The sequence below is a fragment of the Faecalibacterium sp. Marseille-Q3530 genome (genome assembly GCF_017377625.1).
Taxonomy (GTDB): Bacteria; Bacillota; Clostridia; order Oscillospirales; family Ruminococcaceae; genus Faecalibacterium; species Faecalibacterium prausnitzii_E.
Map to the genome: position 1 here is coordinate 57,672 of NZ_JAFREH010000007.1, position 55,376 is coordinate 113,047.

51 protein-coding genes, 1 tRNA gene, 2 pseudogenes and 1 riboswitch (2 of these 55 cut by a window edge) are annotated in these 55,376 nt (G+C 60.5%); of the genes and pseudogenes, 34 read left to right on the forward strand and 20 right to left on the reverse strand.

Features of this window, described 5'->3' with window-relative positions; translation table 11 throughout:
• On the reverse strand, positions 1–1,097 hold the 5' portion of the coding sequence (locus J3350_RS07620) for an aminotransferase class I/II-fold pyridoxal phosphate-dependent enzyme (protein ID WP_097793187.1). The gene continues 370 nt to the left of window position 1, outside the view; 1,097 of the gene's 1,467 nt are visible here — the first part of the coding sequence; it begins with the start codon at positions 1,095–1,097; its stop codon lies beyond the left edge, outside the window.
• A gap of 663 nt (positions 1,098–1,760) precedes the next feature.
• Between J3350_RS07620 and J3350_RS07625 the strand changes: the two genes are divergently transcribed.
• The 4 genes from J3350_RS07625 (at position 1,761) to J3350_RS07640 (ending at position 7,052) form a co-directional block, all read left to right on the forward strand.
• Complete coding sequence (locus J3350_RS07625) at positions 1,761–2,480, forward strand: LytTR family DNA-binding domain-containing protein (protein WP_207686218.1); 720 nt, start codon at positions 1,761–1,763, stop codon at positions 2,478–2,480.
• Positions 2,481–2,495: 15 nt separating this feature from the next.
• Positions 2,496–3,809: a sensor histidine kinase gene (locus J3350_RS07630; protein ID WP_207686219.1), complete on the forward strand. Its 1,314-nt coding sequence runs from the start codon at positions 2,496–2,498 to the stop codon at positions 3,807–3,809.
• 42 nt (positions 3,810–3,851) lie between these two features.
• A complete protein-coding gene (locus J3350_RS07635) occupies positions 3,852–5,897 on the forward strand; it encodes a hypothetical protein (RefSeq protein WP_242700184.1) in 2,046 nt (681 codons plus the stop codon).
• Positions 5,898–6,167: 270 nt separating this feature from the next.
• Entirely contained in the window at positions 6,168–7,052 is an 885-nt protein-coding gene (locus tag J3350_RS07640; RefSeq protein ID WP_207686220.1) for a hypothetical protein, read from the forward strand.
• Between the two features lie 80 nt (positions 7,053–7,132).
• Here J3350_RS07640 and J3350_RS07645 read toward each other — a convergent pair whose 3' ends face one another.
• Positions 7,133–7,789, reverse strand: coding sequence for a Crp/Fnr family transcriptional regulator (locus J3350_RS07645; protein WP_207686221.1), 657 nt, complete (start codon positions 7,787–7,789; stop codon positions 7,133–7,135).
• A gap of 86 nt (positions 7,790–7,875) precedes the next feature.
• Between J3350_RS07645 and J3350_RS07650 the strand changes: the two genes are divergently transcribed.
• Positions 7,876–8,586: an ATP-binding protein gene (locus tag J3350_RS07650; protein ID WP_207686222.1), complete on the forward strand. Its 711-nt coding sequence runs from the start codon at positions 7,876–7,878 to the stop codon at positions 8,584–8,586.
• A gap of 49 nt (positions 8,587–8,635) precedes the next feature.
• Here J3350_RS07650 and J3350_RS07655 read toward each other — a convergent pair whose 3' ends face one another.
• The 3 genes from J3350_RS07655 to J3350_RS07665 all read right to left on the reverse strand — a co-directional run bounded on the left by J3350_RS07655 (position 8,636) and on the right by J3350_RS07665 (position 10,447).
• Complete coding sequence (locus J3350_RS07655) at positions 8,636–9,472, reverse strand: hypothetical protein (protein ID WP_207686223.1); 837 nt, start codon at positions 9,470–9,472, stop codon at positions 8,636–8,638.
• Positions 9,473–9,485: 13 nt separating this feature from the next.
• On the reverse strand, positions 9,486–10,169 hold the full coding sequence (locus tag J3350_RS07660; protein ID WP_207686224.1) for a gamma-glutamyl-gamma-aminobutyrate hydrolase family protein: 684 nt from the start codon (positions 10,167–10,169) through the stop codon (positions 9,486–9,488).
• Between the two features lie 186 nt (positions 10,170–10,355).
• Positions 10,356–10,447: transfer RNA gene (locus J3350_RS07665), tRNA-Ser, on the reverse strand.
• A 264-nt stretch (positions 10,448–10,711) separates the two neighbouring features.
• Here J3350_RS07665 and J3350_RS07670 point away from each other — a divergent pair.
• Positions 10,712–11,731 carry an alpha-hydroxy-acid oxidizing protein gene (locus J3350_RS07670; RefSeq protein WP_118552660.1) on the forward strand — a complete coding sequence of 340 codons (1,020 nt, stop codon included), beginning with the start codon at positions 10,712–10,714 and terminating at the stop codon, positions 11,729–11,731.
• A gap of 294 nt (positions 11,732–12,025) precedes the next feature.
• Here J3350_RS07670 and J3350_RS07675 read toward each other — a convergent pair whose 3' ends face one another.
• Together J3350_RS07675 and J3350_RS07680 are read right to left on the reverse strand one after the other, a co-directional pair.
• Positions 12,026–12,934, reverse strand: a complete 909-nt coding sequence (locus J3350_RS07675; RefSeq protein WP_207686225.1) for a restriction endonuclease — start codon at positions 12,932–12,934, stop codon at positions 12,026–12,028.
• Positions 12,935–12,958: 24 nt separating this feature from the next.
• Positions 12,959–13,909: an RluA family pseudouridine synthase gene (locus J3350_RS07680; protein ID WP_097793198.1), complete on the reverse strand. Its 951-nt coding sequence runs from the start codon at positions 13,907–13,909 to the stop codon at positions 12,959–12,961.
• A 158-nt stretch (positions 13,910–14,067) separates the two neighbouring features.
• Between J3350_RS07680 and J3350_RS07685 the strand changes: the two genes are divergently transcribed.
• The 5 genes and pseudogenes from J3350_RS07685 to J3350_RS13945 all read left to right on the forward strand — a co-directional run.
• On the forward strand, positions 14,068–14,799 hold the full coding sequence (locus J3350_RS07685) for a hypothetical protein (RefSeq protein ID WP_242700185.1): 732 nt from the start codon (positions 14,068–14,070) through the stop codon (positions 14,797–14,799).
• A gap of 497 nt (positions 14,800–15,296) precedes the next feature.
• The gene (alaS, locus tag J3350_RS07690; protein ID WP_097793199.1) at positions 15,297–17,957 is read left to right on the forward strand and encodes an alanine--tRNA ligase; all 2,661 of its coding nucleotides are present in this window, start codon (positions 15,297–15,299) and stop codon (positions 17,955–17,957) included.
• Positions 17,958–18,042: 85 nt separating this feature from the next.
• A complete protein-coding gene (locus tag J3350_RS07695; protein ID WP_207686226.1) occupies positions 18,043–18,375 on the forward strand; it encodes a histidine triad nucleotide-binding protein in 333 nt (110 codons plus the stop codon).
• A gap of 40 nt (positions 18,376–18,415) precedes the next feature.
• Positions 18,416–18,955 (forward strand): phosphoribosyltransferase family protein, encoded by a 540-nt coding sequence (locus J3350_RS07700; protein WP_097793201.1) that lies wholly within the window; start codon positions 18,416–18,418, stop codon positions 18,953–18,955.
• Between the two features lie 627 nt (positions 18,956–19,582).
• Positions 19,583–20,458 (forward strand): annotated as a pseudogene (locus J3350_RS13945) (ComEC/Rec2 family competence protein); the annotation flags it as partial.
• A 545-nt stretch (positions 20,459–21,003) separates the two neighbouring features.
• On the opposite strand, the gene J3350_RS13950 reads toward J3350_RS13945, so the two are convergent.
• Positions 21,004–21,900: an MBL fold metallo-hydrolase gene (locus tag J3350_RS13950; protein ID WP_242700186.1), complete on the reverse strand. Its 897-nt coding sequence runs from the start codon at positions 21,898–21,900 to the stop codon at positions 21,004–21,006.
• A 181-nt stretch (positions 21,901–22,081) separates the two neighbouring features.
• Between J3350_RS13950 and J3350_RS07710 the strand changes: the two genes are divergently transcribed.
• Positions 22,082–23,038: a ketopantoate reductase family protein gene (locus J3350_RS07710; RefSeq protein ID WP_207686228.1), complete on the forward strand. Its 957-nt coding sequence runs from the start codon at positions 22,082–22,084 to the stop codon at positions 23,036–23,038.
• 52 nt (positions 23,039–23,090) lie between these two features.
• Here the strand turns inward: J3350_RS07710 and thiD are convergent, their stop codons facing one another.
• Positions 23,091–23,879 carry a bifunctional hydroxymethylpyrimidine kinase/phosphomethylpyrimidine kinase gene (thiD, locus tag J3350_RS07715; protein ID WP_207686229.1) on the reverse strand — a complete coding sequence of 263 codons (789 nt, stop codon included), beginning with the start codon at positions 23,877–23,879 and terminating at the stop codon, positions 23,091–23,093.
• 199 nt (positions 23,880–24,078) lie between these two features.
• Between thiD and J3350_RS07720 the strand changes: the two genes are divergently transcribed.
• From J3350_RS07720 to J3350_RS07740, 5 genes are all read left to right on the forward strand, one after another.
• Positions 24,079–24,642, forward strand: a complete 564-nt coding sequence (locus J3350_RS07720; RefSeq protein WP_097793206.1) for a chromate transporter — start codon at positions 24,079–24,081, stop codon at positions 24,640–24,642.
• A complete protein-coding gene (locus J3350_RS07725) occupies positions 24,639–25,211 on the forward strand; it encodes a chromate transporter (protein ID WP_207686230.1) in 573 nt (190 codons plus the stop codon). The genes J3350_RS07720 and J3350_RS07725 overlap by 4 nt, the downstream gene beginning before the upstream one ends.
• Positions 25,212–25,279: 68 nt before the next feature.
• Positions 25,280–25,645: a pentapeptide repeat-containing protein gene (locus tag J3350_RS14140; protein ID WP_370569284.1), complete on the forward strand. Its 366-nt coding sequence runs from the start codon at positions 25,280–25,282 to the stop codon at positions 25,643–25,645.
• A gap of 294 nt (positions 25,646–25,939) precedes the next feature.
• Positions 25,940–26,107 carry a hypothetical protein gene (locus tag J3350_RS07735; protein WP_207686231.1) on the forward strand — a complete coding sequence of 56 codons (168 nt, stop codon included), beginning with the start codon at positions 25,940–25,942 and terminating at the stop codon, positions 26,105–26,107.
• 151 nt (positions 26,108–26,258) lie between these two features.
• On the forward strand, positions 26,259–26,933 hold the full coding sequence (locus tag J3350_RS07740) for a ZIP family metal transporter (RefSeq protein ID WP_242700187.1): 675 nt from the start codon (positions 26,259–26,261) through the stop codon (positions 26,931–26,933).
• Between the two features lie 72 nt (positions 26,934–27,005).
• On the opposite strand, the gene J3350_RS07745 is transcribed toward J3350_RS07740, so the two are convergent.
• Positions 27,006–28,094 carry a mechanosensitive ion channel family protein gene (locus tag J3350_RS07745; protein ID WP_207686232.1) on the reverse strand — a complete coding sequence of 363 codons (1,089 nt, stop codon included), beginning with the start codon at positions 28,092–28,094 and terminating at the stop codon, positions 27,006–27,008.
• Positions 28,095–28,211: 117 nt separating this feature from the next.
• A riboswitch (FMN riboswitch) is annotated at positions 28,212–28,332 on the forward strand.
• Between the two features lie 145 nt (positions 28,333–28,477).
• On the opposite strand from J3350_RS07745, the gene J3350_RS07750 reads away from it, so the two are divergent.
• Positions 28,478–29,077 (forward strand): ECF transporter S component, encoded by a 600-nt coding sequence (locus J3350_RS07750; RefSeq protein ID WP_207686233.1) that lies wholly within the window; start codon positions 28,478–28,480, stop codon positions 29,075–29,077.
• Between the two features lie 140 nt (positions 29,078–29,217).
• Here the strand turns inward: J3350_RS07750 and J3350_RS07755 are convergent, their stop codons facing one another.
• A complete protein-coding gene (locus J3350_RS07755; RefSeq protein ID WP_207686234.1) occupies positions 29,218–30,636 on the reverse strand; it encodes an MATE family efflux transporter in 1,419 nt (472 codons plus the stop codon).
• A gap of 202 nt (positions 30,637–30,838) precedes the next feature.
• On the opposite strand from J3350_RS07755, the gene J3350_RS07760 reads away from it, so the two are divergent.
• A complete protein-coding gene (locus J3350_RS07760; RefSeq protein ID WP_118552649.1) occupies positions 30,839–31,783 on the forward strand; it encodes a phospho-N-acetylmuramoyl-pentapeptide-transferase in 945 nt (314 codons plus the stop codon).
• 302 nt (positions 31,784–32,085) lie between these two features.
• On the opposite strand, the gene J3350_RS07765 is transcribed toward J3350_RS07760, so the two are convergent.
• The 4 genes from J3350_RS07765 to J3350_RS07780 all read right to left on the reverse strand — a co-directional run bounded on the left by J3350_RS07765 (position 32,086) and on the right by J3350_RS07780 (position 35,634).
• Complete coding sequence (locus J3350_RS07765; RefSeq protein ID WP_118552648.1) at positions 32,086–33,429, reverse strand: MATE family efflux transporter; 1,344 nt, start codon at positions 33,427–33,429, stop codon at positions 32,086–32,088.
• Between the two features lie 156 nt (positions 33,430–33,585).
• Positions 33,586–34,434: a bifunctional 5,10-methylenetetrahydrofolate dehydrogenase/5,10-methenyltetrahydrofolate cyclohydrolase gene (locus J3350_RS07770; RefSeq protein WP_207686235.1), complete on the reverse strand. Its 849-nt coding sequence runs from the start codon at positions 34,432–34,434 to the stop codon at positions 33,586–33,588.
• 5 nt (positions 34,435–34,439) lie between these two features.
• Positions 34,440–35,072, reverse strand: coding sequence for a cyclodeaminase/cyclohydrolase family protein (locus tag J3350_RS07775; RefSeq protein ID WP_370569281.1), 633 nt, complete (start codon positions 35,070–35,072; stop codon positions 34,440–34,442).
• A complete protein-coding gene (locus J3350_RS07780) occupies positions 35,047–35,634 on the reverse strand; it encodes a 5-formyltetrahydrofolate cyclo-ligase (RefSeq protein ID WP_207686236.1) in 588 nt (195 codons plus the stop codon). Before J3350_RS07780 ends, J3350_RS07775 begins: the two co-directional genes overlap by 26 nt.
• 238 nt (positions 35,635–35,872) lie before the next feature.
• Between J3350_RS07780 and glyA the strand changes: the two genes are divergently transcribed.
• The 3 genes from glyA (at position 35,873) to J3350_RS07795 (ending at position 38,459) form a co-directional block, all read left to right on the forward strand.
• Complete coding sequence (glyA, locus tag J3350_RS07785; protein WP_207686237.1) at positions 35,873–37,126, forward strand: serine hydroxymethyltransferase; 1,254 nt, start codon at positions 35,873–35,875, stop codon at positions 37,124–37,126.
• A 224-nt stretch (positions 37,127–37,350) separates the two neighbouring features.
• Entirely contained in the window at positions 37,351–37,947 is a 597-nt protein-coding gene (locus J3350_RS07790) for a histidine phosphatase family protein (RefSeq protein ID WP_207686238.1), read from the forward strand.
• Entirely contained in the window at positions 37,944–38,459 is a 516-nt protein-coding gene (locus J3350_RS07795; protein WP_207686239.1) for a cob(I)yrinic acid a,c-diamide adenosyltransferase, read from the forward strand. Before J3350_RS07790 ends, J3350_RS07795 begins: the two co-directional genes overlap by 4 nt.
• 45 nt (positions 38,460–38,504) lie before the next feature.
• Here J3350_RS07795 and J3350_RS07800 read toward each other — a convergent pair whose 3' ends face one another.
• The 3 genes from J3350_RS07800 to J3350_RS07810 all read right to left on the reverse strand — a co-directional run bounded on the left by J3350_RS07800 (position 38,505) and on the right by J3350_RS07810 (position 42,107).
• On the reverse strand, positions 38,505–39,233 hold the full coding sequence (locus J3350_RS07800) for a hypothetical protein (RefSeq protein ID WP_207686240.1): 729 nt from the start codon (positions 39,231–39,233) through the stop codon (positions 38,505–38,507).
• 196 nt (positions 39,234–39,429) lie between these two features.
• Positions 39,430–41,187 (reverse strand): hypothetical protein, encoded by a 1,758-nt coding sequence (locus tag J3350_RS07805; protein ID WP_207686241.1) that lies wholly within the window; start codon positions 41,185–41,187, stop codon positions 39,430–39,432.
• Complete coding sequence (locus J3350_RS07810) at positions 41,187–42,107, reverse strand: AAA family ATPase (protein WP_207686242.1); 921 nt, start codon at positions 42,105–42,107, stop codon at positions 41,187–41,189. The genes J3350_RS07805 and J3350_RS07810 overlap by 1 nt, the downstream gene beginning before the upstream one ends.
• A gap of 176 nt (positions 42,108–42,283) precedes the next feature.
• On the opposite strand from J3350_RS07810, the gene J3350_RS07815 reads away from it, so the two are divergent.
• The 8 genes from J3350_RS07815 (at position 42,284) to J3350_RS07850 (ending at position 49,361) form a co-directional block, all read left to right on the forward strand.
• Positions 42,284–43,357, forward strand: a complete 1,074-nt coding sequence (locus J3350_RS07815) for a hypothetical protein (protein WP_207686243.1) — start codon at positions 42,284–42,286, stop codon at positions 43,355–43,357.
• A 150-nt stretch (positions 43,358–43,507) separates the two neighbouring features.
• Positions 43,508–43,984: an InlB B-repeat-containing protein gene (locus J3350_RS07820; protein WP_207686244.1), complete on the forward strand. Its 477-nt coding sequence runs from the start codon at positions 43,508–43,510 to the stop codon at positions 43,982–43,984.
• Between the two features lie 62 nt (positions 43,985–44,046).
• A complete protein-coding gene (locus tag J3350_RS07825) occupies positions 44,047–44,283 on the forward strand; it encodes a hypothetical protein (protein WP_207686245.1) in 237 nt (78 codons plus the stop codon).
• A gap of 182 nt (positions 44,284–44,465) precedes the next feature.
• On the forward strand, positions 44,466–45,455 hold the full coding sequence (locus tag J3350_RS07830) for a Na/Pi cotransporter family protein (RefSeq protein ID WP_207686246.1): 990 nt from the start codon (positions 44,466–44,468) through the stop codon (positions 45,453–45,455).
• Between the two features lie 133 nt (positions 45,456–45,588).
• Positions 45,589–46,140 (forward strand): ECF-type riboflavin transporter substrate-binding protein, encoded by a 552-nt coding sequence (locus J3350_RS07835; protein ID WP_207686247.1) that lies wholly within the window; start codon positions 45,589–45,591, stop codon positions 46,138–46,140.
• Between the two features lie 97 nt (positions 46,141–46,237).
• Positions 46,238–47,962 carry an ABC transporter ATP-binding protein gene (locus J3350_RS07840; protein ID WP_207686248.1) on the forward strand — a complete coding sequence of 575 codons (1,725 nt, stop codon included), beginning with the start codon at positions 46,238–46,240 and terminating at the stop codon, positions 47,960–47,962.
• Positions 47,952–48,782 (forward strand): energy-coupling factor transporter transmembrane protein EcfT, encoded by an 831-nt coding sequence (locus tag J3350_RS07845; RefSeq protein WP_207686249.1) that lies wholly within the window; start codon positions 47,952–47,954, stop codon positions 48,780–48,782. The genes J3350_RS07840 and J3350_RS07845 overlap by 11 nt, the downstream gene beginning before the upstream one ends.
• Before the next feature lie 108 nt (positions 48,783–48,890).
• Positions 48,891–49,361, forward strand: coding sequence for a GNAT family N-acetyltransferase (locus tag J3350_RS07850; protein ID WP_207686250.1), 471 nt, complete (start codon positions 48,891–48,893; stop codon positions 49,359–49,361).
• 64 nt (positions 49,362–49,425) lie between these two features.
• Here J3350_RS07850 and J3350_RS07855 read toward each other — a convergent pair whose 3' ends face one another.
• A complete protein-coding gene (locus tag J3350_RS07855) occupies positions 49,426–50,382 on the reverse strand; it encodes a pyruvate kinase (RefSeq protein ID WP_207686251.1) in 957 nt (318 codons plus the stop codon).
• Between the two features lie 275 nt (positions 50,383–50,657).
• Between J3350_RS07855 and J3350_RS07860 the strand changes: the two genes are divergently transcribed.
• Positions 50,658–51,110: a sigma-70 family RNA polymerase sigma factor gene (locus J3350_RS07860; protein ID WP_207686252.1), complete on the forward strand. Its 453-nt coding sequence runs from the start codon at positions 50,658–50,660 to the stop codon at positions 51,108–51,110.
• 447 nt (positions 51,111–51,557) lie between these two features.
• On the opposite strand, the pseudogene J3350_RS07865 reads toward J3350_RS07860, so the two are convergent.
• Positions 51,558–52,835: pseudogene (locus J3350_RS07865) on the reverse strand (recombinase family protein); the annotation flags it as partial.
• A 68-nt stretch (positions 52,836–52,903) separates the two neighbouring features.
• Here J3350_RS07865 and J3350_RS07870 point away from each other — a divergent pair.
• The 3 genes in view from J3350_RS07870 to J3350_RS07880 are tightly spaced (at most 4 nt apart) and all read left to right on the forward strand, a layout consistent with a single transcriptional unit that may run on beyond the window.
• Positions 52,904–53,770 (forward strand): DUF6017 domain-containing protein, encoded by an 867-nt coding sequence (locus tag J3350_RS07870; protein WP_207686253.1) that lies wholly within the window; start codon positions 52,904–52,906, stop codon positions 53,768–53,770.
• Between the two features lie 4 nt (positions 53,771–53,774).
• Positions 53,775–54,602 (forward strand): ParA family protein, encoded by an 828-nt coding sequence (locus J3350_RS07875; protein ID WP_207686266.1) that lies wholly within the window; start codon positions 53,775–53,777, stop codon positions 54,600–54,602.
• On the forward strand, positions 54,559–55,376 hold the 5' portion of the coding sequence (locus J3350_RS07880; RefSeq protein WP_207686254.1) for a ParB/RepB/Spo0J family partition protein. 112 nt of this gene lie beyond the right edge of the window; 818 of the gene's 930 nt are visible here — the first part of the coding sequence; the start codon lies at positions 54,559–54,561; the stop codon falls past the right edge of the window. The genes J3350_RS07875 and J3350_RS07880 overlap by 44 nt, the downstream gene beginning before the upstream one ends.

The following is a 55,376-nucleotide window of genomic DNA, read 5'->3' on the forward strand; positions in this document are numbered from 1 at the left end:
ATGTTGCCGATGTCGCCGAACTCGATCTGGATGTCGTATTCATCGCGGAGGATATCATAGACCTCGATGCCCGCCAGGCCGATGTCCAGCGTGTGGACGCTGAGCTTGGTGGTGTCGAAGTCGAAGACCGAGTTGCCGTTGCACAGCTCCTTGCCGAAGGCGTAGTAGCCGCCCACCGCGTTGATCTCCTCGCGGGCATACTCGGCGATGTCGGCCACCTGGTGGAAGACCTGCCGCCCCCGCTGGGCCAGATTGCGGCGGGAGATGTCCAGGCTGGACATCAGCAGATAGCTGCCGGAGGTGGTCTGGGTCAGGTTGATGATCTGCCGCACATAGCCGGGGTGGACGTTCGGCCCGATGAGCAGCAGGCTCGACTGGGTCAGGCTGCCGCCGCTCTTGTGCATCGAAACGGAGGCCATGTCGGCCCCTGCGGCCATGGCCGAGACCGGCAGCCCACCGCCAAAGTAGAAGTGGGTGCCGTGGGCTTCGTCTGCCAGGCAGAGCATCCCGGCGTCATGGGCCATCTTGACGATGGCGCGCAGGTCGCTGCAGATGCCGTAGTAGGTGGGGTTGTTCACCAGAACGGCCACGGCGTTGGGGTGCTCCCGGATGGCCTTTTCCACCTGCTCCCGCTTCATGCCCAGCGAGATGCCCAGGCGCTTGTCCACCTCCGGGTTCACGTAAACGGGCACAGCGCCGCAGAGCACCAGTGCGTTCAGCACGCTGCGGTGCACGTTGCGGGGCAGGATGATCTCATCGCCCCGCTTGCAGGCGGTCAGCACCATGCTCTGCACCGAGCTGGTGGTGCCGCCCACCATCAAAAAGGCGTGGGCCGCGCCAAAGGCGTCGGCGGCCAATTCTTCGGCCTCCCGGATGACCGATACCGGGTGGCAGAGGTTGTCCAGCGGTTTCATGCTGTTCACATCCACGCCCACGCACTGCTGGCCCAGAAAGGCGGTCAGCTCCGGGTTGCCCCGGCCGCGCTTGTGGCCCGGCACGTCAAAGGGCACCACACGCATCTGCCGGAACTGTTCCAGCGCTTCGTAGATGGGTGCCCGGCGCTGGTCCAGCCGGAACCGTGTACGGTTCTCACTCATGTTTTTTTTCCTCCGTCCCTGATCCCCTGACAAACAAAAAAGCGCAGGACCAACACCCAAAGGTGCAGACCTGCGCTTTGCAAAAAGCGTTTGAATGTGCGCACAAAGCCCCCGGCGGAGAGCCGGAGCCGGACGGTGTGCAGGATCCAAAAGACGGGATGAGGAGAGTCTATATAGCAATTACACTTTTACTACTCTTATTGACCGTTTCACAAGTCTGCGCAGCGGGTGCGCAATTTCATGGCTGTAAAGGAACCAACTTATAAAATTCGAGCTCTTAACTCAATCAATAATGGCGGCGATGCCGCCGGTCGGCAGTGGACCCGGCTGTCCGTATGGCCTTAGCCCCGATGGGCGGTCCCAGGTAAATTGCTTTGAAAAGACTCCGACATGCTTTGTCTCTCAAAATCGAATGTTATCTTATCATGCCGGTTTCGCGCTGTCAATCCTTTTTTGAGAAAATGTGAAAAAAGGAATGAAAAAATACAGATTATGGAGAAAGCGGCAGGAACCGGGCAGACCAGACGGATTCGGTGCTTTTCGATACGCTTTGGCGGCGCAGATGGGGCAATTCTGCGTGAAAGGGGGTGTTTCGTGCGTGAAAGGCAGGTGCAGGGGGCGGAAAAATGTGGTACAATCAAGTTGCAAGGGGGGAGCGTAGCGATGGAGCTGCGGATCGCGATCGTTGAAGACCAGAAGTTTGAAGCCCAGCGGCTGGAGCGGCTGCTGCGGCAGGCGTGGGGGGATCCTGTCGTCTGCGACCTGTACGAGAGCGGCGACGCATTTTTGCACAGAGCCGCCGCCGGGCCGTATGCCGTGGTGTTCCTGGATATCTGCATGGAGGGCACGAACGGCATCGCGACGGCCCGGCAGCTGCGGGAAAAAGACCCGCATCTCCTCATCGTCTTTGTGACCTCGTCGCCGGAATACGTGTGGGAAGCCTTTCCGGTGCATCCGTTCGATTATCTGCTCAAGCCATATAAAGAGGAAAAGATCCGGCAGCTGACCGCCGAACTGCGGCGGGTGCTCTGCCGCCAGGAGCCGGAGCTGGAGGTGCGTATCGCCCGCCAGACCGTGCAGCTGCCGCTGAATAAGATCCTGTATGCGGAATCCCAGAACCACTTCGTCCGGATCGTGACCGACGACGGCGAATGCCGGGCCGCAACCACCTTTGCACAGGTGGAGCAGCAGCTGAAGACGCAGGAGAACTTTCTTGTCTGCAACCGGGGCCTGCTGCTGAACATGGATAAGGTGCTGCGGTTTGAGGGCGACTGCATCGAGATGCTGGACGGTGCCCGGCTGCCCGTCCGCCTAAAGGATAAAAACAGCCTGTTTGCGCAATTCACACAATATCAATTCCGCCACATGCAGCGGGAGTTCTGAGAGGAGAAAAACGCCGTGGATGCTGTGTTGTTCGGACGCTACTTTCTCGAATTTGCATTGTTGTATCCGGGGGCCTATCTCTGCCTGGCTCCGCTGCGGGACCACCTGAAGGCCCCCAAAACGACCTGCTGGATCGCGGGCGGTGCCCTCACGGTGCTGTGCCTTGGGTGTGCAGCGCTGTGCACGATCTTTGAATTGCCCAGCAACGTTTTCCTGCTCCCCATCCTCATCGTCTCGTTCCGGCTGCTGCGATGGCGGACGGAGGGAGTGACCGTCGGCCAGACGGCCTTCCTGTTCTCGATCTCCGCTGTCATGCTGGCGGTCTGTTCGCTGATGGCCGTGGTGCTGAACGCCCGCGCCGAGACCGGCAACCAGCAGGAGGCCAATCTGGTCTCCACAGCGCTGCTGGCGCTGGGGCTCTCGGCGGTGCTGAGCGTCCTCTTCCATTTCACAGCCGTCCGGTGGAGCGCATGGCTCTTGCAGGAATATCACGGCGAAGCGTTCTGGCAGTCGGCGTGGCCGCTGCCGGCCATCTATGCGGCCTTCCTCATCTTCTGCGTCCCGCTGGACCCATCGGTCGTCCTGCTCAACCGGATCATGATCATTGCGGTGCTGGCGGTGTCCATCTCGCTGCTGGGTATCTTCCTGCTGCTGTACGAGATGTACCGGGTGGCGCAGGAGTACACCCGGAACACCCAGCTGGACCGGGAAAACCAGCTGCTGGGCGTGGAATCCCGCCGTTATATGGAGCTGCGGGAATACATGGAGCAGACCCGCCGCCTGCGGCATGATTTCCGCCAGCACCTGCACGTCATCTCCGGCCTGACCGAGGCCGGGCAGCTGGACGAGTTGAAACACTACCTCAGCCAGTACGAGAGCGAGCTCAGCGAGGCCCGCCCCACCCTGTGCGCCAACCCCGCAGTGGATGCGCTGGCGGGCCACTACGACCACGAGGCCCGGCAGAAGGGGGTGCCCATCGAATGGAAGCTGGAGCTGCCCGTTCTGCTGCCCATGCCGGAAGCCGATCTGTGCATGATCCTGGGCAACCTGCTGGAAAATGCGCTCGACGCCAGCCGGAAGCTGACGCCGGACCAGCGGCAGATCCGGGTGATGGTCCGGATGCTCAGCCCTGCCATGCTGGGCATCGTGGTGGAGAACCGCTACGACGGTGTGCTGAAAAAGCAGAGCGGCATCCTGCACTCCACCAAGCACGAGGGGATCGGCATCGGGCTGGTCTCCATCGAGACCGCCGTCCACAAGTACAACGGCGATCTGACCGTAGAAACGAAGAACAACGTCTTCCGAGCCAATGTGCTCCTGAATTTATAACGAATCGACAACGCATCAATGGAAAATTGGAGGATCGACACGATGAAAATGACACGACGCAGCTTTCTCAGCGCATCTGCATTCACCCTGCTGGCCTGCGGCCTTGCACCTGCCGCCCATGCGGAGGAGACCAACAGCCTGTTGACCGGGCTGCTGGGCAGCAAAGCGGAGACCGCCCTTCCGCCCAAGCCTCTGACCGCCAAGGTCGTGGATGCCAACCCCTTTATGGGCTTCAGCGAATCCAACATCCACCACGACTGCTACAACACCGACTCCACAGATGCCGTTCTGCCCATCGGCATCTGCCCGGAAGTCAATGTGGCGATGGAAAAGGTCAACCCCAATGCCTCTCCGGCCATCTTCTTTGACAATTTCGACAACCCCATCAGCCCGTTCCTGGGCGGCCTCGCCATCCGGGACCTGGATGCGGAAGAGGTGACCACGCGGGGCTTCTTCTCGCCCACCAAGCACGACGGCGGCGGGTATGTCATCCAAAGCTCCTATTCGTTCGTGGACGGGCGGAACCTCATCGTCTGCCCCACCAGCCACAACCACGTCCTGATGCTCCGCGCCGCCGACGAGAACGGCACCCCGCTGCCGGTGTTCGAAAAGGTGCTGGACATCGACATCAAGGCCGCAGCCGAAAAGGTGCTGGGCAGAACGCTGGACCAGAAGCTCCTTTCCGTCGTCTTTGACTACGAGGGCAACCTCTGGTTCGTGACGGGCGGTTTCCGCATCTACCCCAGCCGGGGCCAGCAGGGCGCGATGGGCTATGTCTCCCATGCCGCCATCGAGGCCATCCTGGCGGGCGGCACGGCCGACCTCGACCACGAAGTCCACGTCTATGCGCCCATCGCCGGGGAAGGTGCCGAAAACGGCATCGCCGCCTGCAAGGAAGGCGCGGTCATCCTGACGAACCTGGCCTGCTACCTGCTGCGGGCCAACAACGGTGTGGAGGTCGTCTGGCACACCGGCTACAACAGCGTGGGTGCCAAGGACAGCCATGAGGGCGACGCCACCACCGGCGGCGGTCTGGCCTGGGGCAGCGGCTGCTCGCCCTCCCTCAGCCGGGACCTGGTCTTCTTCACCGACAATCTGGACACCGTGAGCCTGCTGGCGCTGGATATCCACACCGGTGCCATCGTGGCCAGCCTGCCCGTCATCGACGAGCTGCCCGCCAATATGCCGGTCTCGGTGGAAAACTCCGCCATCGTCTATGACCACGGCACCGGCACCATCAGCACCATCGTCTGCAACTGGTTCGGTGCCGGCAGCCCGAACCTTGCCAAACCCGACAACGATTCCTCCATCCAGAGCTACGAGAACATCTACGACCGCAACTGGCTGATGAAGGGCAACAGCATGATCATGCCCGGCATCGAGCGGGTGGATACCATCCGGACCGGCGACGGCTGGACCATGAAGAGCGTCTGGTGCCGCGACGACCTCAGCGACACCTCCATGATGAAGCTCTCCACGGCCACCGGTTACATTTACGGCTTCGTGCAGGATGTGGACAGCGGCATGTGGCAGTACATCGTGCTGGATTTTGAGACGGGCAGGACCGCCCTCACCGTGGACGTCGCGTCGCTGTACGGCTACAACAACATGGCCATCGGCATGTATGCCGGGCGGGACGGCAACAAGCTGTACTGCCCCACCGGCTACAAGGAGCTGCTCCGTCTGCAGGACCGCTTCGTCTACCTGCCGGAGATGCCCTACCGCAAGGTGGACCTGGATAAGACCCGCCGCACCGTCGTTTCGGCGGCAGAATTTGCCGCAGCAGGCGGGCAGGGCACCCCGGCGACCTGGCTGCACACCGTCACCTTCGACAACCTCCACCCCCAGACCATTGCCGCCATCCGGGTCAACGGCCTGACCGGCAAGGCCTCCGACTACAAGCTCTACGCCAAGGGCACCGACGGGCAGTATCACGCCTTTACGGGCAGCTGGTCGCTGGAAAATGCCTCCGGCCGTCTCCGTGCGCAGAAGGTGTACGAGATCCGCTTCGCCCTGCAGGACGGCGGCGACTTTGACCTGAGCACGGACGCAAAAGAAGTGACCGCAGCCATCCTGCTGGCCCGTTGACCCCCTGAAAAACAGTCCTTCCCTCTTCTCGTTTGAAACCCGCCGTCTGCTTTTGGATTCGTTTGAGCAGACGGCGGTTCTTTTTGGTTGCACTTTGGCGGCAGAGCCTTTGAACGCTGCGTCCGGGAACCCTCGCGGACCGGCCCGAAACGAAAATCAAACAGAAATTTCACGATTTAGGGGTTGTGTTCCGGGGTGCAAAATGGTATGCTTGAGACACTTTGCAGCTTCCTGCGGGAAATTTCAGGGGAAGGGAGCGTCTGATAGAAGATGCAGAAACACACAAAACAGTTGATCGCAGCCCTTGCGCTGCTTCTTATTGCAGCGGTGCCGCTCGCACTGCACATCGCAAACGCAGACCCCACCGACGAGGTTACAGCCAGCATTGCGGCCAGCGGTTCGGAAGCGCAGGCAGAAGCGCCGGCGTCCAGTACGGCCAGTGCCGCAGCCTCCACCAGTGTGCCGGAGCCGCAGCCGGAAGAGGAGCCGGACGCCTCCTCGGAGGAAGCGGACAGCAGCGCAGAGAGCGGGGATGCAAGTGCGTCCTCGTCTGAAGCAGCCGCTTCCTCGAAGCCCGCAGCGCATTCGGCGGCTTCGAGCCACGCCGCTTCTTCGAAGCCCGCTGCACATTCGGCGGCGTCGTCCCACGCGGCATCGTCCTCGCATTCGGCCGCTTCGTCTCATGCGGCGTCCTCTTCGTCTTCGTCTTCGACGTCGGCCTTGTCCGGCAGCTCGCATACAACGGAGACTACGGACGCAAAGATCAATGCGTATGTGCGGCGGCTCCGGAACCTGCAAAAACGCAGCAGCAAAAAACTGTATCAGACCGCAAGCAGTGCGTACAGTGAATATATGGAGCATCCCGTGGAAGAACGGAATCTGGCGTTGAAGGTCTCCATCGTGCTGGGGAAGACGATGGAATTGACCAAACTGCAGAGCGAATGCGACAAGGAGTTCAAGGAGATCGTCACGGAGCTGCGCCACTACCTGCGGGAAAATGGTTACGACCAGAGCATTGCAGATGCTGCGGAAAAAGAGTACAAAGAAGAAAAAGATGCGATGATCAAAGAGCTGACGAATGTGACCTACAGCCAGGTGACCGGCAAGGGCGAAGGCGGCAAGTGGCTTCAGGAACACGCGGACATGGGCCAGTAAGACCGAACATAACACAAACGCGCAGAGCGTGCTTCCCGAAGCGGGGGAAGCGGCTCTGCGCGTTTTTCTGTACCTGGCACTCACAGCAGCTCCGGCAGCTGCCGGAGCACGAAGTGGTTCTTGCGGAAGGTGAGCAGCCCTTCGTCCCGCATCCGGCACAGCTCCTTGGAGAGGGCGCTGCGGTCAAGGTTGAGGTAGTCGGCCAGCTGCTGGCGGTTGAAGGGGAGGTCGAACTCCATGCCGCCCGCCTGAACGGCCTGGCCGGACAGATAGGTCAGCAGCCGCCCCCGCACGGTCTTGGGGGCGGTGCAGAGGATGCGGCGGGAGAGGGCAAGGTTCTTTTTCATGGAGACACGGAGCAGGTTCCGCAGCAGGCGGTCCTGCCAGCTGTGTTCGGCGTGGGGGCGGGCAAGGGCAGCCGTGTCCAGAAACAGCACTTCGCAGTCTGCCGCCGCGAGGACATCCACCATCAGCGGCTCCCCGCAGAACGCATAGGTCTCGGCAAAGGCCTGCCCCTCGCCCACCTCGCTGAGGATGCTCTTGCTGCCCCAGAGGTCGATGCTCTCGATGTGGACGGTACCCCGCAGCACGATGCCGATCTCATGCACGGTGTCGCCGGTGTGGAAGATGGTCTGGCGGCGGGCAAAGGCTTTCCGCCGCAGGCAGCGGTCGTGCTCCATCTGGGCGATGTCGGCCTCGGTCAGGCCCTGAAACAGAAAAATCGAGTGATAATCCATAAAAATCCCTCTTTGTGGTTACAACAACCGAATCTTTGCTGTCATTATAGTATACTGTGCACAGAAAAAGCAAGGAGGATTCCCTTATGATTCGGAAAATCATTCACATAGACGAGGAAAAGTGCAATGGCTGCGGCGCGTGTGTCACGGCCTGCCACGAAGGAGCCATCGGCCTGGTCAACGGCAAGGCCAAACTCATGCGGGACGATTACTGCGACGGTTTTGGCGACTGCCTGCCCGGCTGCCCCACCGGTGCCATCACCTTTGAAGAGCGCGAGGCTGCGGCGTACGACGAGCAGGCCGTGCTGGAGAACAAGCAGAAAAAGGCCGCTGCCGCTGCTGCCCCGGCACACTCCGGCTGCCCCGGCCACCAGATGCACCAGTTCGACCGCAAACCGGCCCCGACCCCTGCGGCAGGCACCGCGATGCCCTCCCAGCTGGGCCAGTGGCCCTGCCAGATCAAGCTCGTGCCCGTGAACGCGCCCTACTTCAACGGGGCAAAGCTGCTCATCGCGGCAGACTGCACGGCCTACGCCTATGCAAACATCCATCAGGAGTTCATGCAGGGCAGGATCACCCTCATCGGATGCCCCAAGCTGGACGCCGTGGAGTACAGCGAGAAGCTGACGGCCATCCTCTCCCAGAACGACATCCGGAGCGTGACGGTGCTGCGCATGGAGGTGCCCTGCTGCGGCGGTCTCGAACACGCTGCCGTGACGGCCCTGAAGAACAGCGGCAAGTTCATTCCCTGGCAGGTGGTGACCTTCTCCATCGACGGCCGCATCCTGGACCGATAAAAAGAGAAAGCAAGAGCTGCTGCACGACGGGTGCAGCAGCTCTTGCTGTTTAAGAGGCGGCTTTCTGAAGCACTTCTGCAAATTTCTCCAGTGCCTGACGGAGCTGGACGAAGTTATCCACATCGGCGTCGCTCATCCGGGAGGTGGGGGCCACCACGGCAGTCTCAGCGGCGGTGACGGTGCCGCTGAGCGAGATGCGCACTTCGTGTTCGGGGATGGTCAGCAGGATGTGGAGCGGCGTCGTGCCGGAGAACAATTCCTTCAGCGGCAGGCCGACGATGCAGGTGAGGTCGGTCTCCCCGGCGGGCAGCTGGTAGTAGGTGTAGCCGTCCAGCGCCCCGGCGGGTGTGACCTTTTGCAGGGCCCCAAGCCCCAGCGTCAGGTTCGTCATGTCCTGCATCTCCACGGCGGAAAGCTCCACGCCCAGCAGGGAAGCCAGCTGGGTCTGGGAGATGTAGCTGCCCATGGACCAGTTGGGCAGCACCAGCCCGGCCAGCGGGGCCGCAGCCACGATCTCTCCGCGCAGGTAGGTGTAGAGCTGCCCGGCGTCGTACAGCGTCTCGTTCGCGTCGATGTACACCCGCGTGAAGGCGGAACTGTTCTTCTGGGAGGTCAGCGTGAACTGAAATCTGCCGGGCGCATACTGGCCGGAGACAGTGCCCTGCGTGGCCCCGACCTGTTCCAGCACCCCGTACAGCGCAGGCGTCCGGGAGGCTGTGGAGGTGACGGTGTAGCGGAAGTCGAAGTCCGCCCCGGCCTGAATGGCCTTGACTTTGCGGGACAGCAGGCCGTACACCGTGCCGCCCGCCACCAGGCAGAGCGCCAGCAGGCAGAGAACTACCACGAGGGCGGCACGGCCCCGCTTGTTGCTTTTGGGAGCAGTCATGGAAAAACCTCCTTTATTTCGAGCAGGCGTTCACGAACGCATCGAACAGGCCCTGCATGGCGGGGTCTGCATCGCTGAGCCACTCCGGGTGCCATTGGACGCCGAGGCAGAACCTTGCGTCCGGCTTTTCGATGGCCTCCACGATGCCGTCCTCGCTCAGCGCGGCGAGGGTGAAGCCGGGGGCGACCCGGTCCACGGCCTGATGGTGCTGGCTGTTAACGAGCACGGTGTCCTGCCCCAAAATGCGGGAAAGCAGGGTGCCCCGGCGGACGGTGACGGTGTGGACTTTGGCCCAGTGGCCGTTGTGCGGCAGATGTTCGAAGGGCTTGATGTCCTGATACAGGTCGCCGCCCAGCACGGCATTCATGACCTGGATGCCCCGGCAGATGCCCAGCACCGGTTTGTCTGCGGCCAGAAAGGCGCGCAGCAGCAGCGGCTCGGCTGCATCGCGGAGAAGATTCGGCTCGCCGCAGGCGGGGATGCGCGCCTGCCCGTAGAACTTCGGGTCCATGTCGCCGCCGCCGGGCAGCAGCAGGCCGTCGCAGGTCAGGGCGTCCTGCACTGCCTGTTCGGGGTCGCTCAGCTCGACCCAGCGCATCCCGGCTCCGGCGCGGGCCAGACTTTCAATGTATTTGGATTGTGCCACGGTCGGCTCCGGGTCGGTGCTCATCCGCGGCATGGCGATCACAACACGCATATTCAACTGCCTCATTGTTTGCAGCCGCTGCCCGCGAACGCGGAGTCCGGCTGCCTTTGTAAAAAGCGGGGAATTGCCCGGTCTGCCAGGGCTCTCCCTTTGGGAGAACTGTCTGCGAAGCGGACGAAGAGGGCAGGCCCGCTGGCCGATAAAACAAAAACCCGGAACCATCGGTTCCGGGCATTTTGGCGGAAAGATGGGGATTCGAACCCCAGAACGCTTTTGACACGTTACACGATTTCCAGTCGTGCGCCTTAGACCAACTCAGCCATCTTTCCACATCTTCGGTTTTCAGCGTTTCGGGCCATGGCCCTCAGCGCTCCACTATAATACCTGAAAGAAGCACTTTTGTCAAGGATTTTTTTGAAAAAATTTCAGAAAATCAAAAAATGACACAGGCTCGAAGAAGAAATTCTGAAGGAAATGCCGCTGCCCGATAAATCCTCTTGACGCAAGCCCCAAACGGGACTATGATGAGGGCAGAGAGTGCGCGGAATGGGAAATTCCGCAGGGATTGGAATGTAAATAGGAGGACGATCGCAATGAATTATTCAGACGTTTTGAGCAATGCCCGGCAGAACATCGGCAAGTATTGCAAGGCCTGCCCGGTGTGCAACGGCGTGGCCTGCAAAAACCAGATCCCCGGCCCCGGTGCCAAGGGCGTGGGTGACACGGCCATCCGCAATTATAATAAGTGGGCCGACATCCGGGTCAACATGGACACCCTGTGCGAGAACGGCACCCCCGACACCCATGTGGAGCTGTTCGGCAAGAGCTTCCGCCTGCCCTTCTTCGCAGGCCCGGTCGGCGCGGTGAACCTCCACTACTCGGACGCCTACACCGACATGACCTATAACGATGTGCTGGTCCGCGCCTGCGCGGAGAACGGCATCGCCGCCTTTACCGGCGACGGCACCAACCCCGACGTCATGACCATGGCGACGCAGGCCATCGGCGCGGCAGGTGGCTGCGGTGTGCCCACCATCAAGCCCTGGAACATCGACACGGTCAAGGCCAAGATGGACCAGGCCAAGGCCAGCGGCTGCTTTGCCGTTGCCATGGATGTGGATGCTGCCGGTCTGCCCTTCCTGAAGAACATGACTCCTCCGGCGGGCAGCAAGAGCGTGGCCGAGCTGAAGGAGATCGTTGCACTGGCAGGCCGTCCCTTCATCGTCAAGGGCGTCATGACCGTCAAGGGTGCGCTCAAGGCGAAGGAAGCCGGAGCGGCGGCCATCGTCGTTTCCAACCACGGCGGCCGTGTGCTGGACCAGTGCCCGGCAACGGCAGAAGTCCTGCCGGAGATCGCAGACGCCCTCAAGGGCAGCGGCGTGAAAGTTCTGGTCGATGGCGGCATCCGCTCCGGCGTGGACGTCTTCAAGGCACTGGCTCTGGGCGCGGACGGTGTGCTCATCTGCCGTCCCTTCGTCACGGCGGTCTACGGCGGCGGCGAAGAGGGCGTCAAGTGCTACATCGACAAGATCGCCGGGGAACTGGCTGATACGATGCAGATGTGCGGGGCACACTCCATCAGCGAGATCACCCGCGAGATGGTGCGCATCTAAAGGTGATAGGTACTCTTTTGCGCGCCAAAAGAGTACCAGAAAAGCCGCGCTGAGAGGCTCGGCGGTGGCGAAGCCATGAAAGCCCCTGCGGGGCTTTTAAGCCGACGTCCGGTTTGCGAAGCAAATGCCGCGTGTTTAGCGCGGCAAGGACGGGAGGCACGGCCAAGGGGCTGCTCGCCCCTTGGAACCCCAAAGAAGTAGACAAACCCCTGAAAATCGGGAGATTCCCGCCTGCGGCGTGAAGATCTCGTTCCGATTTTTCAGGGGTTTGTTGATTTGCGGCGCTGCCGCAGATCAGTTATCGTCGGAGAAGTAGTCGCTGTCGATTCGCTTGATAAGGTATGCTTTCTGAGTGGACACGCCAACGCCGTATTCTATCATCAGTTCCGTCAACTTTTTTCCGTCTACCAGAATGATATGCTGAGCAGTAGCGTATTCCTTTGCTTTCGGTGAGAATTTGGCCGTTGTAATGAAAAGTCCCTTTTCCACTTTCGGCGGGCCCATCATAGCGCCAGCAAATTTCTGAAGTTCTGGCTTTGTAATGGTAATATCAGGTTTCCAACGTTTAGCCTGAATGTAAATAAGGTTGAAGCCAAGTTTGTCTTCGTGAATGATGCCGTCAATGCCGTCGTCGCCGCTGTATTTGGTGACGAGTCCATCGCCATATCCCATAGCCTTCATCAAATCGACCACAAGGTGTTCAAAGAAAACAGGGGACTGATTTAATACATCGTTTAACAGTTCATCGGCTAATTGTTCGTTGATGAGATTATAAACACGTTCAAAAGTTTCCTGTGGAGTTTCCGGTGTAGAAATCTGCGTGTTTCCTGAATCTGATTGAGTGGATGTGCTGTTTCCGCTTTGCGGACGGTAAAAATCAAGAAAGGCGGATGACAGTTTGGCAAGAAGTGCATTTGTGATAGGTTCATTACTGGCAAGAAGAGACTGACCAGCAGGAGTGATTGTGATATATCCCCGTTGAGGAGAATCAATCATTTCAGCTTTTTTGAGATATGTTTTGGCCCAACCAACACGTCCAGCATATACGGAAGAACCATTCGAGAGGGTTTCACTCAGGTCTTGCTCTGTTAAATGAAGTGTCTGCGCAATCGAATTTCGGACTTCTTTCATGGAATGTGACTTACCATCCTGTAAGGCATTCAATACGAGACGGTAAAATTCATCATACTTTGGGAGTGCCATATTCAACCTCCAGTTTGGAACAACTTATTTCAGCGTCCCATCCAGCACCTGCTGATAATACCACGGTTTCGGGGCGCGGAAGACTTTGCCGGAAAGGTCGGCGAAGTCGGGCTGGGTGAAGCGGGGAAGGGCAAGCTCCCAGGCGCAGAGGGCCTGATACTTCAGCTTCAGTTCGCGGTTGGCGGAATTGTTGCCGTACTTGCTGTCGCCGAGGATGGGGCAGCCGATGCTGGCCATGTGGGCGCGGATCTGGTGGGTGCGGCCGGTGATGAGCCGGACCTTGAGCAGGGCCAGACGGCCGGAGACGGCGATGGTCTCATACTGGGTCTCCACATCCTTGGCACCGGGCTGCTTGTCCTCCACGATCTTGACGATGCCGCGGTCGGCGTCCTTGAGCAGGTAGCCGCCGAGGGTGCCGTCCGGCGGCACGGGGCGGCCGAAGGTGACGCAGAGATAGGTCTTTTTGACTTCGCGGTTCTTGATGACCTCCAGAAACAGCTGCTCCGCCTCCGGCGTCTTTGCGAGGATGACCAGACCGCTGGTGCCGGTATCCAGCCGGTGGCAGAGGGCGGGGGTGTAGAGGTCGTTCTCCTTATACTCGCCCTGCTGGTTGAGGTAGAGCAGCGCGCGGTTGAGCAGGGTGTCGTCCTCCGGGCCGTCCACGGCCAGACCGGCGGGCTTGTTCACCACCAGGATCTGCGGGCAGTCGTAGATGACCTGCGCCGGACCGCGGGCGTTCTTCCAGGCTGGGCCTTCCACCCGCTTGTCAGCGTCCAACACCTCGTCCAGAATGAACAGCTTGATCTCGTCGCCTGCCATCACGCGGGTGGAAAGCGGCTGCTTTTTGCCGTTCAGCTTGATCTTGTTCTCGCGCAGGGCTTTGTTCAGGCGGCCCGGATTCAGCGCCGGGAACTGCTGCATCAGATAATTGTCGAGCCGGGTGGGGGCAAGACATTTTACTTTTACGATCTTCACGGAAATTTTCCTCTCTATCTTGAAATAGAATGCGTCTTTGAATCGTTTTTATTGTAGCGGAACCGGGCCGTTCCGTCAAGCGAGCGGAACGGAAAAATTCCGGGTTGCTTTTTTGTGAAAAGCGTGTATCATCGGATGCACAGAAAGAAGGGGTTCGTATGAGATGCTATTATAAAGTATGGATGCTTGCTGCGGCTCTGGCTGTCGGCGTAGGGCTGGCAGGCTGCGGGGCGTCCGCTTCTACGGCCAGCAGCCCGGCGGCTTCGAACAGTGCTGTGCCCGCTTCGTCCCGTGTGCAGGAAGAAGGCGTTGTGGAACCTGTCGGCAGTTTTACCATAGAAGACGTGACGAAAACACCGGACACGATCACATTCGTTTCGGCGGATATTGCTTCTGAGGTCAAGGACGGAACCGTCACAGCCCGAATCTACAGCTATGATGCCTACGAGAAAGCCGACATTGATGCGCTGAAAGTAGGCGATAAAATTCGGCTCCACGTAGAATATATGACGGGAAATCAGTATGCCGAAGTGGAAGTGACCAGCATCGAGAAGAACGATTCGTATCATACTGTAACGATCAACGGTGGAATCGAACAGGAGGGTGGTCTGGACCTGATTTTAATGGATGGTTCGGAGTATTACCGTACCATAACATTTGATGACTATCCGGTTTACTATGAAGTCGGTGAAACAGAACTGAGTCTGGCAGACGATGTGGTGCTGAAAGACAGCTCCGCTGACCCGCAGGCCGACGCGGTGGAGACGACCGGTGCGCAGGCTGTGGCGGCTGCAATCAATGCAGACCCGGACAACTGGACGGTGTACAATACGACCCTTGTAGTACAGGAGGGCAAAATCGTGGAAGTGCACCGCATCTGGGTGCCGTAAGGGAACGCGAAGCCCGGCATGCTCCGGGTTGCGTACAGCCTGCCCGACCTGCCAAGGACTCTCCCTTTGGGAGAGCTGGCGCGAAAGCGCCTGAGAGGGGCTTGACAAATGCCGCAACCATGCTATAATCTGAATTGAGCGCAAAGGGGAGATTTGCCCGTTTGTGTGGAAAAACAGATTATGACAGATGGCAACGATGGGGTCAGAAAAACAGACGATGCCGCCCAGAGAGAACGCCCGCTTCGGGCTGCAAGGCGTTCCGGCAGAGGGTTTTTCAAGCCGCCCCGGAGCTTCCGGCGAAAGAAGCCGGACGCAGCGCAGCGTTACCGCGCACAAAGCGGCAGGGGACAGGGTTTCCTGCAATTTGGGTGGTACCACGGAGCTTTCACACAGCCTTCGTCCCTTTGTTGGGGCGGAGGCTGTTTTTGTTTTCGCCTGTCATAAAAATACTGCGTCCGGAGGAGGACGCCGGAAAAACCACGAGGAGAGATACAGTTATGCAATGGACCGGTTTGAACGAACTGCGCGAAAAGTACCTGAGCTTCTTTGAAGGCAAGGGCCACCTGCGCCTCGACAGCTTCCCGCTTGTCCCGAAAGATGACCCCAGCCTGCTGCTCATCAACAGCGGCATGGCCCCGATGAAGAAGTGGTTCCTCGCACAGGAGGAGCCGCCCCGCCACCGCGTGACCACCTGCCAGAAGTGCATCCGCACCCCGGATATCGAGCGTGTCGGCATCACCGCCCGCCACGGTACCTTCTTCGAGATGCTGGGCAACTTCTCCTTCCAGGATTACTTCAAGGAAGAGGTCATCCCCTGGGCATGGGAGTTCCTGACCAGCGACGAGTGGATGGCCATCCCCAAGGATAAGCTCCACATCTCCGTCTACGAAGAGGACGATGAGGCTTACGACATCTGGACCAAGAAGGTGGGCATCGCCCCCGACCACATGGTCCGTCTGGGCAAGGAAGACAACTTCTGGGAGCATGGCTCCGGCCCGTGCGGCCCCTGCTCGGAGATCTACTTCGACCGCGGCCCGGAGTACGGCTGCGGCAAGCCGACCTGCGGCGTGGGCTGCGACTGCGACCGCTATATGGAGATCTGGAACCTGGTGTTCAGCCAGTTCGATGCCGACGGCAAGGGCCACTACGAGCGCCTGGCACGGCCCAACATTGATACCGGCATGGGCCTGGAGCGTCTGGCCTGCGTGATGCAGGGCGTCGGCAACCTGTTCGAGGTCGATACCGTCCAGAGTGTGCTGCACCATGTGGAGCACATCGCGGGCAAGACCTACGGTGCCAATGCAAAGGACGACATCTCCATCCGCGTCATCACCGACCACATCCGCAGCTGCACCTTCATGGTGTCCGACGGCATCCTGCCCTCCAACGAGGGCCGCGGCTACGTGCTGCGCCGTCTGCTGCGCCGTGCCGCCCGCCATGGCCGGATGCTGGGCATCTGCCGCCCCTTCCTGGTGGAGCTGGTCGAGACCGTCATCCAGTCCAGCGAGTCTGCTTACCCCGAACTGCGTGAGCACGACGCCTATATCAAGAAGGTCATCGGCACCGAGGAGGCAAACTTTGCCCGCACCATCGACGCCGGTATGACCATCCTGAACAACATGATCGACGGCCTGGAAAAGGCCCACGAGCATCTGCTGAAGGGTCTGGACGTCTTCAAGCTGAACGATACCTTCGGCTTCCCCCTCGACCTGACCAAGGAGATCGCAGCGGAGCAGGGCATCGACATCGACGAAGAAGGCTTCCACACGGAGATGAAGAAGCAGAAGGAGCGCGCCCGCGCCGAGCGTCTGAAGAAAAACATCTCCGGCTGGAGCGAGGACCTGTTCGGCAGCCTGAACACGGAGCCGACCGTCTTCACTGGCTACGAGACCCTGAACGACACCGGCGTCGTGGTCGCCCTGAGCGACGAGGAGACCCTGACCGATGCCATCGCCACCGATGAGCAGGCCAAGGAAGACGTTCTGGTCGTGCTGGACAAGACCCCGTTCTACGCCGAGATGGGCGGCCAGGTGGCCGACCACGGTGTGCTGACCAGTGCAGACTGCTCCCTGCGTGTGCTGGACGTCAAGAAGACCCCCAAGGGCTACTACGTCCACACCTGTGTGCTGGAGAGCGGCATCGTCAAGGTCGGCGACCATCTGACCGCCAAGGTCGATAAGGAATACCGCATGGCTGTCTGCCGCAACCACACGGCTACCCACCTGCTGCAGGCTGCTCTGCGCGAAGTGCTGGGCGACCACGTGCACCAGGCTGGTTCTTATCAGGACGGCGAGATCACCCACTTCGACTTCACCCACTTCAGCGCAGTCACCGCAGACGAGCTGGCCCGCGTGGAGAAGATCGTCAACGACCGCATCTTTGACGCCATGGATGTCACCGTGAAGGAGATGCCCATCGACGAGGCAAAGAAGCTGGGCGCAATGGCTCTGTTCGGCGAGAAGTACGGCAAGGTCGTGCGCGTCGTCGATATCGAGGGCTGGTCCACCGAGTTCTGCGGCGGCACCCATGTCCGGAACACTGCTCAGATCGGCTGCTTCAAGATTGTCAGCGAGTCCTCTGTGGCTGCCGGTATCCGCCGCATCGAGGCCGTGACCGGCAAGAACCTGCTGCTGCGCGCCAACAAGCAGGAAACGATGCTGCACACCGTGGCGGCTGCCCTCAAGGCCAACAATGTGGCCGGTCTGCCTGCCCGCGCCGAGGCTGTCATGGCCGAGAACAAGGCCATGAGCAAGGAGCTGGACGATATGAAGGCGAAGATCGCTGCCTCCAAGGTCACCAGCCTGTTCGACGACGCAGAGGAAGTGGGCGGCGTGAAGATCGCTTCCGCTTACTTCACCGGCACCTCCGGCGACACCCTGCGCGGCATGTGCGATTCCGTCCGCGACAAGGCCGTCAACCCTGTGGTGGCCGTTCTGGTCGGCAAAGCCGAGGATAAGATCACCATGGCCGTCACCGTCAACAAGATGGCACAGGAAAAGGGCCTGAAGGCGGGCGTTCTGGTCAAGGAGATCAGCGCCATCGCCGGAGGCAAGGGCGGCGGCAAGCCCGATTTTGCAATGGCCGGTCTGAAGGACGAGAACAAGATCGACGAAGCTCTGGCAGCCGTCAAGGGCATCGTTGAGAAGCAGCTGGGCTGAACATCAAAAAATAACCTCTCAATCAGCGCCCCTGAAAAGAGGTGCTGTGCAGAGGAATAAAAAAGATCCGAAAGGAGCAATTCCCATGGAAGATTGTCTGTTTTGCATGATCGCTGAGGGCAAGATCCCCTCGAAAAAGCTGTACGAGGACGATCAGGTCGTTGCTTTTTACGACATCAACCCGCAGGCGAAGGTGCATTTCCTGGTCGTGCCCAAAAAGCACATCGTTTCCGCCGCTGCGCTGACCGAAGAAGATGGTGCCCTGCTGGGCCACATCTTTGCCGTCATCGCAAAGCTCGCCAAGGAGCAGGGCCTCGACAACGGCTACCGCGTCATCTCCAATGTCGGCGAGGATGCCGGTCAGACCGTGAAGCACCTGCACTTCCATGTGCTGGGCGGCGAAAAACTGCCCATCTGAGCCAAAACCAAACGGAACTACAAAGAGAAGGGGAATTGTTATGGCTGAAACCTATACGCTGAACGTCGCGGGCCTGACCCGTGAACTGACCATCTGCAAAGTCAATGACCACATGGACATCGCTGCTTTCATCATGCTGGGCGACACCGAGCTGACCGTGGCCGCTGCCGCCGAGCTGCTGAAGAAGTGCCCGGAGTTTGACATCCTGCTCACTGCCGAGGCCAAGGGCATCCCGCTGGCCCACGAGATGAGCCGCCAGAGCGGCAAGCCCTACGTCTGCGCACGCAAGGGCATCAAGCTCTATATGAAGGAGCCGGTCGTCGTCGAGGACCAGTCCATCACCACTGCGGGCAAGCAGAAGCTCGTCATCGACCGCAAGGAGCTGGACAAGATGAACGGCAAGCGGGTGCTGGTCGTGGATGATGTCATCTCCACCGGCGGTTCGCTGAAGGCGCTGGATGCGCTGGCCGAGCAGACCAAATGCACCATCGTGGGTCAGGCTGCTGTTCTGGCCGAGGGTGATGCAGCGGAGCGCAAGGATATCATCTTCCTGGAGCCGCTGCCCCTCTTCCTGCACTAAATCATGAGACGCCCGCTCTGCCTCTTTTGCGCCGGTGCGCTGGGGGTGGAGTTGGTGTGCGCCTTTTTGCCGCAAGCATGGCTTTTGCCGCTGCTTGCGGCAATTTTTGTTTGCGGGCTCCTTGCCGCTGTGCTGGGCCGAAAGTCCCTGAAACTGGGCGGCATTCTGCTGCTGGCAGGGGCCGTGCTGGGCCTGGGGGCGGTGCTGCGCACCCACGCCCGGCTGAACGCTCTGCAGGCCGCCTATGACGGCACCTCTGTCACGCTGACCGCCGAGGTGGAGCAGGTCCGCACCTCCTTTTATCCGGGCGTCGTGGATGCCGTTCTCCGTGTGGAAACGGTGGACGGCGAAGCAGCGGACTTCCGCGTGGAATGCGCCGCCCTGCCGAGATGCAGCGCCGGGGAGCGGGTGCGCGGGACCTTTGCGCTGGAAGCACTGCCGGAAGGAGAACAGCGTTCCGCCTATGCCGACGGCATTGCATTGAATGCAGAACTTGCCGGGGGCGCGAAGCTGGAACGTCTGGGAGAGAGCCGCTCGTTCCGCGCCCGGACGGCCCGCCTGCAAAGCCGGTTGAGCGCTGCGCTGCGGCGCGGCATGGCGGAGGGCCCGGCGGGTGTTCTGGCTGCAATGGTCACGGGTGACCGCACCCATCTCTCCACCCGCCTCCGGAATGCGTACCGCGGGGCCGGGCTTTCCCATGTGCTGGTCGTCAGCGGGATGCACGTCTCCATCCTCTGCGGAAGTGTGCTGGCCCGGTTCCGACTGAAACGCAGAAAATTGCGCAGCTACGCCAGCTGCCTCCGGAATGCTCTGCTTCGGGCCGGGATGGCGGTGCTGCTGGTGGGAGTGACCGGCTTCACGCCGTCCGTCCTCCGGGCCGGGGCGGCCGTGTGGATCAGCGCGCTGGGCGTCTGGGTCTACGGCCCGGCGGATGCGCTGACCTCCCTCGGCGTAGCGGGTGTGCTGATGACCGCAGGCAACAGCTACGCAGTCTGCGACATCGGGTTTGAGCTTTCCTATGCGGCGGTGCTGGGGACGCTGGCGGGTGCCGCACTGGCCCGCCGCGGGGCAGGGCGGGGGGAAGAAAAACGCCGCCGCAACAAAAAAACCGCCGGCAAACGCGGCGGAGTCCTTGCAAACGGTCTGCGGCAGCAGGGGGCAGCGGTGTGGGAGACGCTCTGCGTCTCCGGCTGTGCCTGCATGGCGACCTTTCCGGTGCTGGTGCTGCGGGGCCTGAGCACCAGCTTGTATGCGCTGGTCTCCAGCGTGGCCGTGCTCTGGCTGGTCGAACCGATCCTCTTGCTGGGGCTGGCGGCAGCACTCACCGGGCTGGCCCCGGCGCTGGAGCCGCTGCACCGGGCCACGGCGTTCGGGGCAGAAGTTCTGGTGGACCTGCTCGACCGCTGGGCCCTGTGGGTGTCCGGCTGGCCGGGTGCGCAGATCTATTTTGATACGGCCTACGCGGCGCTCGTCTGCCTGCTGCTGGCTGCGCTGCTGGGGCTGGCCTGGCACTGGAACATCCGGCTGCGGGCGGCGGTGCCCGCTGTGCTGCTCACAGCGGCGCTGGCCATCGGGGCCGGAAACGCCTTCAGCCGGGACGTGGTCCGCGTGGAACTGGTGGGCAGTAAAATGGCTCCGGCGGTCATCCTCTCGCAGAACGACCGGGCCGTCGTGCTCTACCGGGGTGGGCAGACCACCCGGAGGGCCGTGGAGACGGCGCTGGAACGCCGGAGCATCCGGACGGTGGAAGCGCTCATCGACCTGCGGATGGACCCGCAGGAGCCTTGCACTCTCCGTGCAGAGCAGATCGTCCGGGCAGCCCGGCTGGCCGCGAATACGACCCAAACGCTCCGGACCGACACGGCGTCGCTGGAAGTCCTGCGCACACAGACCGGCTGTGCAGTGCGGTTCACCATCGAGGGGCAGTCGTTTGTGACCCTGAGCGGCACGGTGCGGTTTGCCCAGCCGCTGGAGGTGGACTGGCTGCTGGCGTCGATGGCCAGACCGGACGGTGTGCGCTATCAGGGCCTTCTCACCCGCAGCACAGACTACCGCTGGATGGACGAGGACGGCGGCGGGCAGGAGAAAACGCTGCTGTCCTTCCGACCTGCATCGGCCTGGAAGAGCAGCCGCTCGCCCAGCGCAGGCAGGGCGAAACAGGCGGCGGGGTCCAGCTGACGCAGGGCCGCAGCGAACCGCAGCGGGTCCACGGTGTTGCCCCGCACCATATCGTAATGGGTGGGAATGGTGCAGGCTGCGCCCAGCCGGACGGCCAGCTGAGCGGCCTCCTCGGCTTCCAGATTGCCGATGCAGTTGCGCTGGGTGCGGAAGAAGTCCTGCCCGTTGATGGGGGCCAGCAGCAGGTCGGGGCGGGGGAGCGCCTGCAGCGTTTCGTACAGATGGGGCGTCAGGTAGGTGTCGCCCAGGTGCACGACCGTAAAGCCGCCGAAGGTAAGCTGATACCCCAGCGCCATGCCGGGGTCGCCCGCATCCAGAATGTGCTCCGGGTGGGCGGCGGAAAAGGCCCGGACGGTGACTCCGCCCAGCGGCAGGATGGAACCTTCCTGCACCGTTGTGATGCGGTCTGCCGGGATGCCGTATTCGGCGGCGAGGGCAGAGCACCCGGCGGGCAGAACGAACCGGGCGGCGGGATGCCGGGCCAGCCCGCGCAGGGTATCTTTTGCCATGTGGTCGGCGTGGCCGTGGGTGCAGAGCACGAGGTCTGCCCGCAGTGCCTCCGGTGCAAAGGGGGCCGGGTAGCAGCGGCGGGAGCCGCTGGGGCCGGTCAGGTCGCTGAGCACCGGGTCGATGCAGACGACGGTGTCCTCGTACTTGAAAATGAACCCGCACTGGCCGATAGCCCAGACGGCTAGCTGGCTGGCGGGGAGCCGGGTGGATGAAATTTCGTTGAGCAGGGCCTGCCCGCTGCGGTGCCAATGTTCCATGGTACTTCTCCTTTTTTGAAATCGACAGCTTGAGATTTCATTATAGAGGAGCGGACGGCACTTTGCAAGGAAAACAGAGCAGGCCCGCCCCAAAAAGAACATCCGGCAGGGCAGCATCTTGCAAAGAGGCGCGGCTTCGTGCTAGAATGAAAGCGCAATACAAAACGAGGGGGAACGAAGAATGAAGATGCAAACTGTGGCGGTGCTGGGAGCCGGTGCCGTGGGTTCGTATGTGATCTGGGGTCTGGCGGGCAAGCCGGGCATCCGGCTGGGGGTGCTGGCCGAGGGAGAACGCGCCGCGCGGCTGAGGGCAAACGGCATTGGCATCAACGGCAGGACCTACCGCCCGGAGGTCTGGGCACCGGAGGAGGCCCACGGGGTGGACTTTCTCGTGGTCTGCCTGAAATACGGTGCGCTGCCCGGCGCAATGGACAGCATCCGGAAGGCTGTGGGAGAGCACACGGTGGTCATGAGCCTGATGAACGGCGTGGACAGCGAGGAGCGCATCGCTGCTGAGGTGGGGGATGCGCATGTCATCCGCTCGCTCATCAAGGTGGCGTCTCATAAGGAGGCCGACGGTTTCCACTTTGACCCGGACGCCACGCTGGGCATCATCTTCGGCGAGCAGGAGGCGCCGTTCCAGAGCGAACGGGTGCAGGCCATCGTGGAACTGTTCGAGGGGAGCGGCATCCATTACCGGGTCACGGAGCACATCCGGGAAGAGATGTGGGCCAAGTTCCGCCTGAACGTCTGCAACAACCTGCCCCAGGCCATCCTGGGCGCGGGCGTGGGCTGCTACCGGGACAGCGTACACATGCAGGCCATCAGCGACGGTTTGCGCCGGGAGCTGGAGGCCGTTGCAGCGGCCAAAGGCATCGACCTGCGCATCGCCGATGCCGCCGCCGGGCGGGGCAGTGCTGTGCCGCCCACGGCCCGCTACTCCACATTGCAGGATCTGGATGCCGGACGCCACACCGAGATCGACATGTTCTCCGGTGCCCTGATGCGGATGGGCGCAGAGCTGGGCATCCCGACGCCTTACAACGAATACACCTACCACATGATCAAGGCGCTGGAAGAAAAGAACGACGGCCGGTTCGACTATACCGGCAACGAGGCGGTTACCTGGGCAAAATAACGCAGACCGAAGCCCCCATCCCTGCGGTGCAGAGACGGGGGCTTCGTGCTGCTTAATCGAGGAAGAGTTTGTGCATGTGGTTCATGGGGCCGGAACCTTTGCCGAGGTCCAGCATAGCGGACAGACAGCCGGAAATGTATTCCTTGGCCCGCTCGACTGAGGAGTCCAGGTCATAGCCTTTGGCCAGATTGGAGGCGATGGCGCTGGACAGGGTGCAGCCGGTGCCGTGGGTGTTAGGATTATGGATGCGCTCCCCACGGAACCACTTTCCGCTGCCGTTCCGCCAGAGCAGGTCGTCGGCATCGTTGACCTTGTGCCCGCCCTTGCAGAGGACGGAACAGCCGTACTGCTCGCTGATCTTCCGGGCGGCGGCCTCCATCCCGGCGGCGTCGGTGATGACTAAGCCGGAAAGGATCTCGGCCTCCGGGATGTTGGGCGTGACGACCTCTGCCAGCGGGAGCAGCTGCTCCGTGAGGGCCTGCATGGCGTCGTCCCGCAGCAGCCGGGAGCCGGAGGTAGCCACCATCACCGGGTCCACCACGATGTGTTTTGCCTCATAGAAGCGCAGCCGCTCGGCGATGGTGCGGATGAGCGGTGCCGAGGACACCATGCCGATCTTCACGGCGTCGGGGTAGATGTCGGTGAACACGGCGTCCAGCTGAGCGGCCAGAAACTCCGGCGTCGTCTCAAAGATGCCGGCCACACCGGTGGTGTTCTGTGCGGTCAGGGCCGTGATGGCACTCATGGCAAAGACGCCGTTGGCCGCCATGGTCTTGATGTCGGCCTGAATGCCGGCACCGCCACTGGAATCACTGCCCGCAATGGTCAATGCGGTTTTCATAAAATAAGACCTCTTTTCTGTAACATCGGGTGTCTGCGTTCAGTATACCATGCCGCGCGGAGAAAGAGAAGAGCTGCGCCGCTTTCTGCACGGAGATCCAATCTCTGCGGGCGGGGCGATTCTTGACAGGCGGGCGGCAGGGCGATATAGTAAGGAGACATGGAACAAACAAACGATTCGTTTTTGGGAGGGAACCGGAATGAAAAAAGTTTCGACCCTGTTCTGGACATTCCTGAAGATCGGCGCGTTCACCTTTGGCGGCGGCTATGCCATGGTCGCCCTGCTGGAGCACGAATTCGTCGAGGAAAAACAGTGGGTGTCCAGAGAGGAATTTCTGGATATGGTCGCCATCGCCGAGTCAACGCCCGGCCCCGTGGCGGTGAACAGCGCCACCTACATCGGCTATAAGATCGACGGCACCGCCGGAGCGGCAGCTTCCACAGTGGCCGTCTGCATCCCGTCCTTTGTGGTCATCTACTGCATCTCGCTGTTTTTTGACCGCTTTCTGAGCCTGACGGTGGTGGCCCATGCGTTCCGGGGCATCCAGGTCTGCGTCATCTACCTCATCCTCTCGGCGGGGCTGAAGATGCTGCGCCAGCTGGAACGGAATGCGTTCAACGTCTGCATCCTGGCGGCAGTCATCGCGGCCATGGTGGGCTGTTCGGTGGCGGCGGTGTCGTTTTCGTCCATCTACTACATCCTGCTCAGCGGGGCAGCGGGGGTGCTGCTCTATCTTGTGAAGAAAGCGGGTGCGGGAAGATGATCTATGTGCAGCTGTTCCTGAACTTTCTCATGATCGGGGCGCTCTCCTTTGGCGGCGGCTACGGGATGATCTCGCTGGTGCGGGAGACTGTGCTTTCGCATGGCTGGCTGACCGAGAGCGAGTTTTTGAGCTTCATCGCAGTGTCGGAGTCCACCCCCGGCCCGCTGGCCGTCAACATGGCGACCTTTATCGGTTCCTCGCAAGGAGGGCTGCTGGGGGCGTTTTTTGCTACGCTGGGCGTGGTGCTGCCTTCGTTCGTCATCATTCTGCTCATCGCGGCAGTGCTGCAAAACCTGATGAAGTATGCGGGGGTGGAAGCCTTCCTCTCCGGGGTGCGGCCCTGCGTCGTGGCGATGATCCTGGCCACGGCCCTGACCATGGCGCTCTCCACGCTGGCGGGCTTCACGACCGTGGGCAGCGGGGTCTCCGTTTCGGCTCGGTCGGCGGCGGTGTTTGCCCTTTTGTGGGCGGTGCACTTCGCCTACAAAAAGGTAATAAAAAAAGCCCCCTCGCCGATCGGAATGATCGTTCTGGCGGCAGGGCTGGGCATCCTGTTCTGGGGCGTCTGACCCATTCGGGAGAAGTGTCAGTAAAAAAAACAGAATGCCGCCCCACAGGTGAGAGCCTGTAGGGCGGCATTCCGCTATTTGCAACGGGACAAAATCAGAACTTAGGCGGCAGTGGAAGAAGCAGCCACAGAGGAAGCAGCCTCGCTGGAAGCTGCCTCAGAAGAAGCTGCCTCAGAAGATGCAGCTTCAGAGGATGCGGCTTCGCTGGAAGCTGCCTCAGAGGAAGCAGAGACCGAAGCAACGGAAGAAGCCGCAGACTCTGCGGTAGAAGAAGCGGCAGTGGAAGAAGAGCCGCCGCAGGCAGTCATACCAACAGCCAGAACCAGAGCAGCAACGACAACAGCAACATTCTTGAGTTTCATATTCCAAAATCTCCTTACGATCTAAAAAATTCACAGCCGACCTCTCACAGGCGGGATCGTTCTGCAAAATGATATTCTAGTCCGTTTGTCAAAAAAATCAAGGGCTTTTCGGCAAAGATTGCATTCGCAAAGGAAAATCCACACATTTGTTAGAAATATTGCCCAAAAGTCAAAGCTTTTTTAGCAGACTGTCATTTTCACAAAATCTGCAAAACCAGGCAAAAGAAGGGCGCACAAAAGCCGCTGCGCCAACGGTGCAGAATCATAGTTTGAATATCCGGTTTATGGGATGGCAAAAGTGTATAATGGGAAACCGAACAGGAAAGGCCTGTTCGGAACAAAAAACGACAGCAGGAGGACACCGCGATGAAAGACTTTGATTTTGGTTCCTTTGGCACAGGGGATGAGGGCTATGCACAGTATATGACCGCGTTCGACCGCAATTTCGGCGGCGAAGATACGGACGGCGCGTTCGCCTCGGACGATGATGGAGCGTGCGGCGATGCCGACGCAGAAGACGACGATCCCTTCTGAAACAGGGACGATCCCGTTCACCACATTCCTCTTTCCTGCATAGAACGGCGGGAAGGGGGGATGCGGTTTTAACGGGATCTTTTTTTTGTTGGCGGCGGGCCTGCTGCTGCCCGCCTGCTGCACGACGGGGGGGGGGGCCGGGGTCTTTCTGATGCGGCCGACGCAGGAGCCGAAGACGCGGCGGATGCTCTGCGGCATGGCGGCGGGCATCATGCTGGCGGCCAGTGTGTGGAGCCTGCTGTTGCCGGCCATCCAGCGGGCAGAGGAGGGGCTGCTGCCTGCGTGGCTCCCGCCCACGGCGGGGCTGGTCATCGGAGCAGTGGGCCTGCTGCGGCTGGAACAGGCGGCGGGGACGCTGCTGACAGGTGCCGGGGCCGGGCACTGCGGCCGGATGGTGCTGGCTGTGACTCTGCACAACCTGCCGGAAGGCATGGTGGTGGGTCTGGCGGCTGCGCTGGCGCTGTCCGGGGAGGCGGACGCCATGAGCGGTGCGCTGGCTCTGGCGCTGGGCATCGGGCTGCAGAACATTCCGGAGGGCGCGGCGGTCAGCCTGCCGCTATTGCAAAACGGGGAGAGCCGGAAGCGGGCGTTCGGGGCCGGGCTGGCCTCTGGGCTGGTGGAGCCGTTGGGGGCGCTGCTGGCGCTGGCTCTGGCGGGCTGGGTGCAGGCTGCTCTGCCCTGGCTGATGAGCGCTGCCGCCGGGTGCATGGTCTGCGTGACGGCGCAGGAGATGATCCCCGAAGCCGTGGAGGCCGATGAGCCTGCCGGGGTCATCAGCGTGGTGCTGGGCTTTGCGCTGATGATGGCGCTGGATGTGGCCTTGTGAGTGCAATGCACGAAAACTCCATCTGCCTGTAAACAAAAAACTCCCTCGTGAGAGGGAGCGGAAGGGTGCAGCTCAGGAGCCGGACTTTTCGATGTAGACGCTGGTGGAGGGGAAGGCAAAGTCCACGCCGTCGGCCTGCATGATGTCCATGATGTTCAGGTTCAGGTCGTTCTGCTCTTCGAGGAAGACGGCATAGGCGTTCGTCTGAAGATAGGCGGAAACCAGAATGTTGATGCTGGAATCGCCAAAGCTGGTCAGCCGGACGATGTTGCTGCCCTTCTGGGTATAGGGGCTTTCGTCCAGCATGGTCTTGAGGTCGGCCATCAGCTTTTCCAGCTGGGGGCGGGTGGTGTTGTAGGTGACGCCCAGCGTGAACCGATAGGGCCGCATGGTGCGCATCGCAGCGTTCTGCACCGTGGAAGAACAGATCTTGCTGTTGGTGACGATGCTGACCGTTTTGTCCATGGCGCGGATGCGGGTGGAGCGGAAGTTGATGTCGATGACTTCGCCCTCGATCTCGCCCACGGTGATCCAGTCGCCCACCGAGAAGGGCTTGTCGAGCAGGATGACCAGACCGCCGAACAGGTTGCTGGCGCTCTCCTGTGCGGCCAGCGAAATGGTCAGACCGACAAGACCGGCACCGGCGACGATGCTGCCGATGGGGAAGCCGATGACCTGCGCGATGGTGGCAACGCCGAGCACGACCACCAGCACCTTGTAGGTCGTGTTCAGCAGGGCGAGCAGGGTCTTGTTGGAGCGGATCTCCAGGCTGCAGGAGGCCAGCAGCAGGTCAGCCACATCCGAGGCCTGATACAGACCCTCGCAGAACAGAAAGCTCATCACGACCTTGTAGGCCACAAGCAGGAATTTGGGCAGGCCGGTGATGGCCCACGGCAGGCTGGTCAGAGCAAGGTAGAGGCCGGTGAAGACGGCCATCCGTTCCAGCGGGCGATCCAGACTGCGCAGCAGGATGGGGGTGGCGGCAAAATGCCAGCTGCGGGCCTGCAGGATGGGGAAGATCTTTCTGCGCAGCAGCAGGGAGACCAGCACCCCGGCAGCAAAGAGCAGCAGCGCACAGACGCAGCGCGCCGCCAGGGCAAGCCAGCCTTCCAGATAGAGGGAACCGATCTCGAACGCGAGATCGCGGATGGAAAAGATCATGGCAAAAACTCCTCGGAAATAAAATATTACGCCTCAGTATACCATAAAGCGCGCGGAAAGGGCAACCGAAATTGGGGGTTGACAAGTGCAGCCCGGCGCGTTATACTCTGCCCAGAAAGTTCGTTTCAGGGCGGGGTGCGATTCCCCACTGGCGGTACAGCCCGCGACCACTCCCAAAGAGTGCTGACCCGGTGAGACTCCGGGGCCAACGGTATAGTCCGGATGCAAGAAACGGCAGACAAATCGAATTGTTTGCGCGCCCTGTTGCAGTGTTTGCTGCGGCAGGGCGCGTTTTTGGTTGTCTTCCCGGTTCCGGTACGGCGCGAAAAGGGCTTTCCAGTTCAATTGAGCGGGGCCATGCGCCCCCACGGGAGGAAATTACCATGAAAAAAAATACGACCCACAACTTGACCGTAGCCGCCATGCTCAGCGCGGTGGCCTTCATCCTGATGTTCATCGAGTTCCCCATCCCGATGCTCATCCCGTCCTTCGTCAAGATGGACTTCTCCGACCTGCCCGCCCTGCTGGGTGCGTTTGCGCTGGGCCCGGTGTACGGCGCCGTCATCAGCTTCATGAAGAACCTGCTCCACATCGTCATCAAGGGCACCAGCACCGCGTGTGTCGGCGAGCTGTGCAACTTCATGCTGGGTGCGGTCTTCTCGGTTACGGCGGGCTGCATTTACAAGCACCACAAAAGCCGCAAAACGGCCATTCTCGGTGCGCTGATCGGTGCAGCGGCCATGGCGGTGTTCAGTGTGCCGTCCAACTACTTCATCACCTATCCGGCCTATGTGCAGTTCTACCACATGCCGCTGGAAGCCATCCTCGGCATGTACCAGGCCATCCTGCCCTCGGCAGACAGCCTCATCAAGTGCCTCGTCATCTTCAACATGCCCTTCACGCTGGTCAAGGGCCTGCTGGATGCGGTGCTCTGCATGGTGATCTATAAGCCGCTGTCGCCCATCCTGCACGGCAGAAAGTAAAAAAAGGAAAGACCCTCTCCGTCATTGCTTCGCAATGCCACCTCTCCCCAAGGGCGAGGTTTTGCACTGGTTTTGTGCCAGCAGCAAAGCTCCCCCTTTGGGGGAGCTGGCGAGCGAATGCGAGACTGAGAGGGTCTTGTTTAGGTTAAGGCTCCTTTTTCCAGCCACTTGCCGCGGGCAAGGCGGAAGAGGAAGAGCAGGCCGCGGATGCAGAGCTCACAGCACATGGAACCCCACACGCCCGCCAGCCCAAACCGGGGCGCAAAGAAGGAGGCCAGCGTCAGCCGGATGCCCCACATGCTGACGAGGTTCAGCACGAAGCAGGCGGTGCTGTCGCCCGCGCCCTGCATAGCACCGCTGGCCACAATGCTGGCCCCGAACATCGGTTCGGCAAAGGCTTCGATGCGCAGCACCCGCGCACCCAGCGCGATGACGGCGGCGTCGGCGGTGAAGATGCCCATCAGCGCCGGGGCAAACACCCACAGCCCCATGCCGGACAGCGCCATGATGCCGATGCCGATGCCGGTGCAGAGCCAGGCGAACCGCTTAGCCATGTCCTTCCGGTTGGCACCCACAGCCTGCCCGATGAGGGCGATGGCGGCATCCTGGATGCCGTAACCGGCCATGTAGCACAGCCCCTCGGCACTGACGCCGAGGCTGTTGGCGGCGATGGCCACCGTGCCCAGCCCCGACACGATGCGCACCAGCACCACCTGCGCCGAGGAGAGGGCTGCGCGCTCTGCGGCCAGCGGGGCACCCACCCGCCAGAGGTTGAGCAGGCAGGCGCGGGTGATCTTCCAGGAGCCGGGCTTCCGGATGCAGAGGGGGCCGTCCCGCAGCAGCAGGATGGCCAGCGCCAGCAACCCGCCGATCACGTTGGAAAGGGCGGTGCCCAGCGCCGCACCCGGAACGCCCAGCCCGGCACCCCAGACGGTGACGCGGGTGCCGAAGAGGGGCAGCGTCCGGGTGGGGTTGATGAGGAAAAAGTTGAACACGACGTCCAGCCCGCAGACGAAGACGCTGATGAGGCCGGGCGTCAGGGCGTCGCCGGTGGCACGGAGCATGGCAGCGTACATACCCATGGCCATGGTGAAGGGGAGGGCGGCCGACCAGATGGCAAAGTAGGCGGAAGCGTTGGCCTGCAGCGAGAGGTCAGCGCCCAGCCAGCCGGGCAGAAAGCGGCTGATGCCGATGCCGAACCCTGCCGCCGCCAGACCCAGGATAAGGTTGAAGAGCATGGCCTGCCGCAGCACACCGCGTGCGTCGGCCTGGCGGTCGGCACCGAGATACTGCGCGATCTGGATGGAAAAGGCAGTGTACAGCCCCACCAGGATGCCGTGGAGCAGCCAGGTGCTGGAACTGACGATGCCGATGGCGGCCGTGGCTTCGGCCCCGATGTGGCCCACCATGGCGGCGTCGATGTATTCCATGGCGGTGACGACCATCTGCTGCAAAATGGAAGGGACGCTCAGCGCCAGCACGACCTGCGCTGTTTCCCGCAAGGGGATGTCCTCCCCCCGGCGCATCCGGGAGGAGAGCTGTTCGAGTGAAAGTGTCATGGCTTCTCCTGTTCGCATAAAAAATGCCCCGCACAGGGGGACAGAATACACTTATTATATAAGGAAGGACGAAAAATGTCAAACCGGCGTGTTTTGTGCGCAGGAGATTGATTTTTTCAGCCGGGCGTGATACACTTTCCTTACCTATGAGTGAAACAACAGGAGCGGCGCTGTATGCGGCTCCGGGAAAGAGGAAAATCGTATGCTCCAACTGTTATCGGGCAGTCAGCGCACCGTGGACGCGCTGGGATTTTTGCTGGCTTTTGCGCTGACGGCGCTGATGGATTCGGTCTTCCGGGAGAAGCTCCCCCACGACCATGGCCGCGCGTTTGCGGTGAACGGCGAGCTTTCCAAGGGCAAGGCCCGCGGCTCCGGCCTCATCTTCGTGCTCTGCATCGCGCTGGTCACGCTGGCGGTGGTGCCGCTGCGCACCGAGTATATCATCTATACCGTGCTGCTCATTGCCTCCATGCTCTCCGGCTATTTTGACGATGCCTCCGAGGTGGCCTGGAACGAATATAAAAAAGGCCTCATCGACCTCGTCATCGCCATTGTGGCGGGTGTGACCTACCTGAACTTCAACAGCACCACCGTGAACTTTTTGCAGTGGAGCTTTGCCATCCCGTATCCGCTCTACCTCGTGCTCATCGTCGTCCTCATCTGGGCCAGCATCAACGTCGTCAATTGCACCGACGGTGTGGACGGCCTGTCGGCCAGCCTGGCGGTGGTCAGCATCGGCACCTTCTTGCTGGCTTACGGCGAGGAACTGGGGGACTACAGCACCGCCGCCATCGTCTTCATCGGCGCACTGCTGGCCTACCTGTGGATGAATGCCAAGCCCTCCACCCTGCTGATGGGTGACGCGGGCAGCCGCGCCATGGGCTTCTTCCTCGCGGTGCTGGCGCTCAAGAGCGGCCACCCGTTCTCCTTCCTGCTGGCGGCGCTGGTCTTCATCGTGGACGGCAGCCTGGGCATCCTGAAGATCAGCTTCAAGCGGTTTTTACACATCAGCATCCTCAAACACACCCTGACCCCGCTGCATGACCATGTGCGCAAGCGGATGGGCTGGAGCGATGAGCAGGTGGTGGCCCGCTGGCTCATCCTGCAGGCGGTGGCTTCGGCCTGGCTTCTGCTGCTGACCCGGTAATCGACAAAAATAAAGGTCTGGCTTTGTACAACTTTACAAAACACGGAAATCTGCGCGGAAAAGTTGTTGCAGTTTTCAGATTGAAAGCGAACGAAAAAAACGCTATACTTTAAGCATCGAAAGCAAAGGCGCTTGGTGAACACTCACCAAGCGCCTTTTTTCGTACCCTGCAAAGGCAAATATGCTGTGTTGATAGGTACTATTTTTGAAAATTGCGATAGTGCAAATCATCACAAGATTTGAACCAGCCTGAGCAGTCAGAAGGCGAAACAGCTTGAAAAGCACCGCTCCACTGCATGAAATCATTGAGATACCGCTGCTTTATCCTCTGGCCACGATCTTCTGAGCGCCGCATAGGAAATAAGGAAGTTTGCAAGCCAACCTGCCGGGACTGCAAGCCAAACAAAAGCAATGCCAAAACGCGGTGCACAAATCAAAGCAACAGACAAGCGGATTGCAAGGTTTACCATATTTGCAATGAGAAACGGCCGCATGATCCCAAGTCCGCGAAGAACGCCATCCGTTGCCATCTTGATGCCCATGAAGATGAAAAAGTAACCAAGCCATCTCATATAATCACCGGACACCTGATAGGCCAACGCGGTTCCGTCTTTTCCCAAGAACAACGAGGAAATCTGTGTGTGCAGTGTCTCAATGACCACGAAAGCAAGAACTGCAAAGCATAGATCCAACACCAGTGCAGCATGATAACCTTTTTTGATACGCTCAATTTTCTTTGCGCCAAGATTCTGGGATACAAACGGCGAAACGGCATTGCCGATGGATACGAAGATCAGCGAAAAAACATTTTCTACCCGCATCGTTGCCGCATACCCGGCAAGTGCCTGTGTGCCGAAGGGATTTACCACTGCCTGCACGATCATCATACCGATAGACACTGTGGACTGCTGCAAAACCGATGGTACCGCAATGCGAAGCATGGAATACAGCTCCTGCCGGTCGAACCTGCGAAAGGAGCTCTTGTATTGCCGCATCCGAGACAGAAAGATCAAAAACGAAAACACGGCAGAAATTCCTTGTGCGATCAAGGTCGCAAGGGCTGCACCAAACACCCCCAGACCAAGACCAGCCACCATCCAGAGATCCATAAAAATATTCAGGATCGATGAGAATATCAGCAGGCCCAACGGAATTTTGGATTCACCGATGGAAGTGAACATGGTGGAAAGAATGTTGTACATGAATAGAAACGGGAAACCCACAAAGTAGACACGCAGATACAATGCTGCTTCTTCCAATATATCGGCAGGGGTCTGTAATCCGCTCATCATGAAATGGGAAAAGCAAAAGCCAAAGACACCAAGGACAATGCTTAAGATCAAAAAGCTGATCAGGGACGTTGACACAATGGTTTTCATTCTACCATAATTTCTTGCACCAAAATAGCGGCTTACAAGCACACCTGCGCCCACACCAGCACCAAGCGCCACACAAATAAAAACATTGGTCAGTGCAGCACAAGCACCAACAGCCGCAAGTGCCGAGGAGCCAACAAATTGACCAACTATTATGGAGTCGGCCATATTGTATACTTGTTGAAAAAAGCTGCCAAGGATCATCGGCATCGCAAAAACAGTCAGCGCTTTCAGGGGTGGATCTGTGATCAAATATTCATCTTTCGACATGATTACATTCCTTCAAAAAATCGTTTCTCGCAAATTTTATCGAAAGTCAAGAAATGAGTGCAACATTCAAACGGCATCTTTGCGATATGCAGTTTGCGGGTGCTGCTTGTGCATGAAAAACGCAAACTGCTATAAAAGTTGAATTGCTATCGTTTGTTACAGCGTCTTTTCTGCGGCATCCACCACATGGCCGACCAGCACGGAGGTGGTCACGGTGCCCACGCCGCCGGGTACCGGGGTGATGGCCTCGACGAGGGGTTCTGCCTCGTCAAAGCGGACGTCGCCGCAGAGCTTGCCCTCTGCGTTGACATGGATGCCCACATCGACCACGACCTGGCCTTCGCGCAGGCAGTCGCTGCCGATGAAGCCCTGCCGCCCCATGGCAACGACCACGATGTCGGCCTCTTTGCAGAGGGCGGGCAGGTCCTGGGTGCGGGAGTTGCAGAGCGTTACCGTGGCGTTTTCACGGTCCAGCATCATGGCGGCGGGCTTGCCGACCACGAGGCTGCGGCCCACGACCACGGCCCGCCGACCAGAGAGCGGCACCTGATAATACTTCAGAATCTCCAGACAGGCCTGCGCGGTGCAGGGCGGGTAGCCGATGGCGGTGTTGGTGAACACACCGGCCAGCGAACCGTCCGTGATGCCGTCGATGTCCTTTTCCGGGGCCAGCGCCGCGCGGACGGCGCGGTCATCGAACTGCCTGGGCAGAGGGCGGAAGAGCAGACAGCCGTGGATGGACGGGTCTGCGTTGATCTTCCGGATGACCTCCAGAAGCGCGTCCTGTGCAGTATCTTCGGGCAGAAGAAACTGCTTTACGGCGACGCCCACCTTGCCGCAGCGGGCCAAGACGCCTTTTTCGTAGGAAAGATCGTCCGGGCGGGCACCCACGCGCACCACGGCCAGCGTGGGCACGATGCCCTTTTCCTGCATTGCAGCACAGCGGGCGGCGTTTGCTTCGTTCATGGCGGCCACAACGGGCGCGCCCTTCAAAATCGTTGCCATCAGAATTACCCCCTCAATGAATGTGTGAGTTTCTCGTAGATCTGGTCGGCCTGCGGCACAAACTCCGCCAGCATGGCGTCGGCCTGTGCATTCAGGGCGGCGGCGTGGGCTTTGTCGGCCATCAGCCGGGTGTTGATGAAGACATTGAGCCCGGCGGCCTGCAGAGCGGCCTTGCAGAACAGTGCAGCGCACCCGGCATCCGATACGGCCATCACACTGCCTTTTTCGGCGTATTCCGCCGCCAGCGCAATGCCCTCACAGCAGGCGGACATGATCTCCAGCGGCACAGCACAGGCCCCTTCCAGCGCGGCCTCCAGCACAGCGGCTTTGTGGGCCTGCTGCTCCGGGGTCTCTTTGGGCAGCTTGTAGGCTGCGGCCAGCGGTGTAAAGGCGTCGGCGTCGGCCTGTACCAGCCCTTCCAGCCGCTTGCGGAGGGCGGCGGCACGGCGGTTCAGGATGAGGATGTCCGCCTCCACGGCGGCATATTTTTTCTTGCCGACGGTCAGGCTGCCGACCATATTGCCAAGGGCGGCTCCAGCGGCACCCACCAGAGCTGCAGCCCCGCCGCCGCCCGGTGCCGGGGCACTGCCGGCAAGGTCTTCTAAAAACGCTTCACAGCTCAAATTCATCAGTTCCACGATAGATCCTCTCCTCTGTTGCAAATCCGTCCAGCTGCTGGTCGTGCGCGTCCACAGCGGCCTGTTCCACCCGCTGTGCCTCAAAGGCAGCGCCAAGCAGCACGGCGTTCCGGCAGCGGGGCAGGTAGCGGTCATAGTAGCCTTTTCCCATCCCGACGCGGCGGCAGGCGGCATCAAAGGCCGTGCAGGGCACCAGCACCAGGTCGAGCGCTTCGGGCGGGAGCAGCTGCGCCCGTTCCGGGATGGGGGTCTGGATGCCGTATGCACCCACCTCCCAGCCGTCCGGGCCGGGCACAGTGGCCGTCAGGGTGAAGCCCGCGCCGCAGATGGGGTAGGCAACGGTCTTGCCCTGCTGCACGGCCTCCGCCAGCAAAGCGGACAGGTCTGCCTCCCCGCCGAAGGCGGCATAGGCAAGGAGCGTCCGGGCGTTCTGAAAGCAGTTCAGTGCTGCGATGCGGCGGCACAGCGCGGCGTCTGCGGCAGAACGTGCGGCGGCGGAAAGCGCCCGCCGTGCGGCAATGCCCGCTTTGCGCTGGGCTGCTTTTTGCAGGGAATGATCCATCTGCGGTTTCCTCCCTTGTTTTCGCCGGAGTTTGTGTGGGTCGATTCTGAAAAGCTGCACAAACGCGGGAACGGATTTTTATACAGATATAATAAACGCTGGCCGCAAAAAAAGCAAGGGCTTAGGCGAAAATATGGTTGCGCATCGGGGCTGATTTTGTTATCATAAAGAGGAGGGGAGCAAGGCTCACTTCGGAGCCGCTCTGCCCGGAACGATCTGTCAGAGAGGGGTAGTAAAAATGTACGATGAAATGATGGACACCATCGGTCTGGTGGGCAAGGCTGACCCGGAGCTGGCTGCGGCGATGGGCCGCGAGCTGACCCGCCAGCGGGAGAATATCGAGCTGATCGCCAGCGAAAACATCGTTTCGCCTGCCGTGATGGCTGCGATGGGCACAGTGCTGACCAACAAGTATGCCGAGGGTCTGCCGGGCAAGCGCTATTACGGCGGCTGTGCCTATGTGGATGAGGTGGAGAACATCGCCATTCAGCGCGCCTGCAAGCTGTTCGGGGCCAAGTATGCCAACGTGCAGCCGCACTCCGGCGCACAGGCCAACCTGGCCGTCTACTTTGCACTGCTGGACGTTGGCGATACCGTCATGGGCATGGACCTGTCGCAGGGCGGCCACCTGACCCACGGCTCGCCGGTGAACATGTCCGGCAAGAACTACCACTTTGTTTCCTACGGCGTCAACGAGGACGGTGTCATCGACTATGCGGCGCTGGAAAAGCAGGTCAAAACGGTGCGCCCGAAGCTCATCGTGGCGGGCGCGTCGGCTTACCCCCCCGCCCTCGACTTTGAAAAGCTGGCCGAGATCGCCCACGGCTATGGCGCTTACCTGATGGTCGATATGGCCCACATCGCCGGTCTGGTGGCGGGCGGCTATCACCAGAGCCCAGTGCCCTATGCAGACGTTGTGACCACCACGACCCACAAGACCTTGCGCGGCCCGCGCGGCGGCCTGATCCTGACCAACAATGCGGTGCTGGCCAAGCGGATCAATTCCGCCGTCTTCCCCGGCACTCAGGGCGGCCCGCTGGAGCATGTCATCGCGGCAAAGGCCGTCTGCTTCGGGGAAGCACTGAAGCCGGAATTCAAGGAATATGCGCGCAAGATCGTGGAGAATGCACAGGCCATGGCGGCTGAGCTGCAGGCCCGCGGCGTGAAGCTGGTGTCCGGCGGCACCGACAACCACCTGATGCTCCTCGACCTGCGGGAGGAGGAGTGCACCGGCAAGGAGCTGGAAGCCCGCCTCGACAGTGTGCACATCACGGCCAACAAGAACACCGTGCCCGGCGAGATCCGCAGCCCCTTCGTGACATCCGGCGTCCGTCTGGGCACCCCTGCCGTCACGACGCGCGGCATGGGCCCGGCAGAGATGAAGATCATCGCCGACTGCATTGCCGACTGCATCTGGCACTATGACGAGAAGCGGGACGACATCTCCGCCCGCGTTCTGGCGCTCACCAAGGCGTTCCCCCTGTACGAATAAGAACGGTCAAATTTCCGGCACCTGCTGCACATCCTGCGGCGGGTGCTTTTTTACGCTTGACAAAAGGCGCACGGGCGTGTCATACGGATACGCGTGGTTGGATATTGCAAACCAAAAAGAATGCTGTGGCAGGCGGGGGGAAGAATGAACCGTGGGCGGCTTGTATCTTTTGCGGAAATCGGCTATAATGGGGCGGCAAAAGGATGAAAAAAGGAGACAACACCATGTGGATCTATCTGCTGCGCCATGGCAGAACGGAATACAACGCCCAGAAACGGTATCAGGGCCAGAGGGACATCCCGCTTTCGCCCGAAAGCGCGGCCCAGCTGCGGCGGGCGGACTTTTCCCCGGAGGTCGTCTACGTGACGCCGCTGCAGCGCACATCGCAGACGGCAAAGATCCTCTTTCCGGATGCAAAACTGGTGCCGGTAGAGGGGCTGAAGGAGATGAACTTCGGCCGGTTCGAGGGGCAGAAGTTCGTCCGTGTGGAGCAGGACCCGGAGTATCTGGAGTGGGTCCGGCAGAACGAAGCCAGCGCTCACCCGGACGGGGAGCGGAAGAGCGATTTCTGTGACCGCGTCTGCGCGGCGTTTGCCGCTCTGGTGGACAAGGCACTTGCCGACGGCGAGGAGCGGCTGGTCATCGTGGCGCACGGCGGCACCCAGATGGCCGCAATGGAGCGGTTCGCGGTGCCGCACAAGACCTTCCACGCATGGTGCGGCCCCAATGCGGGCGGCTATGTGCTGGATGCCTGCGACTGGAAGGCGGAACACATCCTGCACATGGTGAAAACCGTCCAGTACACGGAGGAAAACGCATGATGGAGCGCGGATTGCTGCATCTCTATTGGGGCGATGGAAAGGGCAAGACCACAGCCGCCATGGGTCTTGCGCTGCGCGCATTGGGCAGCGGAAAGCGTGTGGTCATCGTGCAGTTCCTGAAGGGCGGCAAAAGCGGCGAGATCCCGCTGCTGGAGCAGCTGGGGGCCAAAGTCTACCGCGGCAAGGCCGGGCAGAAGTTTGTCTTCCAGATGAACGACGCCGAAAAGGCGGCTACGCGGGCGCTGCAAAATGAAAACCTCCGGGCTGCCATGGCCCAGTCGGCCGATCTGCTTCTTCTGGACGAGGCCGGTTCCGCATGGGAACTGGATATGGTGGACAAAGAGCTGCTGCAATCGGCGGTTCTGCACCGGCCGGATGAGCAGGAATGCGTTCTGACGGCACACGCTGCGCCGCAGTGGATGCTGGATGCGGCGGATTACAGCACCGAGATGAAGTGCTGCCGCCACCCCTACCAGAAGGGCATCGCCGCCCGGCAGGGGATCGAATATTGAACAAGTGCCCCGCTCTCTGGAAAACCAGAGGGCGGGGCACGATTGTCATACGGTGGCCAGCACCGCCAGAATGCTCTGCCAGTGGGGGTTCTGCGCGGCAGGGGCGGCGCGGCGCGGGGCCGGGCGCTGGGCAGGAGAACGGACACCGTCCGCCGGGCGGGTGAAGGGCGAGCAAAGCTCCGCCTGCCACTGCGCGGCCAGCTCCATGGCCTGCGGGCAGTTTTGCAGGGTGCGGCGCTCGCTCCCAGCCAGAAAATCACCCAGCCAGCAGAGCAGCGCGGCGAGAGGCAGGCAGTCAGCGGCCTGCGTGCTCCAATAGCACCAGTGCCCGCCGCGGCCCACAAAGCTGTCCACGGTGATGAGTGCCCCTTCACGGGCCGACTGCGGCAGGGAAGGGCAGGAGGCGTCCGAAAGAAGTCGGAGCTGGTTCACGAGAAATTCCGTGCGGGCCGGGTCAAAGGCATCGTCCCGGATGCAGGCGGAAAAGTCCGCTGCGTCCAACAGGGCGTCCGCTTTGGTGGGGAAACGGCCGGTCATCTCGCCGGATGCGTTGTGGCACAACTGCCAGCCTTTGCGGAACAACTGGAAGTTGAGGTTGCGGCGGCCCATGGTGGAATAGAAGACCCGTGCGCGGCCGGATGCGTTCCGGCGCAGCTCGATGTAGGCATCCGCGCCGCCAAGGTCCTGCACCTTTATGCTCAAAATCAACGAGAAATCGCGCTTCTGTGCGGACATGACCTGGTGCATCTGCTCAAAGTAACGATTGGCATCCATAGCGGGTCTCCTTCCTCGTACAACCATTGATTCGTTTTTTTCTGGCTGTATTATAGCATAAGTTGTCACAAATTACAACTAAAAGTTTGAAGATTGCAAAAATATTTTTGCACATTGGGGGAAAGGGTATACACTATGGTTGTAACCAAAAGACCGGAGCTGCAAACATGCAGTCCCGGTCTTTTGGTGCGAGGAGTCAATCGCCCAGCTCGCGGATCTCGTTCTGGATGAGCTGCCCGGCCGCGCGGGCCAGCTGGTCCATGCCGCGGATGCGGGCCAGATCTTTGCCGTAGATGCGCTCGGCATCGGGGATGGAGCGGTCTTCGCCCATGAAGACAGCGGAGACCCGCAGCCCCTTGCGGCGGAGGGTGCGCACCTCGGCGGCGGCATCGTCCACACCGAAGGTCCCGCCGTAGTCGTGCCCCAGCGGGTTTTCCGAAGAGGGCGGCACACGGCGGCTGTCGTTGGGGGAGGCGTCCGTCAGCAGGATGAGCAGATGACGCGGCGCGGGGCCGGGCGCAAAGTCCAACAGGTCGCCCGCTGCCCGCAGGGCCAGGCCGTCGCGGTTCCAGCCGGAGGCGAAATACTGGTGGATGTTCTGCAGATTTTTGTCCGAAAAGCCTTTGAGCACCCGCAGGACCGTGTAGCCCCGCAGGCTGGAAAAGCAGCTGACCCGCACAGGGATGCCGCAGGCGGTCAGGCTCTCGGCAAGGATGACGCCCTGCGCCGCGATGACCTCCTGACAGTGCAAGCGAGAGGCCGACGCATCCAGCAGCAGGTCTACGGTGAAGGCGGGCTGATTCTCCTCCTCAGCGCAGCGGAAGACGCGGGCGTCGTCCAGCACAGGGGCCCGCCAGACCCGCACGGGGTCCAGACCGCCGCTGCGGGCCACCCGTGCATGGGGCTGCTGGTGCACGAGGATGCAGTTGCGGATCTGCTCGGTCAGCCGCAGCACGACGCTGCGGTGCAGCTCCCGGTTCTTGGCGTAGTAGGCGCGGTTCCGGTCGGCCTGCAGCTGCGCCTGTTCGGCCAGATGCTTTGCTTCCGGGGTGGGGGCCTGTTCGGGGCTGGGGACACCGGCAGCGAACCAGAGATGACACCCCAGATGATCGCCGGTGCAAAGCTCCTGCTCGGCCTTGCGCAGCCGTTCCGGCGGGTAGAGAGAGCGCCCGAAACAGCTCTCGATGTAGGCGCGGTCTTCGGCGGCGTTCTGCCGGAGGGTGATGTGGGCCAGCCGCTTGTCCACCGTCAGCCCGCCGCTGCCGGCGGCATCCACCGCGCTGGAGTGCTCGACCATGACGCGGGCGGTCTTGATCATCTGGGTGGGGAGCGTTTTGGTGGCAAGCGAAGCCAGAAGCCCTTCGAGATGCAGGTGGAGCGCGGCCTTTTTGTGCACGGTGCCGTCAAACAGCTTCGCGCGGGCAAAAAGGGCCAGCAGGGCCGGTTTCAGCGCAGCCGGTTCCGGCGGCGTCTGCGGGGCCAGCGCGGCGGCAAGGTCGGCTTCGTAAGGGGTCATCACCGGCGGGCGGCGGCCCTGCACAGTGCGCCAGCGGTCTGCCTGCATGGTGTAGACGAGCTGATTTTTGGCCATCCACTCCTGCCGGGAGAGCTTGTACTGGATGCCGAAAAAGTAGTCCGCATGGGCGCGGCGCAGCTCGGCCAGCACCGGGCGGCGGGGCAGCTCCAGCGCATAGGCTGCGCTTTCGAGGTAGAGCCAGGTCAGGTCGTCGAGTTCGGCCTCCCGGATGTCGCCATCCCAAAGCCCGAACAGGCTCCGGATGAGATCGTCGCCGTAATATTTGTGCACCAGGCCCACGATGCAGTTCATGTAAAAATCGATCGTGCCGTCGGTGTTGTGTGCAAGGAACAGCGGCTCAAACCCATAGGCACCGGCTGCCGCCCAGACCTGATTGGCTGCGCGCCGCTGTTCGGCGGTGTAGCTCTGCGCTTCCATCAGCGGAACAGCTTTGCGGCAGTGAGCTGCGCCGGGATGCGGGCGGCGATGACGTCCCGGATCAGCCCCTGCTCGTAGGAATCAAAGGCTTTGTTGGTGATGCCCATATCCAGCGCGGCCCCGGCCGGGACGCCCCGGCGGATCAGCCGCAGCGCATCCAGCATCCCGCGCAGATCGAGCGCCTTGGTGGAGATCTCCGCGCTGTCGCACTTTTTTTGCAGGTCGAGGAAGAGCAGGGCGAACTGGTGGACATAGTTTGCGTGCAGGTCGGGGAACTGGGCACGGAGCAGCTTTTCGAGGTTGTCCTGTGTGATGGTGGGCATCTGGATGACCACAAAGCGGGACGTCAGCGCCTCGTTCAGCTCGCGGGTGCCCGCATAACCGTAGTTCATGGTGGCGATGAAGCGGGTCTCCTCGGCCAGCGGGATGCGCTCATAGCCGGGCACGTCGATGGCGCGGCGGAAGTCCAGCACGGCGTGGAGGACGGCCAGCGCCTCGTTTTTGGCCATGTTGATCTCGTCCAGCACACCAAACCCACCGCACTGGGCGCAGCGGTAGACCGGGCCGGGCCGGAACTTGACCGCGCCGCCCTCAAACGTATCCATGCCGATGAGGGAAGCTGCGTCCATGTTCACATGGAACGAGATGTCCCATGCAGGGCGGCCGAAGGCGGCGGAGAGGTTTTCGGCCAGCACATTTTTGCCGGTGGCCTTGCCGCCTGCCAGCAGCAGGTTCTCGCCGCAGAGCAGCGCGGCCAGAGCCTGCTCCCAGACGTCCTTACCATAATAAGTAAAGGCCGACACCGGGATGCGGGGGCGCAGCGCCTCGGCCAGCGGGTGGGCTGCGCGGTATTCTTCCACAGCGGCGAGCAGTGCGGGATCGACGCCCTCCTGCCGCAGGGTATCAAGCAGATCAGACATGAACGACACCTTCTTCATGGGTTGGCAGTGCCAAACCGATTTTTCAGCCTTATCATAGCACAACCGCCGCCGTTTGTGTAGGGGCAGGCGGCTGAGAACCGGCAAAAATTCGCAAAGAAATTGCGGGGCCGATGAAATGGTGTTAAAATAGAGAAAAACGGAAGGGGACAACTGCCATGAGACACGAACACCGCCGCTGGAAGGTCTGCTTTGGGAAAAATTTCTGGGGAACACAGGAGGAAAACGACCCCGGCGAGGAACTGCGCGTGGACCGCGAATTTGAATGGCATGGGTACAAGTGGCGCATCCCGGCGGTCTACCGGTGCCGACAGGGATTGGTCGTGGACTTTGCGATGGAGGTGCCGCAGGAAGAACTGCGGGCCTATATGGAAAAATGGGGCCTGACCGAAGACGGCGAATGCAGCCGCACCCTGACCAGAGCCGAGGAACAGCAGATGGAACAGGAAAATCCGTTGAATGTGGGGTTCTGTGCGGAGCTGGAACTGAATGGGATGCGGCTGCATTCCAGAGATGGCTGTGGGGCAGGTTATCTTCCGGGAGAGATGGCCGGCAATGATACAGTCGCAGCGCTCCTGCGGCATTATGGGCTGGATGAAACGACGGTCTGGAAGTTCTGGCGGGAAAGCTACCCCTGGGCGACCCGGAGCCGGAAGAGCTGCCCGAAGCGCTTCCGTGCCCTGGAGGTGCGGCTGGAAGCGGAACTGGAACAACACCCGGCGGAACGGTTCCGGACCCCTGCGGTGGGCGGGTCGGTGACGCTGCACGAACCGGGAAACGCACAGACCTATCAGCTGACTGCATTGGATGTCCGGTCGGAAACGCTGGAACTTCCGGACTGTGATGGCTGGGAGTGGCCCAACCGCTTCTGTATGATGACCTACCGCCTGACCCCGGCTGCCGAAAATTTCTTCCTCTCCGACTGCGCTGAGGGGGACCACCCGCGCCGCCGACCCCGGAATCTGCCGCCCGAACGGGCAGCGTTGGAAAAGAAGTATGGACTGGAACCGCAGGGGGAAGGGGATGCGGCCATCGCTGTCATTGGCGGGGCCGACGGCCCGACGGCGGTGTTCTGCACGGTGCGCGGGAGTGCAGACGAGGCAGAAGGTGTGGCTGCGGCGTGTTCCTCCTGCTATTTTGAGCCGGTGGAGCCGGAACACATCACCTGGCAGGCGGCATTCTGCCGAAGACCCTGCGCTGGTGCCGTGGTTTCCCTGCTCACAGCGCCCTGATGCCGCAGCACGGTGCGGGGCTGCGGTTTCAGAAAACATGAAAATGCGAAAATTGCGCAGTTCCGATTGACAAAATGCTGTGTTTATCGTATAACCTATATAGAGAAAGTCTGCCCGGAACCGGCAAGACTGGAAAGTGAGGCAGCAACGATGAAGCAATTCCTGAAGCGGCTGATGCTCGGTGTGGTGACGCTGGCAATGCTCTGCTGCGTGACGCCGCTGGCATTTGCGGACAACCCCAACTATTACACCATCTATCTGGAGCGGCAGGGCGGCATCGGCACCCCGGAGTACATCTTCGTCTACCGCATCAAAACTTCGGATGGCACGGAGATCTACCGGACTTCCAGACTGCCCACCCCCACCATGGAAGGCTACCTCTTCGATGGCTGGTATACGGATCTTGTGGGCGGCGATAAGATCAAGCCGGCTGAGTACGAGTTCCAGGAAGATGGGCAGACCCTGTATGCCCACTGGACGCCTGTGTCGGGCGAGTCCACCGCGAAGCCGGAGCCGGAGGCGGCCGAACAGCCCGCCAGCACCTTCCGGCTGGAGGACCACCTGGGCGAGATCCTGATCGTCGGAACGACGGTCCTGGTCGTGACACTGGTTGCGATGCACGGCTGAGTCGGCCTGCATTGCTGAAACACAAAAACGAATCGAATGTTTGAAAGAGAGGAATCCCTGTTATGAACGAAATCAAGATGCCCGCTGCTTTTGCCGAGATCGACGAGAACGAGATGGTCTACCTGAACGGTGGCTCGATCACCGATACCGAGGCCTGGAAGATCTTCCTGAACGTTGGCACCCTGTTCAACTACATCGCCCGCGTCTTCTCTGCTGGCAGCTCCATCGTCAACAACGTCAATGTCATCGTGACCACCATCCACACCCTGAACGGCTTCAAGCTGACCAGCAAGAACTAAGAACTCCTCCCCAAAGAGCAAGACTTGCAGAGAGCTGTTTACCTGCACCACGGGCGGGCAGGCGCGGTATGCCCTGCGCTGCGTCCGGACGGACAAATGACCGGCTCCCTTGCAAAATGTACTCGCTTTCCCACCGGAAGGCGAGTATTTTTGTGTTATCCACACCGAGAGGAGGACGACACATGGGGGAAGGCGTTCGGGCGGCATTCGGGCTGGCCGGTGGGCTGGCGCTGTTTTTGTTTGGGATGGAGAACATGAGCCGGGCGTTGCAGCAGGCGGCAGGGGAGCGGATGCGGGGGTTCCTGCGCCGCATCACCCGCACACCGTTCACCGGGGCGCTGGCAGGGCTGCTGGTTACGGCGGTGCTGCAGAGCAGCTCGGCCACCACGGTGATGGTCATCGGGTTCGTCAGCGCCGGGCTGATGGAGCTGCCGCAGGCCGTGGCCGTGGTGTTCGGGGCCAATGTGGGCACCACCATGACGGCCCAGCTGGTGGCGTTCCGGCTGGCGGACTGGGTGTTCCCCATCCTGTTTGCGGGGGTGTTGGTCTGGCTGCTGGCCCGGCGGGAGCGGACGCGGCAGCTGGGGCTGGCGGTGTTTTCGTTCGGCCTGCTGTTCGACGGCATCGAAGTTTTGTCCGGCGCGATGGCTCCGCTGGCCGAACACCCGGTCTTCCTCCGCTGGATGACCCAGGTGCGGCATACGCCGCTGCTGGGGCTGCTGCTGGGCACCGGGATGACGCTGGTGGTGCAGAGCAGCTCGGCCACCATCGCGGTGCTGCAGCGGGCCGCACAGCAGGCCGGGCCGGACGGCATCCACAGTGTGCTGGGGCTGGCCGGTGCCCTGCCCATTTTGCTGGGGGACAACATCGGCACGACCATCACGGCGGTGCTGGCGGCGGTGGGTCAGCCTACGGATGCCCGGCGGACGGCGGCAGCGCACTGCTGCTTCAACCTGTCGGGCAGCGTGGTCTGCCTGCTGACTCTGCCCTGGATGACAAGGCTGGTGGAGGCCGTCTCACCCAAGGGGCCGGAGCTGGAAGTGCTGGCGCGGCAGATCGCCAACGCCCACACCCTGTTCAACCTGCTGTGCACACTGGTGTGGCTCCCGCTGACGCCGGTGATGGTCCGGCTGGTCTGCAAACTGGTGCCGCAGCCCCAAAGCTCCCGCTGAAACGGCAAAACCGGCGGTTTTTCTGCAAAGAGAGCCGTTTGTCCATTGACAAGGGTTCCCGGCTTGTCGTATACTGACAATGCCTTGAAAAAAATGCCGCACACTGCGGTGCAAAAAAGAGGAGCGAAAGAATATGAAAAACAACAACAGCATCAAACCAGTGGTCGCCGTCGGCATCGGCGCAGCCCTGTTCTTTGTTCTGGGCCGGTTCGTGGCCATTCCCAGCCCGGTGCCCAACACCAACATCAGCCTGCAGTACGCCGTTCTGGCCCTGCTGGCCGCGATGTACGGCCCGGTGGTCGGCGGTCTGATCGGCTTCATCGGCCACACCCTGATCGACCTGTCCTGGGGCGGCAGCCCGTGGTGGAGCTGGGTCATCGCTTCGGCCTTTGTGGGCGTTGTGGTGGGCCTGTTCGCCAAGAAGCTGGACCTGCAGGAGGGCGAGTTCGGCAAAAAGAAGATGGCCGCCTTTACGGTCGCCAACATTGCAGCCCATCTGCTGGCCTGGATCGTGGTGGCCCCGGTGCTGGATATCCTGATCTACGCCGAGCCGGTCAAGAAGGTCTTTGCGCAGGGTGCCTTTGCCGCTGTGTCCAACATCATCACCGCTGTGGTGGTGGGCGGCCTGCTGGTGCTGGCCTACACCAGGACCATCGCCAAGAAGGGCTCTCTCGACCAGGAGTGATCCTGGCCGGAGCGACTCTGGATGGAACCCGTAGCCTTTCCCTCGGCCATCCGCCGGAGGAAAGGCTTTTTGTTTGAACAGCTGAGGTAATTTGCCCATGGCAGAACGTAACGAACCCATCATCTCGTTCCGAGATTTTTCGTTCCAGTACCGCGCCCAGAAGCGTCCCACGCTGACCGGCATCGACCTGGACATCTATCCAGGGGAGCGTGTGCTCATCGCAGGCCCGTCCGGCAGCGGCAAAAGCACGCTGGCGGGCTGCATCAACGGCCTGAACCCCTTCTCGAACCCCGGCGTGTGCACCGGCACCCTGACCGTGGACGGCGTGGATGCGCCGCACAGCAGCATCTTTGAGCTGTCGGCCCATGTGGGCACGGTATTGCAGGACCCGGATGGCCAGTTCATTGGCCTGACCGTGGGCGAGGACATCGCCTTTGCGCTGGAAAACAGCTGTATGCCGCAGGAGAAAATGCACACCATCACCCGCCGCGCTGCGGAGCTGGTGGGCATCGAGAACCACCTCGGCTATGCACCGCATGAGCTTTCCGGCGGGCAGAAGCAGCGGGTCAGTCTGGCGGGCGTTATGGTGGATCAGGTCAAGATCCTGCTCTTCGACGAGCCGCTGGCTAACCTGGACCCGGCCACCGGCAAGCAGACCATGGAGCTCATCGACGAGATCCAGAAAAAGACCGACACCACCGTGCTCATCATCGAGCATCGGCTGGAGGACGTCCTCTGGCGGAGCGTGGACCGCATCGTCCTCGTGAACGAGGGCAGAATTCTGGCCGACCTCCACCCGGATGAGCTGCTTTCCACCTCCTTGCTGACCGAAAACGGCATCCGGGAACCGCTCTACCTGACCGCTCTGCGGTATGCGGGCGTGGACATCACCCCGGAAAAGCACCCTTCGCATGTGGACAGCCTCGTCCTGAACGAAGCCGACACCACGGCCCTGCGAAGCTGGTTCACCGCCTATCCGCAGCCGGAAGCGGCCCCGGCCCCGGAACCGCTGCTGGAAGTGCGGGACCTGAGCTTTGGCTACCAGAAGGGGCAGGCGACCCTGAAAAATGTCCGCTTCTCCATCGGCAAAGGGGAGATGGTCAGCATCGTGGGCCGGAACGGCGCGGGCAAATCCACGCTGTCCAAGCTCATCTGCGGCTTCGAGACGCCGGATGCGGGCGAGATCTTCCTCAACGGAAAATCGTTGGCCGAGGAGAACATCCGCCGCCGTGCCCAGCACATCGGCTACGTGATGCAAAACCCCAACCAGATGATCTCCAAGACCATGATCTATGACGAAGTGGCACTGGGCCTGCAGCGCTCCGGCCTGACCGAAGCGCAGATCCGGGAAAAGGTGGAACAGACGCTCAAGATCTGCGGGCTGTATCCCTTCCGGAACTGGCCGGTGTCGGCGCTGAGCTTTGGCCAGAAAAAGCGTGTCACCATCGCCAGCGTACTGGCACTGGACCCGGAGCTTATCCTGTTGGACGAGCCTACGGCGGGCCAGGATTTCCGCCACTACACCGACATCATGGAGTTCCTGCGGGGGCTGAACGCCCAGGGCGTCACGGTCGTGATGATCACCCACGACATGCACCTGATGCTCGAATACACCCAGCGGGCGCTGGTCTTCTGCGACGGTGAACTCATCGCAGACCGCAGCCCGGCGGGTGTTCTGTGCGACCCCGCCCTCATCCAGCAGGCCGCACTGAAGGAGACCAGCCTCTACACGCTGGCCAACCGCTGCGGCATTGCGCCCGCGCAGGAATTTGTGGAGCGCTTCATCGCGCAGGACCGGGAGGTGCGGGAACATGGCCGCTAAAACTGTTTTGAATTATCTCCCGCGGGAGAGCGTCATTCACAAGCTCACCGGCACCACCAAGCTGGCGTTCTTTCTGCTGTTCACCTTTGCCAGCATGATCACCTACAACACCTGGGTTCTGCTGGCGCTGCTGGCGGTCAGTCTGGCCGCGTTCAAGCTGAGCCGGATCAGGTTCCGCGAGGTGCGGTTCATGCTGGTGTTCATGTTGGTGTTCCTGCTGCTGAACAACCTGTTCATCTTCCTGTTCGACCCCGACCAGGGCACGACGCTGTACGGCACCCGCACGGTGCTCTGCCACCTGTTCTGGCGGTATGACCTGACGGCTGAGCAGCTATTCTATATGTGCAACATCTCGCTCAAGTATTTCGTGGCCCTGCCCGTGGCCATCCTGTTCATCTCGGCCACCGACCCCAGCGAGTTTGCGGCCAGCCTGAACAGCATTGGCATTTCGTACAAGGTGGGCTACTCGGTGGCCATTGCGCTGCGGTACATTCCGGACATCCAGCGCGACTACCACAGCATCAGCCAGGCCCAGCAGGCCCGCGGCGTGGAGCTGGGCAGGAAGGAACCCTTCTTCAAGCGGCTCAAAAACTCCGTCAACATCCTGCTGCCGCTCATCCTGACCAGCCTGAACCGCATCGACACCATCTCCAACGCGATGGAGTTGCGCGGCTTTGGCAAAAAGAACAAGCGCACCTGGTACACCCAGCGGCCTTTCGTCCGCTGCGATCTCATCGCGCTGGGTGTCGGGGTGCTCCTGCTGCTCCTCAGCCTCACCGTGACCATCCGGTTCGGGCGGTTCTACAATCCGTTTGTGTAAAGAGCAGGCGGCTGGCTCATTGCCACCCTGGTGGCGAATGCGGTATAATCTTTGCAGGAACCACCGTAGAAAACGAGCGGTTTTGAGAAAGATATGAGGGAAAGTAAAATGAAGATCCGTAAAGCAGAGGAAAAAGATATTCCCAGACTTCTTGCGCTGCTGGGGCAGGTATTGCAGATCCATGCAGAGATCCGTCCGGATGTTTTTGTCTCCGGCACCACCAAATACACCGCCTGTGAGCTGGCCGGGCTTTTGAAGCAGGAGGAGAAACCCATCTACGTTGCTGTAGACCAGGACGATGTGTGCATGGGCTACGCCTTTTGTCAGATGCAGGAACAGCCTTTTTCCACGAATATGGTGCCCTTTAAGTCGCTGTTCATTGATGATTTGTGCGTCGATCAGCAGGCACGGGGACGGCATATCGGGGAAAGCCTGTTTGAATATGTGAAGCAGCAGGCGAAAGAGCAGGGTTGCTATGAGGTGACACTGAACGTTTGGGCAGGAAACACCTCGGCAGAGCACTTCTACGAAAAAATGGGTATGAAAACAAAGGAACGGCAGATGGAATATATCCTGTGAACCGGGCGGCTTTTTTGTTGTCCCAAATCCCCCGATCCTAGAGAAAACAACCGTTTCATCCTGGTTATTCCAAGGCAGTGCGGGCAGTGCGCACAAGATACTCCATGGCCTCCACCGGGTATTGCCCCGCGGCAGTCTCCCCGGTGAGCATCACGCTGGAAGCACCGTCTGACACGGCGTTGTAGATGTCGCTGACCTCGGCGCGGGTGGGTACCGCCCGGCTGCACATACTGTCCAGCATCTGGGTCACCACCATAAAGGGCACCCCGGCAGACCGGCAGACCGCCGAAAGCTGTTTCTGGCACCGGGGCAGTTCCCACAGGGGCATGGCGTTGCCGAGGTCCCCGCGGGCAATGACCACTTCATCCACAAGAGGCAGGAACTCCGGCAGGGCCTGCACCCCCGCAAGGTTCTCGATCTTGGCAAAAATGCGGATCTGCCCGGCCCCGGCCTGTTCCAGCGCCCGGCGCAGGGTGCGGATGTCCTCGGCCCCCCGCACGAAGGGCAGCATCACCCCGGTAACGCCGCAGGCTCCCGCCAGCTGCAGGTTTTGCAGGTCTGCCTCCGTCAACGTGGGGGAGGCTACCGCCAGCCCCGGCGCCGCAAGGCTTTTGCGGCTTTGCAGAGTGCCGCCCCGCACCACGGTACACTGCAGGGCCGCGCCGTCGGCTCCGGCAACCTGCACAAGGAGCCTGCCGTCGTCCAGCAGGAGGTTCTGGCCCGGCCGGGCCGCCTGCACCAGCGCCGCCGGGCAGGGAACACCCCCTTGCCCCAGCCGGAGGCTCTGCCCCGGTTCCAGCACAAGGGGCTGTGTCAGTGTGCCGATGCGCAGCTCCGGCCCCTGCAGGTCGATGAGCAGCTGGGGGATGCCCACGGCGTGGATCATGTCCAGCCAGTCTTTGTGGGCCGAAAGGGGCCCGTGGGAAAGGTTCATGCGGATGCCCGTCATGCCAGCTTCCACCATGCGCTGCAAGGTCTCCGGCTGGGCACAGGCGGGGCCGATGGTGCCATAAAATTCCAAAAGATCACCCGATTTCGTTTTTTCTTATTGTAACATGGAACCAGGCTGTTGAAAAGTGGTGTTGTACAATAAAAGTTGACACAGGAAACTCAAAGAGCCAATGAGATAGACTTCCCCGAAAGGGAGCCTATCTCATTTTTTGTTGTAAGCTGAAACTGCAATGAATCAGATTGCAGCAAGAACAGGATACAGGAAAGGCAGCAGGCAGACAACTTCTGAACCGTTTGTCCCCGCTCATACAGTGTAGGAGGACCATAGTTTGGGAGGTGCGTTGTATGCTGTTGACTCTGCTGCAATTTTTTGCCACGAAATTTCTGGTGCTGGCGCTGCATCTGGAAGCAGGAAGCTTCCCCAAGCCCCTGAGCGCACGGGAAGAAGTCGAGACCTTTGCAGCCCTGCGGGCGGGCGACCCCACGGCGCGGGAAACGCTCATCCGGCACAATCTGCGGCTGGTGGTGCATGTGGCGAAAAAATACTACGCCCAGCCCAGCGACCAGGAAGACCTGATCTCCATTGGAACCATCGGCCTGATGAAGGCGGTGGATACCTTCGACTCTACCCGGAAGGCACGGTTCTCAACCTATGCGAGCCGCTGCATTGAAAATACTATCCTCACCCGAGCGAACGCCGGATGGAGAATCGGAACCATCTCCACCGCCATCGGGGTCATTCTCGCCCTCTTCCGGGTCTACCGGGAAGGTGGTCCAGTCGATCTCATCCTCCGGTGAGCCGAAGAGCACCACATGCGCCACCTTGCCGTCCCACACCACCTTGCGTACCACCGTGCGGATGGCAGCACGCTTCTGGGTCACGGTCATATCGTCGATGTTGTCGTGGAACACGGTCAGCAGTTGACGCATCAGGTCAAATTCCATCCCTGCCAGAACGCCTTCGTCCGTAAGGCTTTCCAGCTCCCGGATGCGGGAGCTCAGGGCGGCATCCTGACCGTTCAGTTCCTCGATGCGTTTTTTCAGGTGGACAGCGGCGGTACTGTCGCCGAAATCTGTCAGCGAATCAATCAAGGCGGTGATCTTCCGCTGCGTCTCGGCTTGCTCCTTGCGCAGGGCAGAAAGCTTGGTCTCACACTCGGAGCGATTGCCCGCATGGGCAGAGCGTGCCTTTTCCAACTGCTTCATAAAGTCGCTGGAATGGTCGGCAAGGTGCTTGACCTGTTCGCAGATGGCGGCATCCAACAGATTGCCGTTGGCGTTGGACACGCTGCAAAGCTCCCGGCGGCTGCGCTCCTTCAGCTTGCACATATAGGGAAAAACCACCTGCCCGTCTGCCGTTTTGCGCCCGGTGACCTTGGGGTACATCCGGCTGCCGCAGGAGCACCACAGCAGACCGGTCAGCAGCGCCTCGTTGCCGCGGGATGCGTGGTAGGACTTGGATTTGTTCCGCTCCAGCGATTCCTGCACCCGGATCCACCGGTTGGAGGAAATGATGCCGGGGTGTTCGCCCACCGAAACGATCCACTCGTTGATGGGATTGTAGACGGTGGCACGCCCCTTTTCCTGATCGCTGCGGTTGTAGGCAAGTACGCCCCGCACACCGTCAAAATCGGACTCCGGGGAGAACAGTTCTGCCTCGTTGTCCACAAAATACTGATAGGCGTCCTTGTCTGCAATAAGGTAGACAGGATTCTGCAAAATAGACTTGATGGAGAACCGGGTGAAAGAACGCCCGGTTTTTGTTTTAACGCCCTGCCGCAGCAGCTCGGTCTCGGTCATGGTCAGGGAATCGTACTGCTCATAGAGGTCGAAAATTTTGTAGATGATCTCTGCCTCATCCGGCAGCAGCTTCAGCTTGCAAGCTTTTTTTGTCTTGCCGTCCACCGTGATGCTCCTGACGCTCTCGGAGGCGTATCCCGTGGGGGTGGTGCCGCCCAACCAGCGCCCGGTCTTTGCCAGTTCGTGCATATTATCCCGGATGCGCTCTGCAATGGTCTCCCGCTCCAGTTGACTGAACACCGATGCGATGTACATCATGGCACGTCCCATGGGGCTGGAGGTATCAAAGCTTTCCCGGATGGACACAAAGTCGATGCCAAGCCGTCCAAGCTCTTCAATCAGGCTGGAAAAATCGCTGATGTTGCGGCTGATGCGGTCCAGACGATAGACCACGATGGCACGGATCTTCCGCTCTTTGGCGGCGGTCATCATCTTTTTGAAGTCCGGGCGGTTCAGGTTGCCGCCGGAAAAGCCCTCGTCCTCAAAGACAACGGCATGTTCCGCGGCGGCATCGCCGTAGTGAGTGCGGATATATTCGCGGCAGAGGTCGATCTGATTTCCGATACTTTCGCCCTTGCCGGTATAGCGGGATTTGCGGGAATAGATGGCAATGGTGTCGGCAGTTTTGGCCATGAGATACTCCTTTCCTGTTGTCCGGTGGCCGTAGATGCGGCTATTGTAGCATGACAAGCCATCTTTGTAAAGAAAAATAACGATAGTCATACATATTTCATCACAAATGGGACGGAGGTGTCAAGGATGTAAACGGTCAAAAAGGAGGGAAAAACAGAATGTTTGACTATTTCTATGGGCAGTCGGGCGAGATGTTCTCGTATTTCCGGGTGCCCAAAATTTTATTCCGGGACATACGCTTCAAAGACTTGTCCACCGATGCAAAGACCCTGTACGGCATCCTGCTGGACCGCATGAGCCTGTCCGTGAAAAACGGCTGGTTAGACGGGCAGGGGAGAGTGTATATCATTTTTCCCATACAGGAGGTTATGGATGCGCTTGGCTGTGCCGATAACAAGGCAACGAAGCTCTTTCGTGAGCTGGAAAACGCCGAACTTGTCGAACGGAAACGCCGGGGCTTGGGAAAGCCGAACCTCATCTACGTCAAAAACTTTGCAGACCAACGATACCGCAATCGTGATAAGAACGATTCCGGTAACGCTGATTCCGGGGAACAGGATGCGGCAAAACAACGAGGAAATAAGACTGAGTGGAATAATACTGAAATGAGTGAGACTGACCCTTTCTTTTCCGAGAAAGGGGACGGTGCGGATGAGCGCACACGACTGGAAGAATATTTTTCTCAGTCTTTGGAGGTTGATCTCCTGCTCCGGCTTTGCCCGGACGATGAGGACACCATCTACCAGATCGTGGACTTGCTTGTGGATACCTGTTCCACCAAACGCAAGATGTTGCGGATCGCCGGAGATGACAAGCCCGCCGAGGTGGTACGCAGTCGGCTGAAAAAGCTGAACGCTGACCACATCCGTTTCGTGCTGAATTCTCTGGCAGAAAACACCGCCCCGGTGCGGAACATGAAGCAGTATCTGCTGGCGATGCTCTACAATGCGCCCACCACCATGAACCTCTACTATCAGAACAAGACGAACCACGACTTTGCGCGTGGTTCACCGAAAGCGGGGTGATGTTATCGCAAAGAAAGCTACGATTATCGCAGTCACCAATCAAAAAGGCGGTGTGGGGAAAAGCACCACCTGTGAGAATCTGGGCATTGGGCTGGCGATGGAGGGCAAAAAAGTCCTGTTGGTGGACACCGACCCACAGGGCAGCTTGACCATCAGCATGGGCTGGCAGCAACCCGATGAACTGCCTACCACGCTGTCCACCCTGATGGCAAAAGCCATGAACGACCAGCCCATCCAGCCCGGCGAGGGCATTCTGCACCACGCGGAGGGCGTTGACCTGATTCCGGCAAACATTGAACTGGCAGGGCTGGAAGTAGCCCTCGTGAACAGTATGAACCGGGAGAAGATGCTCAAGCAAGTGCTGGACAGTGCCAAACGGGAGTACGATTTTATTTTGCTGGACTGTATGCCCTCGCTGGGGATACTGACCATCAACGCACTGGCGGCGGCAGACGCTGCCCCGATTCCCGTGCAGGCGCAGTATCTTTCCGCAAAAGGTCTGGAACAGCTTTTGCAGACCGTCCAGAAGGTCCGGCGGCAGATCAACCCGAAACTGAAAATCGAGGGTATTCTGCTGACTATGACTGACAGCCGTACCAACTACGGAAAGCAGATCAGCAATCTGATCCGGCAGGCATACGGAAAGCACCTGAAGGTGTTTGAACAGACCATCCCTCGCTCCGTCCGTGCAGCAGAAACCAGTGCGGCAGGCAAAAGCATCTTTGCCTATGACCCCAAGGGCAAGGTGGCAGAAGCCTACAAATCTCTTGCGAAGGAGGTGCTGGCAGATGCCGATCGACAGCGGAAACTTAGCTCTGAAAGGGCTAGATGACTTGTTTTCCACCGAAGAAAACCGACAGGAGGAACAACGGGAGCAGGTACAGCAGATTCCCATTGATGCGCTGCACTCCTTCACCAACCACCCCTTCAAGGTGTTGGACGATGAAGCCATGACCCGGACGGTGGAGAGTATCGCACAGTACGGCGTGCTGGCTCCGCTGATCGCCCGCCCTCGCCCGGACGGTGACGGCTACGAGATCATCTCCGGGCACCGCCGCCAGTATGCGGCTAAACTTGCCGGGCTGGACACGCTGCCTGTTATCGTCCGCAGTATGGACGATAATGCCGCCGTCCTGTTGATGGTGGATTCCAATTTGCAGCGTGAACACATCCTGCCCAGTGAACGGGCCTTGGCGTACAAGATGAAACTGGAAGCTCTAAAAAATCAAGGTGCTAGGTCGGATTTAACTTCCCGACAAGTTGTCGGGAAGTTGGAGGCGGCTGATTTGGTTGGAAAAGGAAACGAAGAAAGCGGCAGACAAGTCCAGCGCTTTATCCGTCTGACCAACCTCATCCCGGAACTGCTGGACATGGTAGACGAAAAGAAAATTGCCTTCAATCCCGCTGTGGAGCTGTCCTATCTGGACGAAAGCCAACAGCGGGATTTTTTAGAAGCCATGGAGGACACCCAGAATGCACCGTCTTTATCGCAGGCACAGCAACTGAAAAAGATGGCACAGCAGGGAGAGTTCAGCTACGAAAAAGCCTTTGATGTGATGGGACAGGAGAAAAAGAGCGAGAAAGACACCGTGACCATCAAAAACGA

What these genes read in the sequence shown, in the direction of transcription:
- glyA (WP_207686237.1), top strand. Translation starts at nt 35,873, where the DNA reads ATGTACGATGAAATGATGGACACCATCGGTCTGGTGGGCAAGGCTGAC.
- J3350_RS07685 (WP_242700185.1), top strand. Translation starts at nt 14,068, where the DNA reads ATGAGATGCTATTATAAAGTATGGATGCTTGCTGCGGCTCTGGCTGTC.
- J3350_RS07795 (WP_207686239.1), top strand. Translation starts at nt 37,944, where the DNA reads ATGATGGAGCGCGGATTGCTGCATCTCTATTGGGGCGATGGAAAGGGC.
- J3350_RS13950 (WP_242700186.1), bottom strand. Translation starts at nt 21,900, where the DNA reads ATGGAACATTGGCACCGCAGCGGGCAGGCCCTGCTCAACGAAATTTCA.
- J3350_RS07645 (WP_207686221.1), bottom strand. Translation starts at nt 7,789, where the DNA reads ATGGATTATCACTCGATTTTTCTGTTTCAGGGCCTGACCGAGGCCGAC.
- J3350_RS07760 (WP_118552649.1), top strand. Translation starts at nt 30,839, where the DNA reads ATGCTCCAACTGTTATCGGGCAGTCAGCGCACCGTGGACGCGCTGGGA.
- J3350_RS07820 (WP_207686244.1), top strand. Translation starts at nt 43,508, where the DNA reads ATGAAGCAATTCCTGAAGCGGCTGATGCTCGGTGTGGTGACGCTGGCA.
- J3350_RS07845 (WP_207686249.1), top strand. Translation starts at nt 47,952, where the DNA reads ATGGCCGCTAAAACTGTTTTGAATTATCTCCCGCGGGAGAGCGTCATT.
- J3350_RS07790 (WP_207686238.1), top strand. Translation starts at nt 37,351, where the DNA reads ATGTGGATCTATCTGCTGCGCCATGGCAGAACGGAATACAACGCCCAG.
- J3350_RS07675 (WP_207686225.1), bottom strand. Translation starts at nt 12,934, where the DNA reads ATGGCACTCCCAAAGTATGATGAATTTTACCGTCTCGTATTGAATGCC.
- J3350_RS07850 (WP_207686250.1), top strand. Translation starts at nt 48,891, where the DNA reads ATGAAGATCCGTAAAGCAGAGGAAAAAGATATTCCCAGACTTCTTGCG.
- J3350_RS07740 (WP_242700187.1), top strand. Translation starts at nt 26,259, where the DNA reads ATGCGGCCGACGCAGGAGCCGAAGACGCGGCGGATGCTCTGCGGCATG.
- J3350_RS07670 (WP_118552660.1), top strand. Translation starts at nt 10,712, where the DNA reads ATGAATTATTCAGACGTTTTGAGCAATGCCCGGCAGAACATCGGCAAG.
- J3350_RS07660 (WP_207686224.1), bottom strand. Translation starts at nt 10,169, where the DNA reads ATGCGTGTTGTGATCGCCATGCCGCGGATGAGCACCGACCCGGAGCCG.
- J3350_RS07805 (WP_207686241.1), bottom strand. Translation starts at nt 41,187, where the DNA reads ATGGAAGCGCAGAGCTACACCGCCGAACAGCGGCGCGCAGCCAATCAG.
- J3350_RS07780 (WP_207686236.1), bottom strand. Translation starts at nt 35,634, where the DNA reads ATGGATCATTCCCTGCAAAAAGCAGCCCAGCGCAAAGCGGGCATTGCC.
- J3350_RS07765 (WP_118552648.1), bottom strand. Translation starts at nt 33,429, where the DNA reads ATGTCGAAAGATGAATATTTGATCACAGATCCACCCCTGAAAGCGCTG.
- J3350_RS07710 (WP_207686228.1), top strand. Translation starts at nt 22,082, where the DNA reads ATGAAGATGCAAACTGTGGCGGTGCTGGGAGCCGGTGCCGTGGGTTCG.
- J3350_RS07700 (WP_097793201.1), top strand. Translation starts at nt 18,416, where the DNA reads ATGGCTGAAACCTATACGCTGAACGTCGCGGGCCTGACCCGTGAACTG.
- J3350_RS07825 (WP_207686245.1), top strand. Translation starts at nt 44,047, where the DNA reads ATGAACGAAATCAAGATGCCCGCTGCTTTTGCCGAGATCGACGAGAAC.
- J3350_RS07770 (WP_207686235.1), bottom strand. Translation starts at nt 34,434, where the DNA reads ATGGCAACGATTTTGAAGGGCGCGCCCGTTGTGGCCGCCATGAACGAA.
- J3350_RS07745 (WP_207686232.1), bottom strand. Translation starts at nt 28,094, where the DNA reads ATGATCTTTTCCATCCGCGATCTCGCGTTCGAGATCGGTTCCCTCTAT.
- J3350_RS07860 (WP_207686252.1), top strand. Translation starts at nt 50,658, where the DNA reads ATGCTGTTGACTCTGCTGCAATTTTTTGCCACGAAATTTCTGGTGCTG.
- J3350_RS07750 (WP_207686233.1), top strand. Translation starts at nt 28,478, where the DNA reads ATGAAAAAAAATACGACCCACAACTTGACCGTAGCCGCCATGCTCAGC.
- J3350_RS07755 (WP_207686234.1), bottom strand. Translation starts at nt 30,636, where the DNA reads ATGACACTTTCACTCGAACAGCTCTCCTCCCGGATGCGCCGGGGGGAG.
- J3350_RS07635 (WP_242700184.1), top strand. Translation starts at nt 3,852, where the DNA reads ATGAAAATGACACGACGCAGCTTTCTCAGCGCATCTGCATTCACCCTG.
- J3350_RS07725 (WP_207686230.1), top strand. Translation starts at nt 24,639, where the DNA reads ATGATCTATGTGCAGCTGTTCCTGAACTTTCTCATGATCGGGGCGCTC.
- J3350_RS07655 (WP_207686223.1), bottom strand. Translation starts at nt 9,472, where the DNA reads ATGACTGCTCCCAAAAGCAACAAGCGGGGCCGTGCCGCCCTCGTGGTA.
- J3350_RS07695 (WP_207686226.1), top strand. Translation starts at nt 18,043, where the DNA reads ATGGAAGATTGTCTGTTTTGCATGATCGCTGAGGGCAAGATCCCCTCG.
- J3350_RS07625 (WP_207686218.1), top strand. Translation starts at nt 1,761, where the DNA reads ATGGAGCTGCGGATCGCGATCGTTGAAGACCAGAAGTTTGAAGCCCAG.
- J3350_RS07810 (WP_207686242.1), bottom strand. Translation starts at nt 42,107, where the DNA reads ATGTCTGATCTGCTTGATACCCTGCGGCAGGAGGGCGTCGATCCCGCA.
- J3350_RS07735 (WP_207686231.1), top strand. Translation starts at nt 25,940, where the DNA reads ATGAAAGACTTTGATTTTGGTTCCTTTGGCACAGGGGATGAGGGCTAT.
- J3350_RS07870 (WP_207686253.1), top strand. Translation starts at nt 52,904, where the DNA reads ATGTTTGACTATTTCTATGGGCAGTCGGGCGAGATGTTCTCGTATTTC.
- J3350_RS07800 (WP_207686240.1), bottom strand. Translation starts at nt 39,233, where the DNA reads ATGGATGCCAATCGTTACTTTGAGCAGATGCACCAGGTCATGTCCGCA.
- J3350_RS07830 (WP_207686246.1), top strand. Translation starts at nt 44,466, where the DNA reads ATGGGGGAAGGCGTTCGGGCGGCATTCGGGCTGGCCGGTGGGCTGGCG.
- J3350_RS07640 (WP_207686220.1), top strand. Translation starts at nt 6,168, where the DNA reads ATGCAGAAACACACAAAACAGTTGATCGCAGCCCTTGCGCTGCTTCTT.
- J3350_RS07720 (WP_097793206.1), top strand. Translation starts at nt 24,079, where the DNA reads ATGAAAAAAGTTTCGACCCTGTTCTGGACATTCCTGAAGATCGGCGCG.
- J3350_RS07650 (WP_207686222.1), top strand. Translation starts at nt 7,876, where the DNA reads ATGATTCGGAAAATCATTCACATAGACGAGGAAAAGTGCAATGGCTGC.
- J3350_RS07815 (WP_207686243.1), top strand. Translation starts at nt 42,284, where the DNA reads ATGAGACACGAACACCGCCGCTGGAAGGTCTGCTTTGGGAAAAATTTC.
- alaS (WP_097793199.1), top strand. Translation starts at nt 15,297, where the DNA reads ATGCAATGGACCGGTTTGAACGAACTGCGCGAAAAGTACCTGAGCTTC.
- thiD (WP_207686229.1), bottom strand. Translation starts at nt 23,879, where the DNA reads ATGAAAACCGCATTGACCATTGCGGGCAGTGATTCCAGTGGCGGTGCC.
- J3350_RS07835 (WP_207686247.1), top strand. Translation starts at nt 45,589, where the DNA reads ATGAAAAACAACAACAGCATCAAACCAGTGGTCGCCGTCGGCATCGGC.
- J3350_RS07840 (WP_207686248.1), top strand. Translation starts at nt 46,238, where the DNA reads ATGGCAGAACGTAACGAACCCATCATCTCGTTCCGAGATTTTTCGTTC.